The 57267-nt window shown below is 53.1% G+C and carries 53 protein-coding genes, 2 tRNA genes and 1 other RNA gene; 31 read left to right on the top strand and 25 right to left on the bottom strand.

What is annotated here, in order from left to right; all coding sequences use genetic code 11:
- Window positions 1-346: 346 nt before the first annotated feature.
- A complete protein-coding gene (locus tag BN2591_RS02045; protein ID WP_143468231.1) occupies window positions 347-646 on the top strand; it encodes a hypothetical protein in 300 nt (99 codons plus the stop codon).
- Window positions 647-1050: 404 nt separating this feature from the next.
- On the opposite strand, the gene BN2591_RS02050 is transcribed toward BN2591_RS02045, so the two are convergent.
- The 3 genes from BN2591_RS02050 to pth all read right to left on the bottom strand — a co-directional run bounded on the left by BN2591_RS02050 (window position 1051) and on the right by pth (window position 4230).
- Window positions 1051-2244, bottom strand: a complete 1194-nt coding sequence (locus BN2591_RS02050) for a tyrosine-type recombinase/integrase (protein WP_086868597.1) — start codon at window positions 2242-2244, stop codon at window positions 1051-1053.
- A 183-nt stretch (window positions 2245-2427) separates the two neighbouring features.
- The gene (gene ychF / locus BN2591_RS02055; protein WP_086868599.1) at window positions 2428-3519 is read right to left on the bottom strand and encodes a redox-regulated ATPase YchF; all 1092 of its coding nucleotides are present in this window, start codon (window positions 3517-3519) and stop codon (window positions 2428-2430) included.
- A gap of 126 nt (window positions 3520-3645) precedes the next feature.
- Window positions 3646-4230, bottom strand: a complete 585-nt coding sequence (pth, locus tag BN2591_RS02060) for an aminoacyl-tRNA hydrolase (protein WP_086868600.1) — start codon at window positions 4228-4230, stop codon at window positions 3646-3648.
- A gap of 271 nt (window positions 4231-4501) precedes the next feature.
- Here pth and ychH point away from each other — a divergent pair, with 271 nt between their 5' ends.
- Together ychH and BN2591_RS02070 are read left to right on the top strand one after the other, a co-directional pair.
- Complete coding sequence (gene ychH, locus BN2591_RS02065; protein WP_016495800.1) at window positions 4502-4777, top strand: stress-induced protein YchH; 276 nt, start codon at window positions 4502-4504, stop codon at window positions 4775-4777.
- Between the two features lie 112 nt (window positions 4778-4889).
- Entirely contained in the window at window positions 4890-5924 is a 1035-nt protein-coding gene (locus tag BN2591_RS02070) for a MerR family transcriptional regulator (RefSeq protein WP_086868601.1), read from the top strand.
- On the opposite strand, the gene dauA is transcribed toward BN2591_RS02070, so the two are convergent.
- From dauA to lolB, 4 genes are all read right to left on the bottom strand, one after another.
- A complete protein-coding gene (gene dauA, locus BN2591_RS02075; RefSeq protein ID WP_086868603.1) occupies window positions 5919-7604 on the bottom strand; it encodes a C4-dicarboxylic acid transporter DauA in 1686 nt (561 codons plus the stop codon). The two genes, BN2591_RS02070 and dauA, sit on opposite strands and share 6 nt — an antisense overlap.
- A gap of 109 nt (window positions 7605-7713) precedes the next feature.
- Complete coding sequence (gene prs / locus BN2591_RS02080; RefSeq protein ID WP_017457137.1) at window positions 7714-8661, bottom strand: ribose-phosphate diphosphokinase; 948 nt, start codon at window positions 8659-8661, stop codon at window positions 7714-7716.
- A gap of 125 nt (window positions 8662-8786) precedes the next feature.
- Window positions 8787-9653, bottom strand: a complete 867-nt coding sequence (ispE, locus tag BN2591_RS02085) for a 4-(cytidine 5'-diphospho)-2-C-methyl-D-erythritol kinase (RefSeq protein ID WP_086868604.1) — start codon at window positions 9651-9653, stop codon at window positions 8787-8789.
- Entirely contained in the window at window positions 9650-10270 is a 621-nt protein-coding gene (gene lolB / locus BN2591_RS02090; protein ID WP_086868606.1) for a lipoprotein insertase outer membrane protein LolB, read from the bottom strand. The genes ispE and lolB overlap by 4 nt, the downstream gene beginning before the upstream one ends.
- Before the next feature lie 198 nt (window positions 10271-10468).
- Here lolB and hemA point away from each other — a divergent pair, with 198 nt between their 5' ends.
- From hemA to kdsA, 6 genes are read left to right on the top strand one after another with little or no spacing between them, the layout of a single operon-like run.
- Window positions 10469-11725 (top strand): glutamyl-tRNA reductase, encoded by a 1257-nt coding sequence (gene hemA, locus BN2591_RS02095; protein ID WP_086868608.1) that lies wholly within the window; start codon window positions 10469-10471, stop codon window positions 11723-11725.
- 39 nt (window positions 11726-11764) lie between these two features.
- On the top strand, window positions 11765-12847 hold the full coding sequence (prfA, locus tag BN2591_RS02100) for a peptide chain release factor 1 (protein WP_086868610.1): 1083 nt from the start codon (window positions 11765-11767) through the stop codon (window positions 12845-12847).
- Window positions 12847-13686, top strand: a complete 840-nt coding sequence (gene prmC / locus BN2591_RS02105; protein WP_086868612.1) for a peptide chain release factor N(5)-glutamine methyltransferase — start codon at window positions 12847-12849, stop codon at window positions 13684-13686. Before prfA ends, prmC begins: the two co-directional genes overlap by 1 nt.
- 6 nt (window positions 13687-13692) lie before the next feature.
- The gene (gene sirB2 / locus BN2591_RS02110; RefSeq protein WP_086868614.1) at window positions 13693-14085 is read left to right on the top strand and encodes an invasion regulator SirB2; all 393 of its coding nucleotides are present in this window, start codon (window positions 13693-13695) and stop codon (window positions 14083-14085) included.
- 3 nt (window positions 14086-14088) lie between these two features.
- Window positions 14089-14898 (top strand): invasion regulator SirB1, encoded by an 810-nt coding sequence (gene sirB1 / locus BN2591_RS02115; RefSeq protein WP_016495810.1) that lies wholly within the window; start codon window positions 14089-14091, stop codon window positions 14896-14898.
- 36 nt (window positions 14899-14934) lie between these two features.
- Complete coding sequence (gene kdsA / locus BN2591_RS02120; RefSeq protein ID WP_016495811.1) at window positions 14935-15786, top strand: 3-deoxy-8-phosphooctulonate synthase; 852 nt, start codon at window positions 14935-14937, stop codon at window positions 15784-15786.
- A 42-nt stretch (window positions 15787-15828) separates the two neighbouring features.
- Here kdsA and chaA read toward each other — a convergent pair whose 3' ends face one another.
- The gene (gene chaA / locus BN2591_RS02125) at window positions 15829-16929 is read right to left on the bottom strand and encodes a sodium-potassium/proton antiporter ChaA (RefSeq protein WP_086868616.1); all 1101 of its coding nucleotides are present in this window, start codon (window positions 16927-16929) and stop codon (window positions 15829-15831) included.
- 275 nt (window positions 16930-17204) lie between these two features.
- Between chaA and chaB the strand changes: the two genes are divergently transcribed.
- On the top strand, window positions 17205-17435 hold the full coding sequence (chaB, locus tag BN2591_RS02130; protein ID WP_016495813.1) for a putative cation transport regulator ChaB: 231 nt from the start codon (window positions 17205-17207) through the stop codon (window positions 17433-17435).
- A 171-nt stretch (window positions 17436-17606) separates the two neighbouring features.
- Entirely contained in the window at window positions 17607-18305 is a 699-nt protein-coding gene (locus BN2591_RS02135; protein WP_086868618.1) for a gamma-glutamylcyclotransferase, read from the top strand.
- 9 nt (window positions 18306-18314) lie between these two features.
- On the opposite strand, the gene BN2591_RS02140 is transcribed toward BN2591_RS02135, so the two are convergent.
- The 4 genes from BN2591_RS02140 to BN2591_RS02155 form a co-directional block, all read right to left on the bottom strand.
- Window positions 18315-18560 carry a DUF1883 domain-containing protein gene (locus tag BN2591_RS02140; RefSeq protein WP_016495815.1) on the bottom strand — a complete coding sequence of 82 codons (246 nt, stop codon included), beginning with the start codon at window positions 18558-18560 and terminating at the stop codon, window positions 18315-18317.
- A 215-nt stretch (window positions 18561-18775) separates the two neighbouring features.
- Entirely contained in the window at window positions 18776-20560 is a 1785-nt protein-coding gene (locus BN2591_RS02145) for a methyl-accepting chemotaxis protein (protein ID WP_086868620.1), read from the bottom strand.
- Between the two features lie 107 nt (window positions 20561-20667).
- Window positions 20668-21021 (bottom strand): DsrE/DsrF/TusD sulfur relay family protein, encoded by a 354-nt coding sequence (locus tag BN2591_RS02150; protein ID WP_016495817.1) that lies wholly within the window; start codon window positions 21019-21021, stop codon window positions 20668-20670.
- 80 nt (window positions 21022-21101) lie between these two features.
- On the bottom strand, window positions 21102-21650 hold the full coding sequence (locus BN2591_RS02155) for a YbhB/YbcL family Raf kinase inhibitor-like protein (RefSeq protein WP_086868621.1): 549 nt from the start codon (window positions 21648-21650) through the stop codon (window positions 21102-21104).
- Window positions 21651-21795: 145 nt separating this feature from the next.
- Between BN2591_RS02155 and BN2591_RS02160 the strand changes: the two genes are divergently transcribed.
- Window positions 21796-23166, top strand: coding sequence for a YchO/YchP family invasin (locus BN2591_RS02160; protein ID WP_244172985.1), 1371 nt, complete (start codon window positions 21796-21798; stop codon window positions 23164-23166).
- 4 nt (window positions 23167-23170) lie between these two features.
- On the opposite strand, the gene narL is transcribed toward BN2591_RS02160, so the two are convergent.
- On the bottom strand, window positions 23171-23821 hold the full coding sequence (gene narL, locus BN2591_RS02165; RefSeq protein ID WP_016495820.1) for a two-component system response regulator NarL: 651 nt from the start codon (window positions 23819-23821) through the stop codon (window positions 23171-23173).
- Window positions 23814-25616, bottom strand: coding sequence for a nitrate/nitrite two-component system sensor histidine kinase NarX (gene narX / locus BN2591_RS02170; protein WP_086868625.1), 1803 nt, complete (start codon window positions 25614-25616; stop codon window positions 23814-23816). The genes narL and narX overlap by 8 nt, the downstream gene beginning before the upstream one ends.
- A 308-nt stretch (window positions 25617-25924) precedes the next feature.
- Here narX and BN2591_RS02175 point away from each other — a divergent pair, with 308 nt between their 5' ends.
- The 5 genes from BN2591_RS02175 to narI all read left to right on the top strand — a co-directional run bounded on the left by BN2591_RS02175 (window position 25925) and on the right by narI (window position 34383).
- Window positions 25925-27316 carry a NarK family nitrate/nitrite MFS transporter gene (locus tag BN2591_RS02175; protein ID WP_086868627.1) on the top strand — a complete coding sequence of 464 codons (1392 nt, stop codon included), beginning with the start codon at window positions 25925-25927 and terminating at the stop codon, window positions 27314-27316.
- A 407-nt stretch (window positions 27317-27723) separates the two neighbouring features.
- Window positions 27724-31467 carry a nitrate reductase subunit alpha gene (locus tag BN2591_RS02180; RefSeq protein WP_086868629.1) on the top strand — a complete coding sequence of 1248 codons (3744 nt, stop codon included), beginning with the start codon at window positions 27724-27726 and terminating at the stop codon, window positions 31465-31467.
- On the top strand, window positions 31464-32999 hold the full coding sequence (narH, locus tag BN2591_RS02185) for a nitrate reductase subunit beta (RefSeq protein WP_086868631.1): 1536 nt from the start codon (window positions 31464-31466) through the stop codon (window positions 32997-32999). Before BN2591_RS02180 ends, narH begins: the two co-directional genes overlap by 4 nt.
- Entirely contained in the window at window positions 32996-33706 is a 711-nt protein-coding gene (gene narJ / locus BN2591_RS02190; protein ID WP_086868632.1) for a nitrate reductase molybdenum cofactor assembly chaperone, read from the top strand. Before narH ends, narJ begins: the two co-directional genes overlap by 4 nt.
- The gene (gene narI, locus BN2591_RS02195) at window positions 33706-34383 is read left to right on the top strand and encodes a respiratory nitrate reductase subunit gamma (protein ID WP_086868634.1); all 678 of its coding nucleotides are present in this window, start codon (window positions 33706-33708) and stop codon (window positions 34381-34383) included. The genes narJ and narI overlap by 1 nt, the downstream gene beginning before the upstream one ends.
- A 31-nt stretch (window positions 34384-34414) precedes the next feature.
- Here narI and BN2591_RS02200 read toward each other — a convergent pair whose 3' ends face one another.
- Window positions 34415-35302, bottom strand: coding sequence for a DMT family transporter (locus tag BN2591_RS02200; protein WP_086868636.1), 888 nt, complete (start codon window positions 35300-35302; stop codon window positions 34415-34417).
- A 109-nt stretch (window positions 35303-35411) separates the two neighbouring features.
- On the opposite strand from BN2591_RS02200, the gene BN2591_RS02205 reads away from it, so the two are divergent.
- On the top strand, window positions 35412-35855 hold the full coding sequence (locus BN2591_RS02205) for an Lrp/AsnC family transcriptional regulator (RefSeq protein ID WP_086869905.1): 444 nt from the start codon (window positions 35412-35414) through the stop codon (window positions 35853-35855).
- Between the two features lie 160 nt (window positions 35856-36015).
- Here BN2591_RS02205 and BN2591_RS02210 read toward each other — a convergent pair.
- From BN2591_RS02210 to BN2591_RS02230, 5 genes are all read right to left on the bottom strand, one after another.
- Window positions 36016-36100, bottom strand: a tRNA-Tyr gene (locus BN2591_RS02210).
- Window positions 36101-36134: 34 nt separating this feature from the next.
- Window positions 36135-36219, bottom strand: a tRNA-Tyr gene (locus BN2591_RS02215).
- Between the two features lie 25 nt (window positions 36220-36244).
- A non-coding RNA gene (locus tag BN2591_RS02220) (RtT sRNA) lies at window positions 36245-36390 on the bottom strand.
- A 171-nt stretch (window positions 36391-36561) separates the two neighbouring features.
- The gene (gene purU / locus BN2591_RS02225) at window positions 36562-37404 is read right to left on the bottom strand and encodes a formyltetrahydrofolate deformylase (protein ID WP_016495830.1); all 843 of its coding nucleotides are present in this window, start codon (window positions 37402-37404) and stop codon (window positions 36562-36564) included.
- Window positions 37405-37452: 48 nt separating this feature from the next.
- Window positions 37453-37911: a YchJ family protein gene (locus BN2591_RS02230; protein WP_086868638.1), complete on the bottom strand. Its 459-nt coding sequence runs from the start codon at window positions 37909-37911 to the stop codon at window positions 37453-37455.
- A 110-nt stretch (window positions 37912-38021) separates the two neighbouring features.
- Between BN2591_RS02230 and rssA the strand changes: the two genes are divergently transcribed.
- The 3 genes from rssA to galU all read left to right on the top strand — a co-directional run bounded on the left by rssA (window position 38022) and on the right by galU (window position 41144).
- A complete protein-coding gene (gene rssA, locus BN2591_RS02235; protein WP_086868640.1) occupies window positions 38022-38930 on the top strand; it encodes a patatin-like phospholipase RssA in 909 nt (302 codons plus the stop codon).
- Between the two features lie 90 nt (window positions 38931-39020).
- Window positions 39021-40034 (top strand): two-component system response regulator RssB, encoded by a 1014-nt coding sequence (gene rssB, locus BN2591_RS02240; protein ID WP_086868641.1) that lies wholly within the window; start codon window positions 39021-39023, stop codon window positions 40032-40034.
- Window positions 40035-40232: 198 nt separating this feature from the next.
- Window positions 40233-41144, top strand: a complete 912-nt coding sequence (galU, locus tag BN2591_RS02245) for a UTP--glucose-1-phosphate uridylyltransferase GalU (protein WP_086868643.1) — start codon at window positions 40233-40235, stop codon at window positions 41142-41144.
- A gap of 274 nt (window positions 41145-41418) precedes the next feature.
- Here the strand turns inward: galU and hns are convergent, their stop codons facing one another.
- Window positions 41419-41832, bottom strand: coding sequence for a histone-like nucleoid-structuring protein H-NS (gene hns, locus BN2591_RS02250; RefSeq protein WP_017457162.1), 414 nt, complete (start codon window positions 41830-41832; stop codon window positions 41419-41421).
- A 546-nt stretch (window positions 41833-42378) separates the two neighbouring features.
- Between hns and tdk the strand changes: the two genes are divergently transcribed.
- The gene (tdk, locus tag BN2591_RS02255) at window positions 42379-42993 is read left to right on the top strand and encodes a thymidine kinase (RefSeq protein ID WP_086868645.1); all 615 of its coding nucleotides are present in this window, start codon (window positions 42379-42381) and stop codon (window positions 42991-42993) included.
- Between the two features lie 65 nt (window positions 42994-43058).
- Here tdk and adhE read toward each other — a convergent pair whose 3' ends face one another.
- On the bottom strand, window positions 43059-45737 hold the full coding sequence (adhE, locus tag BN2591_RS02260; protein ID WP_086868647.1) for a bifunctional acetaldehyde-CoA/alcohol dehydrogenase: 2679 nt from the start codon (window positions 45735-45737) through the stop codon (window positions 43059-43061).
- A gap of 486 nt (window positions 45738-46223) precedes the next feature.
- Here adhE and BN2591_RS02265 point away from each other — a divergent pair, with 486 nt between their 5' ends.
- From BN2591_RS02265 to oppF, 6 genes are all read left to right on the top strand, one after another.
- Complete coding sequence (locus tag BN2591_RS02265; RefSeq protein ID WP_370447798.1) at window positions 46224-46862, top strand: YchE family NAAT transporter; 639 nt, start codon at window positions 46224-46226, stop codon at window positions 46860-46862.
- An 848-nt stretch (window positions 46863-47710) separates the two neighbouring features.
- Window positions 47711-49342 carry an oligopeptide ABC transporter substrate-binding protein OppA gene (gene oppA / locus BN2591_RS02270; RefSeq protein WP_025263594.1) on the top strand — a complete coding sequence of 544 codons (1632 nt, stop codon included), beginning with the start codon at window positions 47711-47713 and terminating at the stop codon, window positions 49340-49342.
- 128 nt (window positions 49343-49470) lie between these two features.
- Window positions 49471-50391, top strand: coding sequence for an oligopeptide ABC transporter permease OppB (gene oppB / locus BN2591_RS02275; RefSeq protein ID WP_016495840.1), 921 nt, complete (start codon window positions 49471-49473; stop codon window positions 50389-50391).
- Between the two features lie 14 nt (window positions 50392-50405).
- The gene (oppC, locus tag BN2591_RS02280; protein WP_086868649.1) at window positions 50406-51314 is read left to right on the top strand and encodes an oligopeptide ABC transporter permease OppC; all 909 of its coding nucleotides are present in this window, start codon (window positions 50406-50408) and stop codon (window positions 51312-51314) included.
- Window positions 51315-51325: 11 nt separating this feature from the next.
- A complete protein-coding gene (gene oppD, locus BN2591_RS02285; RefSeq protein ID WP_045513483.1) occupies window positions 51326-52339 on the top strand; it encodes an ABC transporter ATP-binding protein in 1014 nt (337 codons plus the stop codon).
- Window positions 52336-53340: a murein tripeptide/oligopeptide ABC transporter ATP binding protein OppF gene (oppF, locus tag BN2591_RS02290; RefSeq protein WP_016495843.1), complete on the top strand. Its 1005-nt coding sequence runs from the start codon at window positions 52336-52338 to the stop codon at window positions 53338-53340. The genes oppD and oppF overlap by 4 nt, the downstream gene beginning before the upstream one ends.
- Before the next feature lie 56 nt (window positions 53341-53396).
- On the opposite strand, the gene BN2591_RS02295 is transcribed toward oppF, so the two are convergent.
- Window positions 53397-53726 (bottom strand): HI1450 family dsDNA-mimic protein, encoded by a 330-nt coding sequence (locus BN2591_RS02295; RefSeq protein ID WP_016495844.1) that lies wholly within the window; start codon window positions 53724-53726, stop codon window positions 53397-53399.
- 30 nt (window positions 53727-53756) lie between these two features.
- A complete protein-coding gene (gene cls / locus BN2591_RS02300) occupies window positions 53757-55217 on the bottom strand; it encodes a cardiolipin synthase (protein WP_016495845.1) in 1461 nt (486 codons plus the stop codon).
- 140 nt (window positions 55218-55357) lie between these two features.
- On the opposite strand from cls, the gene BN2591_RS02305 reads away from it, so the two are divergent.
- The 3 genes from BN2591_RS02305 (at window position 55358) to BN2591_RS02315 (ending at window position 56573) form a co-directional block, all read left to right on the top strand.
- Window positions 55358-55531 (top strand): YciY family protein, encoded by a 174-nt coding sequence (locus BN2591_RS02305; RefSeq protein WP_017457170.1) that lies wholly within the window; start codon window positions 55358-55360, stop codon window positions 55529-55531.
- A gap of 65 nt (window positions 55532-55596) precedes the next feature.
- A complete protein-coding gene (locus BN2591_RS02310) occupies window positions 55597-56217 on the top strand; it encodes a LysE family translocator (RefSeq protein ID WP_086868651.1) in 621 nt (206 codons plus the stop codon).
- A 17-nt stretch (window positions 56218-56234) separates the two neighbouring features.
- The gene (locus tag BN2591_RS02315; RefSeq protein WP_086868654.1) at window positions 56235-56573 is read left to right on the top strand and encodes an SMR family transporter; all 339 of its coding nucleotides are present in this window, start codon (window positions 56235-56237) and stop codon (window positions 56571-56573) included.
- A gap of 178 nt (window positions 56574-56751) precedes the next feature.
- Here the strand turns inward: BN2591_RS02315 and BN2591_RS02320 are convergent, their stop codons facing one another.
- Window positions 56752-57048, bottom strand: a complete 297-nt coding sequence (locus BN2591_RS02320; protein ID WP_016495849.1) for a YciI family protein — start codon at window positions 57046-57048, stop codon at window positions 56752-56754.
- Window positions 57049-57267: the final 219 nt, after the last annotated feature.

Genomic DNA, 57267 nt, shown 5'->3' on the forward strand with positions numbered 1-57267 from the left:
AATAACCACGATCAACAACCTGTTTGACTGCTTCAATTTTAAACTCTTCGGGATAACGCTTATCGCTCATGGGCACCTCTCTTTAAGCCATCTTAAATGACTCCGGGGTGTCTGTTAAACCCGTGGCAATTCATTTTAGCTAAGGATTTTGGCGGCTACGAGGGCAATGCTCAGGCGCTAAGAATACTCAGGAACCTTGAGATAAAGCACCCCTATTGCAGAGGACTGAACCTCACCCACCGCAGTCATGATATAAAAGCCTTGCACGAGACAGCTGTAGCTATTGCTGAGAAGTACAACTGCCACGACAAAAGAATGGAAGTTCAACGATGAGCAGGAGTTAATATTGGCAATGCTATCGGAATTCGAAAAGGAAACCAGATATTATAACCTTAATACGATTGTCGAAGATAAAAAGAAAGTAAATGTTCCGCTGGAACAATGGAACGAAATAATAAATAATTGTTACTGGAAGTATATCTCACCGGCAAAGAGGGAGAAACTTCAGCGAGAAACTATTGAATGGTCTGATAGAAATAAACCATATGGATATACATCCAATATTGGCCTTGATGGTTATATAATGACATATGTTGATGAGCACATTCTTAATAGAGCAAAAAAACGTAGAAACTGGCTGAACTAATCAGGGTTGAAATTCAGCTCAATATGGAATTTGGGTTAACCTATTTTAACAGCAATGCCCTAACCCAGTCAGCACCTAAACCTATTAGCCCTGATAGCGGCAGATGAACAGATTGACAGTAACGTCCAGTGATGATGCAAAGAGAGAGGTCCGCTTTTGGCACACAGTAGACGTTCGTAGAGCTTACATGTTGTACACAGAAAGGCTTTTTGTAGGGCATTAAGTGGGAAGGGGGTTCTTATAGGGCATGTAAGTATCTGGCGATGCGCCATGAATAAAGATCCCGAAAACTATGGGCATCTCGTATGCACTGTTTGCATATACTATAGGTTAAATTGTAGGTTTTAATTGAATTTCAATAAATATCTATGTTAATCAATAATAAAATACCAATGCATCAGCGTTTATGAAACATCAACACTGATGTCAGTGCTGCTTACCCATCCATCAAGCTTATCAGCCCATTCCTGCATCATCACTTTACGCTCATCAAGATACGTCGCATGGTTGTAAGTGCGGCGAACATTGTTGGTATCAGCGTGCGCAAGCTGAGCTTCGATAGCATCAGGCCGATAGCCCATCTCGTTTAAACGGGTACTTCTTGTAGTTCTGGTTGCATGTGGACTATAAGTTCCGCTCCAGCCGAGGCTTTTAAGTAGCTGACGCAGCGAGTGTGATGTCATCGGGCCACGCGGGTTATCACGGCCCGGAAAGAGATGCTGTCGATGCCCGGTTAATCCCTGTAGCGTTCTGAGCATGTTGACGGCTTGGGAGTGAAGGGGAATAACATGTTCTCTACGGGCTTTCATGCGCGTAGTCGGAATGGTCCATAGTGCATTATCGAGATCGAATTCTGCCCATTCAGCTTCGGTGACTTCGGCTGGCCGCGCCAGCGTCCACCACATTAGCCACATGCAATAGTTAACCTGATATGAGCCGCGACTGTTATCAAAACAGCTTAATAGCTTCCCTATTTGCTGTGGGTTCAATGCCTGTTTATGCTGTGTCTTATTCGCCGGAAGCGCCTTGCGTACAGGCCAGACAGGATCGCTGTCAGCTCTAAGCGTTGCCACTGCCAACTCGAAAACCGATGAAATGGTACGTCGGGCTTCAGCAGCAACAGTCGGAGCGCCGCGTTTAGCGGTTTCCTGAAGAATTTTAAGAATGTGGTGTGGGGTGATCTCTCTGACAGGGAGCTTACCGATTGCGGGGAAAACCACACGTTCAAGCATATCTAGTCGGCGTGTTTTGGTAATTTCGGCCCAGTCTTTCATCTGCAACCACTCTTTGGCGATCAGCTCAAAGGTGTTAGAAGCGTCATTGACCTTGCGGATCTTATCTAACTGACGAGCCTGTGTCGGGCTAACTCCATCTGCGACTTGCTTACGCGCTTGCTCGCATTTCTCGCGAGCTTCGGCGAGCTTTATCGCTGGGTACTCACCCAACGCAAACATGCTTGATTTTCCGTTGAGTTTAAATCGATAGCGCCATGCCTTTTTGCCATTGGGTTTCACTTCGAGGTAGAGACCATTAAAGTCATTGAGTCGATAGAGTTTTTCTTTTGGCCTGGCAGTGCGGCATTGCGTATCAGTGAGCATAACGGATCCTTGACTATTTCTTATACCGTTATTGTACTCACCTATGTACTCATTTTAGACTGCGCTTCCATGAGATTACATGAGACAATGTGGAATAAAAAAATCCACGCAAGTGCGTGGATTTTAGAGGGTTTTGTGAGCTTCATGAGATGTTCTGACACCTCCTGAGACAATACATTTTATTTAGACGTTGAACAGGAAGTTCATCACATCGCCATCTTTCACGATGTACTCTTTGCCTTCTGCACGCATCTTGCCGGCTTCTTTCGCACCTTGCTCGCCTTTGTACGCGATGAAATCTTCATACGCGATGGTCTGCGCGCGAATAAAGCCTTTTTCAAAGTCGGTATGGATTTTACCCGCCGCCTGCGGCGCGGTTGCGCCAACCGGGATGGTCCATGCACGCACTTCTTTCACACCGGCGGTGAAGTAAGTTTGCAGGTTCAGCAGGGAGTAACCTGCGCGGATCACGCGGTTCAGCCCCGGCTCTTCCAGACCCAGTTCGGCCATGAACTCGTCACGTTCTTCATCGTCCAGCTCGGCGATATCCGCTTCGACTGCCGCGCAAACCGGCACCACGACAGAACCCTCTTTTTCCGCAATCGCGCGAACCTGGTCGAGGTACGGGTTATTTTCGAAACCGTCTTCGTTCACGTTAGCGATATACATGGTCGGCTTCAGCGTCAGGAAGCTCAGGTAACGAATAGCTTCTTTCTCTTCTTTGCTCAGATCCAGCGCGCGCAGCATACCGGCGTTTTCCAGCTGCGGCAGGCATTTTTCCAGCGCGGCCAGCTCAACTTTCGCGTCTTTATCGCCGCCTTTCGCTTTTTTGGACACACGATGGATAGCGCGTTCGCAGGTATCCAGGTCGGAAAGCGCCAGTTCGGTGTTGATAACGTCGATATCTTCCGCCGGGTTCACTTTACCCGCCACGTGAATGATATTGTCGTTCTCAAAACAGCGCACTACGTGGCCGATGGCTTCCGTTTCGCGAATGTTGGTCAAAAACTGGTTGCCCAGACCTTCGCCTTTGGACGCGCCTTTTACCAGACCAGCGATGTCGACGAATTCCATGGTGGTCGGCAGAATGCGCTGCGGTTTGACGATTTCCGCGAGTTTATCCAGACGCGGATCGGGCATCGGTACGACACCGGTGTTCGGCTCAATAGTACAGAACGGGAAGTTAGCCGCTTCAATACCTGCTTTGGTGAGCGCATTGAACAGGGTGGATTTACCTACGTTGGGCAGGCCAACGATACCGCATTTGAATCCCATGATGTAATTACCTTAATATCTTGATAATCAACCTGTTGCGAAAAACAGATTGTAGAAAAGTGAATAACTTTGGCTATTATACACGTAACCGCTGTAACGCGCGGCAAAAATGCCGCCGCAACCCGCTTACTGCGCCTTAAAGGCGTGCAGGCGATTGGTGGCTTTGGTTAAACCCTCTTTCAGCCAGATCTCGGTACAACGCGCCGCTTCGTCTACGGCTTCGTCAATCAGCTTTTGCTCGGAAACCGGCGGTTTGCCCAGTACAAAACCAACAACCTTGTTTTTATCACCCGGATGACCAATTCCAACGCGTAAACGGTGAAAATTGGGGTTATTGCCCAGTTTACTGATGATATCTTTCAGGCCATTGTGGCCACCGTGACCTCCACCCAGCTTAAATTTCGCCACGCCAGGCGGCAGATCCAGCTCATCGTGGGCGACAAGGATTTCGTCCGGGTTGATGCGGTAAAACGTCGCCATGGCCGCGACCGCTTTACCGCTCAGGTTCATAAACGTCGTGGGAACCAGCAGCCGCACATCTTCGCCTGCCAGATTGATGCGCGAGGTGTAACCGAAAAACTTCGGCTCGTCACGCAGCGGCGCGCGCGCGCGATCCGCCAATAAATCCACATACCAGGCGCCCGCGTTATGGCGCGTCGCGGCATATTCAGCGCCGGGGTTCGCCAGCCCGACAATCAGTTTAATCGTCACTTTTTATTCCTGACCAGATCAATCTCCGGCGCGTAGTTTACGTTGTGCGGGACGCGAAGACAAAATTCTCCCGGCGAAACGCGAAAAATGATAATGATTGCTCACCTGAACCATTCGAATTTCATGTAGTTCAGTGGGTTATTTGTAAATTTGTGTTAGTCAGAGATGTGTAATTGTGATCGTGCCCGCAACCGCTAAAAGGGGGGTTGTCTATACTTTACGCACAAGGATTGGGGTTATCCCATCCAACCCGTCGTTCCGGAGGTGACAGATGAAACGCAAAAACGCTTCGTTGCTCGGTAATGTGCTTATGGGGTTGGGGTTGGTCGTGATGGTTGTCGGCGTTGGTTATTCCATTTTAAACCAGTTGCCGCAACTTAACCTGCCGCAGTTTTTTGCCCATGGCGCTGTGCTGAGCATCTTCCTCGGCGCCGTTCTCTGGCTCGCTGGCGCCCGCGTAAGTGGTCATGAGCAGGTGTGCGATAAGTACTGGTGGGTGCGTCATTATGACAAACGCTGCCGCAGGGACCGGCAACATCATAGTTAAAAAGTCAGTTTCGATAACGGTTCCTGCGGGAGCCGTTTTTTTTGGCTTTTTTCTTGACCCTCACGTAACGTGAGGCCCGATAGTCCAGTCTGTGGGCGAGAAAGGAGCAGCTATGTTGATTCAGGTGGGGGAGTTAGCGCGACGTGCGGGGATCAGTGTGCGTACGTTGCACCACTACGAGCAAATCGGTTTGCTGTTGCCTTCTGCCCGAAGCGCCGCCGGATACCGGCTTTATGCGCTCGCGGATGTCAAACGCCTGCATATGATTCAGGCGCTGGCGAAAGCGGGTATGGAACTGGCGGCAATCGGGGATTATCTGGCGCGGGAAACGCGCCCGCTGGCGGAATTACTGGATGACCAAATCATGCTACTCGACAAGCAAATGCGCAATATTGTTACCCTGCGCACACAGCTTGCGGCGCTGCGTGATGGTCTCGCCAGCGGTGTGGAGCCCGATCTGGAGTCCTGGCTACAGACCCTGGAGTTAATGAAAATGTACGATCGTTGGTTTAGTCCGCAAGAGTTACAGGAATTACCCTTTGCCTCACGCGATGCGGCGCGCGAGCGGTTCTGGGCGCAAATGGTGGGCGAAGTACAAACCCTTTTAGCACAGAAGTGCCCGGTGGATGATCCGCGCGCAATGGCGCTGGCAACCCGCTGGATGACGCGGCTGGAGCAGGATACCGCCAACAAACCGGAGTTTCTGACCCGCTTAAATGAGATGCACCGCGTGGAACCCCAAATGCGTGAGCAAACGGGCATTACGCAGGAAGCGGTCGATTTTATTACCCGTAGTTTCGCGGAAAGTAAGCTCGCCATCTGGCAGCGTTATTTGTCTCCACAAGAGATGGCGTTTACCCGTGCGCACTATTTTGACCGCATGATGGAGTGGCCGCCGCTGGTGGCGAAACTGCATCTCGCGCAACGTCAGGCGTTAGATCCAGGGGCTGACGAGGCGCAGGGGCTGGCTGCTAGCTGGCTGGAACTGTTTCAGTCTTACGCCGGAACCGATCCGCAGACGCAGCAAAAATTCCGCAGTGCGATGCAGCAGGAGCCGCATCTGATGAAAGGGACGTGGATGACGCCCGAGGTGCTGCAATGGCTACAACGGGCGATCGAAGTCATGATGCGGCGTCGCGCATCATGATGACAGGTCGGCTAAGGCCGCGTCACGGTTAGGGAAGAACGACAGACGGCCAGGGATTGGCTGTATACCCGCGCGCGCCATCGTACGCAACGGCTGGAACTCAAGATTGCTGACGCGCAGCTCCGTGCCTTCCGGCAGGCGGTTGACGAAGCGACGGAAAGCATCCAGCCCGCCGGCATCCAGCACCGGCACCGCATCCCATTTCAGCACCACAATGCGCTTCCCGGCGATACGGGTTTCCAGATCGCTGAACACACTTTCTGCGGCAGCAAAGAACAGCGGGCCTATCACGCGCAGCACCAGCACATCATCCGGTACGCTGACGTTCACTGCGGCCAGGCGAGTCATCCGCGCGATACGCCGCATAAACAGCAGCGAGGCGAGCACAATCCCTACGCTGATGGCGATCACCATATCGAACAGCACCGTCAGTGACATACAAATCAGCATCACCACAATGTCATCCACCGGTGCGCGGCGCAGCAGGTCAATCACTTTGTGCGCTTCACTCATGTTCCAGGCCACCATCAACAGCAGCGCCGCCATGGCAGACAGCGGCAGCCAGGAGAGCAGGGGAGCCAGCGCCAGCAGCGCCATGATCACTAACAGCGAGTGGACCACCGCCGAGATTGGCGACGTGGCACCGGCGCGGACGTTGGCTGCTGAGCGGGCAATTGCTGCGGTTGCCGTGATCCCGCCGAAGAACGGTGCAGCAATATTACCCAGCCCCTGGCCAATCAGCTCGCTGTTGGCTTTGTGTTTGGTGCCGGTCATACCATCCAGCACGACAGCGCACAGCAGTGATTCGATAGCACCGAGCATGGCCATAGAAAATGCCGCAGGCAGCAACGCGCGCAGCGAATCCCAGCTCAGGGTAAATTCAGAACCGGGCAGATCCCACGGCAGCACCAGTTGCGGCAGAAGTTGCGGAATACCGTTGCCCTGAGAACCATCCGCCAGCACGTAGTGAAATTGCGAACCAATGGTCGCGACATGACCGCCGAGCAGATTGACCACCAGCATCACCGCGCAGCCCGCCAGCAGCGCGGGCAGATGCCCCGGCAGACGTAAACGCAGGCGCGGCCACAGCACCAGCGTGGCAAGGGTGACAATACCAATCGCCGCATCACCCGGATTGAGCGTGGGCAGCGCCATCACCAGCGCGCCGACTTTTTGCAAATAGTGTTCCGGTACGTGCGGCATTTGCAGACCGAGGAAATCTTTTATCTGCATGGTGGCAATGGTAATGCCGATCCCGGAGGTGAAACCGAGCGTCACGGAAAGGGGAATGTATTCAATCAAGCGACCAAAGCGCGCCAGCCCGAAGAGGATCAGAAACACGCCGGACATCAGCGTCGCCACCAGCAGGCCCGACAGACCAAACTGCTGCGAAACCGGATACAGAATAACCACGAAGGCGGCCGTCGGGCCGGAAACGCTGTAGCGCGAACCGCCGCTCAGGGCGATAACAATCCCGGCAACCGCTGACGTATAAAGCCCGTATTGCGGCGCCACGCCGCTGCCGATTGCCAGCGCCATCGCCAGCGGGATAGCAATGATACCTACCGTTATGCCGGCAATCACATCCCGGGTGAAACGGGCGGTGGTGTATTTTTCTTTCCAGCACGCGTCGATTAGCGCGCGAAAAGGCATGACATGAGGTGAGAACAATCTGTTCACAATGATCTTGCGTCCCCTGAAAATCATTCGATAACTAATTAATAAATCATACAAATAATATTTAAAGCTAAAAAAACCCGCCTGAGCGGGTTTTTTTATACAGCAACGATTAATGTTCGAACATAGCCGAAATTGATTCTTCGTTGCTGATACGACGGATAGCTTCAGCCAGCATGCCAGACAGCGTCAGCGTACGTACGTTCGGCAGCGCTTTGATCTCATCGCTCAGCGGAATGGTGTCGCAGACAACCACTTCGTCGATCACAGAGTTGCGCAGGTTATTTACCGCATTACCGGAGAAAATCGGGTGAGTGGCATAGGCGAACACGCGTTTCGCACCACGCTCTTTCAGCGCTTCCGCGGCTTTGCACAGCGTACCGCCGGTATCGATCATGTCGTCAACCAGGACGCAATCACGGTTTGCCACATCACCGATGATGTGCATCACCTGGGAGACGTTAGCGCGCGGACGGCGTTTATCAATGATTGCCATATCGGTATCGTTTAGCAGCTTGGCAATCGCACGGGCGCGAACGACGCCACCGATATCCGGGGAAACCACAATCGGGTTGTCCAGATTCAGTTGCAGCATATCTTCAAGCAGGATTGGGCTACCGAATACGTTATCTACCGGTACATCGAAGAAGCCCTGAATCTGTTCAGCATGCAGGTCAACGGTCAGTACGCGGTCAACGCCGACGCTAGAGAGGAAATCGGCAACCACTTTTGCGGTAATCGGTACACGGGCGGAGCGCACGCGGCGGTCCTGACGGGCATAGCCAAAGTAAGGAATGACCGCGGTGATACGACCTGCGGAAGCACGGCGCAGGGCATCGACCATGACAACCAATTCCATCAGGTTGTCGTTGGTAGGGGCACAAGTGGACTGGATGATGAAAATATCACCACCGCGTACATTTTCATTGATTTGTACGCTGACTTCGCCGTCGCTAAAGCGACCTACGGCGGCGTCGCCGAGAGAAGTGTACAGGCGGTTGGCAATACGTTGTGCTAGTTCCGGGGTAGCGTTACCAGCAAAAAGCTTCATATCAGGCACGAGAAGAACCTCAGGCATGCGTCCAGTGGTGGATAGAATCGGCCAAAATGTGCGGTCAGGGCTGAATTCTATCCATGCGGTGTATTAAAGAGCGCGATGCAACGTCTGGAACAGGTGTGACGTTGTCACCGGAGCTCAGCTTGCCCGGCGATGGTCTGCGCTAGCGGCGAGAGGTTGACGCCTCGCGCGACAAAACCGTGCAGCCATTCCGGGGCTTGCTCAAGCACCTGACGAGCGGCGGATTCGGTGTCAAATTCGGAAAAGACACAGGCTCCTGTGCCAGTCAGGCGCGACGGCGCGTATTCTAACAGCCAGGAAAGCGCGGCATCAACCTCGCGAAAACGTTTTCTTGCGATAACCTCGCAATCGTTGCCGAATTCACATTTTAATAACGTATCAATTGACCTTTGCGGCGTATTTCTCGGTAGCTCCGGATCCTTGAAAATCACCGGCGTGGGAATACTGACGCCAGGGTGCGCGACCAGATACCATTTTTCCGGCGGATTGACTGGCGTAAGGATTTCGCCAACCCCTTCGGCGAAAGCTGCGTGACCGCGGACAAACACCGGTACATCGGCACCGAGTTGCAGACCGAGTTCAGCTAACTCATCAACGCTCAGTTTGCAGCCCCACAGGTGGTTGAGGGCGACCAGCACGGTAGCTGCATTCGACGACCCGCCGCCGAGCCCGCCACCCATTGGCAGACGTTTGTCGATAGCGATCTCTGCGCCGCTACCCGCAGGCAGACGACCGCTTTGCGCCGCGCGCTGCATGAGCAGACGTGCGGCGCGTACAATCAGGTTCTCTTCGTCTGGCACGCCTTCGACTGGTGTCAGCAGGCGGATCTCTCCATCGCTGCGCGGTTCAATGGTCAGCGTGTCGCCATAATCGAGAAACTGAAACAGGGTTTGCAGCGTATGGTAGCCATCGGCGCGCTGGCCGGTAATGTATAAAAACAGGTTGAGTTTCGCCGGAGCGGGCCACGTTGTCATTTGGCAATCCAGTTGTCCATCTTCAGCTTGATGCGCTGTTTGCCGTCACTCAGCTCCATGTTGGCTGGCAGAGCAGGCTGGCTGTTGTCATATCCGCCATATACCACTTTCCAGCTTTTGCCGCCCTGGGTGTAGTTCAGCTCGCTCAGACGATATTGCGCATCGAGTTTATAATCGGTGGCATCGCCTGGCAGACCAAGGATCCACTGGCGCAGGCTGTTAAGCGGAATTGGCATGCCGGTCAGTTTGCCAATCATCTCTTCGGCATCATCGGCGGTATAACGTTTGCCTTTGTTGTCCACCAGTTGCACGTTACCCGGCTGGGCGTTCAGTTCCAGTTCAGTGCTGCCCAGCGGGTTGGTCAGCAACAGACGATAGCGATCCTGACCGGTTTGCTGCCAGAAGAAGCGGGCATACACTTTTTGCTCGTCAGAGATATAAGCGAACGCGCCGCGCGTTTGATACTGATTTAAGCTGCGCACCTGTTGCTGGTGTTCGCGCCACTGCGGCGAATCCGGGCTTTGTCCTGGCCCTTTTGGCGCATTGAGCGTACAGGCGGTTAACACGAGGCTTGCCAGCGGCAGCAGGCGAATAAAGCGAAAGTCTGGCAGAGTCATAACGAGGGGAAATCCTTGCGAGGTTGCAGTATTACGCTTAATGCTAGCGCCGCTCTGAAACAGCGTCTACGTTCAAGTTGTCTTAAATCATTAAATTACCAATTACTCCGAAAGGGTAGTGTCTCTTTTATTGACCTCACTCATCCTGTATGATGCGTACAGTCTAACCTTATCAACGTTGGTACTATTCCCGCGCTCATGACCCTTTTAGCTCTTGGCATCAATCACAAAACGGCTCCCGTTTCGTTGCGAGAACGCATTGCATTTTCGCCGGAAACGCTTGACCAGGCTTTAGAAAGCCTGCTGTCGCAGCCGATGGTGCAAGGCGGTGTGGTGCTGTCAACCTGCAACCGTACCGAGCTCTATCTGAGTGTTGAAGAGCGGGATAACCTGCAAGAAGCGCTGGTGCGCTGGCTGTGTGATTATCACCATTTGCGTGAAGACGAAGTGCGCCAGAGTCTCTACTGGCACCAGGATAACGACGCCGTCAGCCATTTAATGCGCGTGGCGAGCGGGCTGGATTCGCTGGTCCTCGGCGAGCCGCAAATCTTGGGCCAGGTGAAAAAGGCGTTTGCCGATTCACAGCGCGGGCATGATAACGCCAGCGATCTGGAACGCATGTTCCAGAAATCATTCTCCGTTGCCAAGCGTGTGCGCACGGAAACCGATATTGGTGCCAGTGCAGTATCGGTCGCTTTCGCTGCCTGTACGCTGGCGCGTCAAATCTTCGAATCCCTGGCGTCGGTCACCGTGCTGTTAGTGGGCGCGGGCGAAACTATTGAACTGGTTGCGCGCCACCTGCGCGAGCATAAAGTGCAGAAAATGATCATCGCCAACCGTACGCGTGAACGCGCGCAGGTGCTGGCGGATGAAGTCGGTGCGGAAGTCATCTCGTTAAGCGACATTGATGAGCGTCTGAAAGACGCTGATATCGTGATCAGCTCCACCGCCAGCCCGCTGCCGATTATTGGTAAAGGGATGATGGAGCGCGCAATGAAAGCGCGGCGTAATCAGCCTGTTTTGCTGGTGGATATTGCCGTGCCGCGCGATGTCGAGCCGGAAGTGGGCAAAGTGGCGAACGCTTATCTTTATAGCGTCGACGATCTGCAAAGCATTATTCAGCACAACCTGGCGCAGCGTAAAGCCGCTGCGGTGCAGGCGGAAACTATCGTCGCCCAGGAAACCAGTGAATTTATGGCCTGGCTGCGTGCGCAAAGCGCCAGCGAGACCATTCGCGAATACCGCAGCCAGTCTGAAACGGCGCGCGATGAACTGACCGCCAAAGCGCTTGCCGCGCTTGAGCAGGGCGGCGATCCGCAAGCTATCATGCAAGACCTGGCGTGGAAACTGACCAACCGCCTTATCCACGCCCCAACCAAATCTCTTCAGCAGGCCGCCCGTGACGGGGATGATGAGCGCCTGCATATTCTGCGCAACAGCCTCGGGCTGGATTAGCACAACACTCTCTTATTATTAAAAGGTGCATTTACGCCTATGAAGCCTTCTATCGTTGCCAAACTGGAAGCCCTGCATGAGCGCCATGAAGAAGTTCAGGCGCTGCTCGGTGACGCGCAAACCATCGCCGACCAGGATAAATTCCGTGCGTTGTCACGTGAATACGCACAACTGAGCGATGTGTCGCGCTGTTTTACTGACTGGCAACAGGTTCAGGAAGATATCGAAACCGCGCAGATGATGCTCGATGACCCGGAAATGCGCGACATGGCGCAGGATGAACTGCGCGACGCGAAAGAAAAAAGCGAACAGCTTGAACAGCAGTTGCAACTGTTGCTGCTGCCAAAAGATCCCGATGATGAGCGCAACGCGTTTGTCGAAGTGCGCGCCGGAACCGGTGGCGACGAAGCCGCGCTGTTTGCCGGTGATTTGTTCCGTATGTACAGCCGTTATGCCGAATCCCGCCGCTGGCGCGTCGAGATCATGAGTGCTAACGAAGGTGAACACGGTGGCTTTAAAGAAGTGATCGCCAAAATCAGCGGCGAGGGCGTTTACGGTCGTCTGAAATTTGAATCCGGCGGTCATCGCGTTCAGCGCGTTCCGGCAACCGAATCGCAGGGTCGTATTCATACTTCTGCTTGCACCGTGGCCGTGATGCCGGAGCTGCCGGAAGCCGAAATGCCGGATATCAACCCGGCCGATCTGCGTATTGATACCTTCCGCTCTTCCGGCGCGGGCGGTCAGCACGTTAACACCACGGATTCCGCGATCCGTATTACCCACCTGCCGACCGGGATTGTGGTCGAGTGCCAGGATGAACGTTCGCAGCATAAAAACAAAGCGAAAGCCTTGTCAGTGCTCGGTGCGCGCATCCACGCGGCGGAAGCCGCGAAACGCCAGCAGGCAGAAGCCTCAACCCGCCGTAACCTGCTGGGCAGCGGCGATCGCAGCGATCGTAACCGCACCTATAACTTCCCGCAGGGCCGTGTGACCGATCACCGTATCAACGTCACCCTTTACCGCCTCGACGAAGTGATGGAAGGCAAGCTGGATATGCTGATCGAGCCGATTGTGCAGGAATATCAGGCCGACCAGCTGGCGGCGCTCTCCGAGCAGGAATAATGGATTATCAACAGTGGTTGCGTCAGGCGATAAATGAGCTGGCCGCGAGTGAAAGCCCGCGCCGCGATGCGGAGATCCTGCTGGGTTTTGTTACTGGCAAATCGCGCACATTTATTCTCGCGTTTGGCGAAACTTTGCTTGAAGCCGGGCAATTGCAACAGCTGGCGACATTACTGGCTCGTCGTGTGAATGGCGAGCCGGTAGCGCATCTGATTGGCGTTCGCGAGTTCTGGTCATTGCCGCTGTTTGTCTCTCCGGTAACCCTTATTCCACGGCCTGATACCGAGTGCCTGGTAGAACAGGCGCTGGCGCGTCTTCCTTCCTCACCGTGTCGCATTCTCGATTTAGGCACCGGCACTGGCGCCATTGCGCTGGCGCTGGCGAGCGAACGCCCGGACTGCAACGTCACGGCTGTCGATCTGATTCAGGATGCGGTGGCGCTGGCACAACGCAACGCCGAACATCTGAACATCACCAATATTGAGATCCTGCAAAGCCGCTGGTTCAGCGCGCTTGACGGACAGCAATTTGCCATGATTGTCAGCAATCCGCCTTACATTGATGAGCATGATCCGCATCTTGCGCAGGGCGATGTGCGTTTTGAACCGCTCAGTGCGCTGGTGGCGGCCGACAACGGGCTGGCAGATTTACAGACCATTATTGATGATGCCCGCCAGCATGTGTTGCCCGGCGGCTGGCTGCTGCTGGAACATGGCTGGCAACAGGGGGCAGATGTTCGCGCTATCTTCGCACATTACGGCTGGCAGCACGTCGCAACGTGCCGGGATTATGGTGATAACGAACGCCTGACGCTGGGACAATGGCCGTTGCAGGAGTAACAGGCAATGAACGTTTTTAACGTGCTGATTACATTGCATTTGACCTCTGTTGCACTCACCATTAGCCTGTTCGTTTTACGTTACTGGTGGCGTTGGTCGGGCGATCCGCGTATTAACGCCCGCTGGGTGCGGGTAGTGCCGCACACGGTGGATACCGTGCTGCTGCTGAGCGGCGCCGGGTTGATGTGGGTAACAGGCTATTTGCCATTTACGGTTAAAGGCGCATGGCTGACTGAAAAGCTGTTTGGCGTTATCATCTACATCGTTTTGGGTTTTATTGCGCTGGGGCGACATCGCCCGCGCAGCCAGCAAACCGGTTTTATCGCCTTTTTGCTGGGGCTGGTGGTGCTGTACATCATCATTAAACTCGCCGCCACAAAAGTACCGATACTGGGGTAAGACATGAGATCGTTAGCTGATTTCGAATTTAACAAAGCGCCGTTATGCGACGGGATGATCCTTGTTTCCGAGCTGATTCGCGATGACTTTCCTTCGCAATATGTGCAAGACGAACTGGAGCGGTTGCTCAGTCTGGCTCGTGAGGAGATAGGTCAGGCAAAGCCTCAGGACTGGCAACTGGAAAAACTCGTTGAGCTGTTTTACGGCGAATGGGGTTTTAAAGATACGCGTGGCGTGTACCGTCTATCTGACGCGCTATGGCTGGATAAAGTGCTGCAAAACCGTCAGGGCAGCGCGGTATCACTGGGCGCGATTTTATTGTGGGTCGCCGGTCAACTGGATATTCCGCTGACGCCGGTGATTTTCCCGACTCAGCTTATTTTGCGCGCCGAATGGCTGGATGGCGAAATGTGGCTGATTAACCCCTTTAACGGCGACACGCTGGATGAACACACGCTGGAAGTGTGGCTGAAAGGCAATATCAGCCCTGTTGCCGAGCTGTTTAATGAAGATCTTGATGAAGCCGACAATGCCGAAGTGATCCGCAAACTGCTGGATACATTGAAGTCGGCGCTGATGGAAGAGCAGCAGATGGAACTGGCATTGCGCGCCAGTGAAGCGCTGTTGCAGTTCAATCCCGAAGATCCGTATGAGATCCGCGATCGCGGTCTGATTTACGCGCAGCTGGATTGCGACCATGTGGCGCTGAATGATTTGAACTACTTTGTAGAGCAGTGTCCTGAGGATCCGATAAGCGAAATGATCCGCGCGCAAATCAATTCGATTGCGCACAAGCAGATTACCCTGCATTAAAGATTTGTTCCGATTCACACTCGATAAGGCGATTTTATGAAACAAAAAGTGGTCAGCATTGGCGACATTAACGTCGCGAACGACCTGCCGTTTGTACTGTTTGGCGGTATGAACGTGCTGGAATCCCGCGATTTGGCAATGCGCATTTGCGAACACTACGTCACCGTGACCCAGAAACTGGGCATCCCGTACGTGTTCAAAGCCTCTTTTGATAAAGCCAACCGTTCTTCCATCAAGTCCTACCGTGGACCGGGCCTGGAAGAGGGGATGAAAATCTTCCAGGAACTGAAACAGACTTTTGGCGTGAAAGTGATCACCGACGTGCACGAAGCGTCGCAGGCGCAGCCGGTGGCTGATGTGGTGGATGTGATCCAGCTTCCTGCCTTCCTCGCGCGCCAGACCGATCTGGTAGAAGCGATGGCGAAAACAGGCGCGGTCATCAACGTGAAAAAACCGCAGTTTGTAAGCCCAGGCCAGATGGGCAACATCGTGGATAAATTCCACGAAGGCGGCAACGATAAAGTGATCCTGTGCGATCGCGGTGCGAACTTCGGTTATGACAACCTGGTGGTCGACATGCTGGGCTTCGGCGTGATGAAGAAAGTTTCCAATAACTCGCCGGTGATTTTCGATGTCACCCACGCGTTGCAGTGCCGCGACCCGTTCGGCGCGGCATCTGGCGGTCGTCGTGCTCAGGTAACCGAACTGGCGCGCGCCGGGATGGCAACAGGCCTGGCTGGGCTGTTTATTGAAGCGCACCCGGATCCGGACAACGCCAAGTGTGACGGCCCGTCCGCGCTGCCGCTGGATAAGCTGGAGCCGTTCTTAAAACAGATCAAAGCGATTGACGATCTGGTGAAAAGCTTCGACGAACTCGATACCGAGTAAGCAAAAAAACCCCGCGAGTGCGGGGTTTTTTATTTCTGCCTGTCAGGCAAATATCGTCATCAGATACGCTGCGAATAGCGCCAGGTGCGCCGCGCCATTAAGCACATTGGTACGCCCGGTAGAGAACGATATCTGGCACAGTAGCAGCGAGGCGACCATAACTATCATTTCCGGCGCGCCAAGGCCGAACACCAGGTCATTACCGGTTAGCCACGCAATTAAGGTCACCACCGGGACGGTGAGGGAAATCGTTGCCAGCACCGAGCCAAAGAACAGGTTCATTGCGCGCTGTACCTGATTGTTCAGCACCGCTTTTAACGCACCTAACCCTTCCGGCGAGAGGATCAGCAGCGCTACCAGGAAACCGGTAAATGCCACCGGCGCATTCATTTCTGTCAGCAGCGCTTCAAGCGGCGTCGCATTCATCTTCGTCACGGCAATGACCGCAACCAGATGGATAATCAGCCACAGCGTGTGCCACAGATTTCCGTGCGCGGACGGTTTGCCGTGGTGCGGATCGTCATCATCGCTTTCGTCTTCATGTTCATACACGAACAAGCTCTGGTGCGTTTTGGTCTGAATAAGCAAAAACACGCCGTACATGGCAGCCGAGATCAACGCCACCAGCAGCGACTGACCCGTCGTAAAATTGCCCTGTGGCAGCGCCATCGGGAAAACCAGCACAATAATCGCCAGCGGAAACAGGGCGATAAGATACTGTTTAATACCAAACAGATTCATATATTGCGTGGCGAACTTGCGCCCGCCCAGCAACAGCGAAAAGCCCACCAGACCGCCGGTAACAATCATGATGATGGAATAGAGCGTGTCACGCATTAGCGTCGGCGCGGCGTCGCCCGTTGCCATCAATGCGGAAATCAGACTGACTTCGAGGATAACCACCGACAGGCTGAGGATCAGTGAACCATAGGGCTCACCAAGCCGATGGGCAAGCACGTCGGCGTGGCGCACCACGCTAAACGCGCTGGATAAGATACCAACCAGTGCTAATAAATTAATGCCGATAACCGCTGGTAGTGACTGCGAATCTCCCCAGAAAAGCAGCACCGCCAGCGCCAGAACCGGGAAAATAAGGGATGTCTCCTTGTGGCGGGTTTTCACCGCCTCGTGCGTTGTTGTCATTATGATGCTCCATCACAGTGCAGGTGTTTGCGAATTATAGATACAAAAAGAACGGCTCATAAAATAACAAAAATCACTGTTTTCATGGGGTTTTTTACGTAGTTTTACCCTCAGCGCTTCGTTTTGTTATCAACTAAATAAAATGTCCACTCTCGTTTAATTTGTGTTTATCTTACAGTGAGATAACGATGACTTTCTGGCAATTTATTTCCCTTCCCTGGCGTACCCGGCGTTTGTCGTCCAGGCTTATTTCTTTAAGCTAAAAGGAGCGTGAAATGCCGTATAAAGCGAAGTCCGATCTGCCAGAGAGCGTGCAACATGTATTGCCTGCCCATGCGCAGGAAATTTATAAAGAGGCGTTTAACAGCGCCTGGGAGCAATATAAGGATAAAGACGATCGCAAGGGCGACGCCAGCCGCGAAGAGACGGCGCACCGCGTTGCCTGGGCTGCGGTAAAAAATGATTATCAGAAAGGTGACGATGATAAATGGCATAAAAAGAAGTAACGCGCTGAAATAATTACTTTTCGCCATTTATAGCTCTATTCGATGGATTGACGCTATTGCCAGCGGCCTGTGAATTGCATAAGGTCGTAGTAAGCTGCGCTTAAAGCAGCATTTGCCGGGAAGGCAGCAGTTGAGCAGTCGCACGGAAGCAGGCAGTGGCGGAGGTAAAAGATGTTAACGCGTGATTTTTTGCGAACAGCGGATTGCAAAACGGCATTCGGCGATATTGACGAGTCGTTACTTTGGTCGGCGGAACAGCGAGCGGCATCGCTTGCGGCGACGCTGGCATGTCGGCCGGACGATGGCCCGGTGTGGATTTTTGGTTATGGGTCGCTGATGTGGAACCCGGCGCTGGAGTTTAACGAATCCTGCACCGGTACGCTGACGGGCTGGCATCGCGCATTTTGCCTGCGCTTGACCGCCGGTCGCGGCACCGCCTGTCAGCCTGGCCGCATGCTGGCCCTTAAAGAGGGGGGGCGCACCACGGGCGTGGCGTACCGTTTATCCGACGACACCTTGCATGATGAGCTGACGCTGCTGTGGAAACGCGAAATGATCACCGGCTGTTACATGCCAAGCTGGTGCAAACTGGCGCTGGACGATGGCCGCACGGTGAATGCGCTGGTGTTTATTATGGATCCGCGCCATCCGCTGTACGAATCCGACACGCGTGCGCAGACTATCGCCCCGCTGATTGCCGCCGCCAGCGGCCCCCTCGGCACGAATGCGCAGTATCTTTTTTCACTGGAACAGGAGCTGATTAAGCTCGGCATGCAGGATGATTGCCTGAACGATCTGGTGGGGAAGGTGCGTTTGCTACTGGAGGGAGAAAAACCAGGCCCCGAAATGCAGCCTGGTTTTGCCTGCTAACCGCAACCGTTAAGCGGCGACGTAGCTGATCGAGTGCTCCAGCGACTGGCTGTGACTGTCGATCAGCACACTCCAGACGCCGCTGTACGGCACAGCCAGATAGGCGCTTGCGCGATTCTGGACACTCAGAATATCCGTTTGAGCGTTCGGCGTTCGGCTCTTCTCGCTCATCAAATGAATGTGACAACTTTCGGAACAACGAACAACTACTGTATCCCCACCAAATAACTTCAGACTTGCTTTTACCACCGCCATTTTTAACCCCGTAGTTTTTTAACAACGCGATCCGTGCGGGAAGGATCCCCGTGCGTGATTTTGTTCACAATTCACTCAGTGCATAACACCAAACGGAAGGGGTTCGAATGCTGATTTTGATCAAATAATGACGTAACGATTAAACAAAAATTACATTATTCGGCGGGGAAAGAAGTCGGCGCGTAAAACCGTGGTTAAAACGCGCCGATAAAAGATTAAATGCGGAAATGACCGGCCGTTTCAGCAAGCTCGGTCGCCTGCGTGCGCAGCGCGCCAGCGGCGGCGGTCGATTCAACCACCAGTTCCGCGTTTTGCTGCACCATGCGGTCCAGATCAAGTACCGCATGGTTGATTTCCTGAATGCCTTTCATCTGCTCGCTGGTGGCAACGGAGATTTCACGCATAATCACCGACACACTGTCGATACTGGCGACAATATCGGTCATGCTGTCACCCGCCAGGCGGACAAAACGTGAACCAGTCGCCACGCTTTCGGTGGTGGTGTCGATCAATGTTTTGATCTCTTTCGCCGCTTGTGCGCTTCGGCTTGCCAGATTACGCACTTCGCCAGCGACCACCGCGAAACCGCGCCCCTGTTCGCCTGCACGGGCCGCTTCAACCGAGGCGTTGAGCGCCAGAATATTGGTCTGGAACGCAATACCGTCAATTACGCTTGTGATATCGCCAATTTTTGCCGAAGCCACTTCAATCGACTGCATCGTGTTGATTGCCTGCGTCACGACCTGGCCGCCGCGCGATGCCGCCTGGGACGCCACATGCGCCTGATCGTTGGCCTGTGCTGCCGCGTCTGTAGACTGCGCCACCGACGCCGTGATTTGCTCGACCGCACTGGCCGTTTCGCGCAGACTGGAGGCGGCTTGTTCGGTTCGCCCGGAGAGATCCTGGTTGCCGGCGGCAATCTGTTGTGCGGCCACTTGTACCGAGTTGCTGGAATCGCGCAGTTTTACCATCACTACCGAAAGCTTGTCGCTAAAAGCGTTAAAGGCATGTGCTATTTGCGAAACCTCGTCATGGCCGTCTACTGGTAAGCGCTGCGAGAGATCGTTGGTGCCGCTGCTGATGGCGTTCATGGCATCGCGTACCGTCAGCAGACGTTTCAGCAGGGTGGCGACAATCCAGTGCATCAAGGCACCCGCGATAAGTACCAGCACAATTAACGACAGCGCAGAGGCTTTCAGTTGTGCGCGTAACCCTGCGGTAGAATCAGCGCTATCAAGCGCCACCGCCAGCAGCCAGTTGGTGCCTTTCACCGGGCTTGCCAGCAGCACTTTATCTTCGCCGGCATAAACACCTTCTACCCGTTTTCCTGCCCGCAACTGCTCGAAGCTGACACCGCCAATCGCCTCGGAGAAGGGCTTCATGGTCAGTTTGTCGTTGGCAGCGGCAATCACTGAACCATCACTCGCCAGCAACATGCCGGTACTGTTCGGTGTTGGGCTGATACCGCGCACGTTAGCTACCACGCTATCCATCGATACATCGCCTGCGACCACGGCTTTTAACGTCCCGTTCTCTTTGACCGGGACGGCAAACGTCACCACCAGCGCACCGGTGCTGGCGTCAACATAAGGTGCAGTAACGACAGGCGCGTCGGCTTTTACTACTTGCTGATACCACGGACGGATTGTCGGGTCGTAATCTGCCGGCACGCCGCCCGGATCGGAGAATTTGGCGGTTTTTGTCGCATAGCCGACATAGACGTTGATAAATCCACCGGCGCGCGCGATCTGCGCGAAAACCGGCACGGGATCGTCGGTTAACGCCACGCTTTGCAACGAGGCAATCATGTTCATTTTGCTGGCGACCCAGTCGGCAATCGCAATGCTGTGACTGGCGCTGGTGCTGGAGAGAATATCCTGCTGGGTTTGTTGGCTGTGCTGGCTGGTTACCTGATAGTTAATAATGGTGTTAAGCAGCAAAGCGCCGGCGAGACACCCCGCCGTGGCTGCAATAATACGGGACTTAATCGATCTGAACATAGTTATAGTACCTGCTGTGTTGTCTTAAAGGGCTATCGGCAACACAGCAGGCAAACTTGATGACGTAACGCCACCCATAAGAAAAAAATATTAAACTCGCCGCAATATTAAAACGTTAATACTTTGTCGGCCGCCAGCGTCCACTGCGCCAGCTCCACCAGCGTGCCGATCTCGACACCGTCAATTAGCGGCAACGCGGTGATGCCACGCCCGTCGGTGCAGGTTTTACACAGTTTCACCGGTACGTTTTGCGCCGTCAGAATTTCCAGCATCTGCTGGATGTTGTAGCCCTCGGCGGGTTTTTGTCCTCGCAACCCGGCGGTTACCGCGTCGGACATCAAAAACAGCCGCAGTTCAGTGTCGCTACTCTGCTCTCGCAGCGCGATGGCCAGCCGTAAGCTGTTGAACAGCGACTCGCTACCGTATGCCGCGCCATTGGCGATAATCACGATCTTTTGCATCTTCACTCCTTCGCTAAACAGGACTCGTGGCGCTTATGCTACTGCGCCGTTGCAACGGGCGAAAGGCAGTGGTGCAACAATTACTGACCAAAGCGACCGATAAGCCCGGTGGCGGCGAGCGTGTGGCCTTTCAGTTTTGCGAATAATTCTTCGCGGGTAAGCCCTTCGGGAAGTGTTGGTTTAAGCGACGTTGCGATCAGCGTGAAGGTGTAATGATGCGCGCCGCTGCCCGGCGGAGGACACGGGCCATGCCAGCGCAGATTCCCCGGCGTGTTCTTGCCGCCCGTATAACCTTTGCCATCGCGCAGATCGTTTTGCGCAAAGCCAGTGCTGGAAGGGGATATGTTATATGCCACAAGGTGCGTTACGCCCAGCCCGGTCGCGCCTTCAGGATCGTGTACCACCAGCGCGTAACTCTGTGTATTGGCCGGGGGATTGTTCCACACCAGCGATGGCGAAAAATTCTCACCGGTACAGTTCGGGTTATTGCTGGCGTTACCGGCGAATTTTTTCTCCATTAAGGCGTTATCCGCAAATGCGGAAGATTGCAGGGTAAACAGCTCGTTCGCGCAGGCCTGCGCGGCATAAAACAGGATCGCACTACACAAAAGTTTATGCTTAGTGTTCATGTCAGCTCTCCGGTAAGGGGTGCATTAACTGTAGCTGCAGCGAAGCGCAGGGATCGGGTTTTTCCTGGTATTTTGTCTGCGGCTGTAAAGGCCTGGCAAAACCGTTAAACTTAACAATATGAATTATCCGCTCCTCACACTTCTGATGCTGTCACTGATAAGCGGCGTCGCCAGTGCCCGGCAAAATAGCTTCGTACAGCAAGCAGAAAACCCCTTTGATAATGACGGCGATGGTCTGCCGGATCTTGGCATGGCTGCGGAAAATGGCGCGCAGGAAAAACATTTCGCCGAGATGGCAAAAGCGTTCGGTGAAGCCAGTATGACCGATAACGGCCTGACCCCCGGTGAGCAGGCGCGGCAGTTTGCTTTCGGGCAACTGCGTGATGTGGTCAGCGACGAAGTCAATCAGCAAGTAGAGTCCTGGCTTTCACCGTGGGGCAGCGCCAGCGTGGATTTCAAAGTGGATAATGAAGGCGGGTTCACCGGCAGCCACGGCGACTGGTTTGTGCCATTGCAGGATAATAATCGCTATCTCAGCTGGAGCCAGCTTGGGCTAACGCAGCAGGATGCCGGTCTGGTGGGCAATGTTGGCGTCGGTCAGCGCTGGATCGCCGGTGACTGGCTGCTGGGCTATAACACCTTTTACGATAATCTGCTGGATGACAATCTCGGTCGCGCCGGGCTGGGTGCCGAAGCGTGGGGCGAATATTTACGTTTTTCGGCAAACTACTACCAGCCGGTAAACAGCTGGGAGTACCAGACCGCCACGCTGCAACAGCGTATGGCGCGGGGTTATGATGTCACCGCGCAGGCCCGATTGCCGTTTTATCAGCAGCTCAATACCAGCGTCAGCGTCGAGCAATATTTCGGCAACAGCGTTGATCTTTTTGACACCGGGACGGGCTATCACAACCCGGTGGCGGTGAAGCTGGGGGTGAATTATACGCCGGTCCCGCTGGTAACGCTGACCGCCGAACACCGGAAGGGGGAGAGTGGGGTCAGCCAGAACGATTTAGGTCTGAAAGTGAACTATCGCTTTGGCGTACCTCTGTGGAAGCAACTCTCTGCCAGCGAGGTGGCAGAGAGCCGTTCGTTACGTGGTAGCCGTTACGACAGCCCGACGCGCAACAATGCACCGGTTTTCGAATACCGCCAGCGTAAAACGTTATCAGTCTTTCTTGCCACGCCGCCGTGGGATTTGCAGCCGGGTGAGACGGTGGCGCTGAAACTGCAAATTAACAGCACGCACGGTGTGCGCTCGATAACCTGGCAGGGCGACACCCAGGCGTTAAGCCTCACGCCGCCGGCTAATGGGCGCAGCAGCGATGGCTGGACATTGATCATGCCGCGCTGGGATAGCGCAGAAGGTGCGACCAACCGCTGGACGTTGTCGGCACTAGTGGAAGATGATAAAGGGCAGCGCGTGGAGTCGAACACTATCGAACTGAAGCTGACGGAGCCGGTGATCCCGCCAGCCGAAAACAGTAACACGGACTGGACGCTGCCAGCCCCGTAACCTGTCAGAAAATACGTTCCTGATGTACCCACACTGCGGCTTCAACGCGGGATTTCAGTTTCATTTTCTTCAGCATGTGTTTGACGTGAACTTTAACGGTGCTTTCGGTGATGTCCAGGCGGCGGGCAATCATTTTGTTCGGTAGCCCCTGGGCAATCAGCTTGAGAATGTCGCGTTCGCGCGGCGTCAGCTGGGTGATATCACGATCGGTGGTGGCGCGGTTGGCGCGCAGGCTGGCGGCCAGCACCGGGGTGAGCGCTTCGCTGAGTACCATTTCTCCCGCGGCGGCTTGTTGCAGCGCTTTCAGCAGGTCTTCCGGCTCCATATCTTTCAGCAGGTAACCATCTGCGCCGCGTTTTAATGCGGTCACCACATCTTCTTCATGGTTGGAAACGCTAAACACGACAACGCGGCCCGACAGGGTTTTTTCCCGCAACTTATCCAGCGTTTCCAGCCCGTTCATGCCAGGCATATTGAGATCCAGCAAAATCAAATCCGGGTCCAGTGATTCCGCCAGTTCAATGCCTTGCTCCCCGTTGCTGGCTTCGCCGACGACGGTGATGTCGGGCGCCATACTAATTAACTGCTTCACGCCGGTTCGCAGCATTGGATGATCGTCGATCAGGAGGATAGTGGCCGGATCCTGATTACTCATGGGTATCTCCTTGCATGGATGAGAGAAACGTCTCGGGTATAAACGTCACGACGACCTCGGTGCCGCCGGATGCTCCGGGGCGAACCTGGCAATCGCCGCGCAGGCTTTGCGCGCGGTCACGCATAATGATCAATCCATAATGGTTCGTCCTTTCAGCATTGACCGGGATGCCGCAACCATTATCGGTAATGCGCAATATGACCCGGTTTTCCTGCTGTTGCACTGCGACGCTGACCGCGGTTGCGCCGGAGTGTTTTAATGCGTTGTTCAGCGCCTCGCGGGCTATCTGTAGCAGGTGAATCGCCTGATGTGCAGGAACCAGTCGGGGCGGGAGCTGGTAATCAAGACGCACCTGGAAACCGAAACGACCGCTGTACTCCTGGCAACTGGACTCCAGCGCCGGGCGCAGTCCTGGTTCGGTTAATTGTAAACGAAACGTGGTCAGCAACTCGCGCAACTGCGCCCATGAAGTATTCAGCTCGTTGCGGATTTGTCCCAGCAACTGCTGGCTGTTTTCCGGCAGCGCGTCACCCTGCATTTGCAGGCAACTCACCTGCATCTTCATGCACGAGAGAGACTGGGCGATGGAGTCGTGTAATTCGCGGGCAATGGTGGCGCGCTCTTCCATGACCATCAACTGCTGCTGCCTGTCCTGATGGCGATCGAGTGCCAGCGTCGCGGTAAGTTGTTCCACCAGCGTGTCGACCAGTTGCTGCTGGTCATGGCTTAAATGGCGACCCGGCGGCAGCGTTGCCAGCAGCAAACCATATTGCATATGCGCATCCGCCAGCCGCCATTTCAGCGTGGTGCCAAACCCGCTGGATTCCGTGAGGATACCGTTGCGTGGGCATAAATGGCAGCCTTTGTCATCGCAGCTGGCATCCGACTGGCAGGTAAAATCCTGATGATTTTCCTCATCTTCCAGATCGTAAACCCGCAGCTCAATATCATGCAGCAGGGTTAAATTCTGTAAGCCATTCAACACCGGCGACAGGCGTTCGCACATCGGAATACGCGAATGCAGCCGGTGGTTAGCCTGCCATAAAAACGACAGGATCTGGTTCTTTTGCTCAAGCCCTGCGGTTTTCTCCTGAACCCGGCGTTCCAGTATCGCGTAGCTCTCGCCCAGCTCGGCCGACATGTTATTTAATGCCTCGCCAAGCGTCGCCATCTCATTACGCCCGCTGATACGCGCGCGTTGGGTAAAATCACGCCGACTGACCGCCCGCGCCATGCTCAATAACTGCTGCCACGGACGGAGTAGACGCGCCCGCAGCCAGACCACGGCAAACAGCAATAACAGGCCCATCACTATCGCCATCAGCCGGTGCATCACCACCACTTGTTCAATACGGTGTTCGGTGCTGCGGTCAAACGAGGTAACCAGACGATCGATACGCCCGACAAAAATCGCAATAATTTCCGCTGCTTGTGCCGGTTGTTGCGCCTGTTTTATCGCCGGAACGACCTCGCTGCGCCAGTAGTTTTGCAACGCGGCGAGTTGCGGTTGCTGTCCGTCGCGCTGTGCCGCCTGCGCCAGCTCCGGGCTGAATGCGGTGTACTCCATTTCGTCGAGCAAATATTGCTCGTCTTCATGCAGCGGAATGGCGGACAACAGGCGGTAACTCTGCATACGCAGTGAACCGGCTTTGTTGATCGCATGTGCGCTGCCCTGAACACCCTGTACCAGCCAGCCGGAGATCGCCATGCCCGTCACACCGATGGCGGTCGACAGCAGCATCAACAACGCCAGTTGGTTAACCAGCGAGATCGGTGAAAAAAGGCGTTTTAGCATAGGTGATTAAGGCTCCTCGGCCGCGTGCGGTGCGGATGGCGCTATTGTCTGCCATCGCCTGGGGTATACCCATACCTCTAAAGGATTACTCCTTTATTGCCAGCGAGCCGACAAGAGTGGGAACAATCTGAGTAGGGAAGGTCAGAACCGTGAAAAACCACACCTTTTTTGCCAGTTAACGCTACTCATAAATGAGCATGGCGATTTTTCACGCGCGAAATGGGCTGCTTTTCCTTTGATTTATATCAACTTAACTACCGCCATAAAAACTAAGGTGGCAGGCATCAAACCGATCAGCAGAGGTGTATATGCAGCACACATCCATCCCGGAAAAAAGTTCGTCAGCGCGGGTTATAACCGACTGGCGTCCTGAAGATCCGGCATTCTGGCAACAGCAGGGCAATAAGATTGCGAGCCGCAACTTGTGGATCTCCGTGCCTTGTCTTCTTCTGGCTTTCTGCGTCTGGATGCTTTTTAGCGCCGTCGCTGTCAATCTCCCGAAAGTGGGTTTTCAGTTTACCACCGACCAGCTCTTTATGCTGACCGCGTTGCCATCCGTTTCCGGCGCACTGTTACGTGTACCGTACTCTTTTATGGTGCCGGTGTTCGGCGGTCGTCGCTGGACAGCTTTCAGTACCGGGATCTTAATCATTCCGTGTGTGTGGCTCGGTTTTGCCGTGCAGGATCTGAGCACGCCGTTTAGCACGTTTATCATTATCTCGCTGCTGTGTGGTTTCGCCGGTGCGAACTTTGCTTCCAGCATGGCGAACATTAGCTTCTTTTTTCCAAAACAGAAGCAGGGCGGCGCGCTCGGTATCAACGGTGGTTTCGGCAACCTCGGTGTGAGCGTGATGCAGCTGATCGCACCGCTGGCCGTCTCTTTCTCTATTTTTGCCGCCTTTGGCGGTACCGGTGTCGCCCAACCTGATGGTTCGTTGTTGTATCTCGAAAACGCCGCCTGGGTATGGGTACCATTACTGGCGGTATTTACCCTGGCAGCCTGGTTCGGGATGAATGAGCTGGCGACCTCAAAAGCCTCGCTGAGCGCGCAACTTCCGGTACTCAAACGTTCACACCTGTGGATTATGAGCTTCCTCTATCTGGCAACGTTCGGCTCGTTTATCGGCTTTTCTGCCGGTTTTGCGATGCTGTCGAAAACCCAGTTCCCGGAAGTGCAGATCCTGCATTTCGCCTTTTTCGGCCCGCTGGTGGGCGCACTGGCACGCTCCGCAGGCGGCGCGATTTCTGACCGTCTGGGGGGAACTCGCGTCACGCTGGTGAACTTTGTGCTGATGGCGATTTTCAGCGCCTTGCTGTTCCTGACGCTGCCATCCGGCGGCACCGGCGGCAATTTCACCGCATTCTTCTGCGTCTTCCTCGTGCTGTTCCTGACTGCCGGGCTGGGCAGTGGTTCGACATTCCAGATGATTTCGGTGATTTTCCGCAAAATGACCATGGAGCGCGTACAACAAAGCGGCGGTTCTGAAAGTGAAGCCATGCGAGAAGCTGCCACCGAAACAGCCGCGGCGCTGGGCTTTATCTCAGCAATTGGCGCAATTGGCGGCTTCTTTATTCCTAAAGCATTCGGCACTTCACTGGCGTTGACCGGTTCACCGGCAGGCGCAATGAAAGTGTTCCTGGTGTTCTATATTGCCTGCGTGGTTATCACATGGGCGATATACGGGCGTAAAAAACAATAACACTCAGTAAATGTTGATTATCCTTGCGCGGTGAAAGCCGCGCTTTTTTTACATCGTTATTAGTTACAACATACTTATGATTCTGCCATCAATCGTGCTGCGGAAACCTCTGTGACAGACATCACTTTGCAGGCCACCTTAGGGGTCATCTACCCCTTAATACCTCCTCGCCGTTAAAACAGACTCAGTTTTTGGGTGAATTAATATAAAACCCTTATTTATCAGCCAAATAAAAAACAGAAAATCATAACTCTTTGGGAGTACCCCGCGTTTTGGCCGCCAAATTGAAGCCGTGGCAGCTTGATCATCATCAATTCTCTTTGTCTTTGTGAGGGTTACCTTCGCCGCAATTGCAGCAATGTCGATTTACCAAGAGAGCCTGACAGGCTCCAACAGGAGAACCCCCGATGAGTAAATTCCTGGACCGGTTTCGCTACTTCAAACAGAAAGGCGAAACCTTTGCCGATGGGCACGGCCAGCTCTTAAACACCAACCGGGACTGGGAGGATGGATACCGTAACCGCTGGCAGCACGACAAAATCGTGCGTTCTACCCATGGCGTAAACTGCACGGGCTCGTGCAGCTGGCAGATCTTCGTGAAGAACGGTCTGGTCACCTGGGAAACCCAGCAGACTGACTACCCACGCACCCGCCCGGACATGCCGAACCACGAACCGCGTGGCTGCCCGCGTGGCGCCAGCTACTCCTGGTACCTCTATAGTGCGAACCGCCTGAAATACCCCCTGATGCGTAAACGCCTGATCAAACTGTGGCGTGAAGCGAAAGCGCAGCACAGCGATCCGGTTAATGCCTGGGCTTCCATCATCGAAGATGCGGAAAAAGCGAAGAGCTTTAAACAGGCACGTGGTCGCGGTGGTTTCGTGCGTTCCTCCTGGCAGGAAGTGAACGAGCTGATTGCTGCGTCGAACGTTTACACCGTGAAAACGTACGGCCCGGACCGTGTCGCGGGCTTCTCGCCAATCCCGGCAATGTCGATGGTGTCTTACGCTTCTGGCGCGCGTTATCTCTCGCTGCTGGGCGGCACCTGCCTCAGTTTCTACGACTGGTACTGCGACTTGCCGCCAGCTTCTCCGCAAACCTGGGGCGAGCAGACTGACGTGCCGGAATCTGCCGACTGGTACAACTCCAGCTATATCATCGCCTGGGGTTCCAACGTTCCGCAGACCCGTACGCCGGACGCCCACTTCTTTACCGAAGTGCGCTACAAAGGCACCAAAACGGTTGCAGTAACGCCGGACTACGCCGAAATCGCCAAACTGTGTGATTTGTGGCTGGCACCGAAGCAGGGTACCGATGCGGCAATGGCGCTGGCAATGGGCCACGTTATGCTGCGTGAATTCCACCTCGATAAACCGAGCCAGTACTTCACCGATTACGTTCGCCGTTATACCGACATGCCGATGCTGGTGATGCTCGAAGAGCGCGACGGTTACTACGCGGCAGGCCGTATGCTGCGCGCCGCCGATCTGGTGGATGCGCTGGGCCAGCAAAATAATCCGGAGTGGAAAACCGTTGCCCTCGATAGCGAAGGTAACCTGACCGCGCCGAATGGCTCCATCGGTTTCCGCTGGGGTGAAAAAGGTAAGTGGAACCTTGAGCAGCGCGATGGCAGCAACGGCGCGGATGTTGAGCTGAATCTCAGCCTGCTGGGTAAACACGACGATATCGCGCAGGTCGGCTTCCCGTATTTCGGGGGTGACAACACTGAGCATTTTGCCGGCGTTGAACTTGATAACGTTCTGATGCACAAACTGCCGGTTAAACGCCTGCAACTGGCTGACGGTTCCACCGCGCTGGTGACCACGGTTTACGACCTGACCATGGCGAACTACGGCCTGGATCGCGGTCTGGGTGATGAAAATTGCGCAACCCGTTACGACGAAATTAAAGCCTACACACCGGCATGGGCTGAGAAAGTTACCGGGGTTTCGCAGTCGCAAATTATTCGCATCGCCCGTGAATTCGCCGATAACGCTGATAAAACACATGGTCGTTCGATGGTTATCATCGGCGCCGGGATGAACCACTGGTATCACCTCGATATGAACTACCGTGGGATCATCAATATGCTGGTCTTCTGCGGTTGCGTGGGGCAGAGCGGCGGCGGCTGGGCACACTATGTTGGCCAGGAAAAACTGCGTCCGCAAACCGGCTGGCAGCCGCTGGCATTTGCCCTCGACTGGCAGCGTCCGGCGCGTCATATGAACAGCACCTCCTACTTCTATAACCACTCCAGCCAGTGGCGTTACGAGACGGTAACAGCGCAGGAATTCCTGTCACCGTTAGCGGATAAATCCCGCTACACCGGCCATCTGATCGACTTTAACGTGCGCGCTGAACGTATGGGCTGGCTGCCGTCCGCGCCTCAACTGGGCACCAACCCGCTGCGTATCGCCGCTGAAGCGGAAAAAGCGGGCATGAGCGCGGTCGATTACACCGTTAAATCTCTGAAAGACGGTTCGCTACGTTTCGCGGCAGAACAGCCGGAAAACGGCAAAAACCACCCGCGTAACCTGTTTATCTGGCGCTCTAACCTGTTGGGTTCTTCCGGTAAGGGTCACGAGTTTATGCTCAAGTACCTGCTGGGCACCGAACACGGTATTCAGGGCAAGGATCTTGGCAAACAGGGTGGTGTGAAACCGGAAGAAGTGGAATGGCACGACAACGGTCTCGACGGGAAACTGGATCTGGTGGTTACCCTCGATTTCCGTCTGTCCAGCACCTGTCTCTACTCCGATATCGTGCTGCCAACCGCAACCTGGTACGAAAAAGACGACATGAATACCTCGGATATGCATCCGTTTATTCATCCGCTTTCTGCCGCTGTTGACCCGGCATGGGAATCCAAAAGCGACTGGGAAATCTACAAAGGCATTGCCAAATCCTTCTCCGCGCTGTGCGTTGGGCATTTAGGTAAAGAGACCGATGTCGTGACGCTGCCGATTCAGCATGACTCCGCTGCGGAACTGGCGCAGCCGCTGGGTGTGAAAGACTGGAAAAAAGGCGAATGCGATCTGATCCCAGGCAAAACCGCGCCGCATATTATTCCGGTGGAACGCGACTACCCGGCAACCTATGAGCGCTTTACCTCTATCGGCCCGCTGATGGAAAAAATCGGCAACGGCGGTAAAGGCATCGCCTGGAATACCCAGAGCGAAATGGATCTGCTGCGTAAGCTGAACTACACCAAAGCGGACGGCCCGGCGAAAGGGCAGCCGATGCTCAATACCGCCATCGATGCGGCGGAAATGATCCTCACACTGGCACCGGAAACCAACGGTCATGTGGCAGTTAAAGCCTGGGCTGCGCTGAGTGAATTTACCGGCCGCGACCATACGCATCTGGCAACGAATAAAGAAGAAGAGAAGATCCGCTTTCGCGATATTCAGGCGCAGCCGCGCAAAATCATCTCCAGTCCGACCTGGTCAGGCCTTGAAGATGAGCACGTTTCCTACAACGCAGGTTACACCAACGTGCATGAGCTGATCCCGTGGCGCACGCTCTCTGGTCGCCAGCAGTTGTATCAGGATCATCAGTGGATGCGTGACTTCGGCGAAAGCCTGCTGGTGTACCGTCCGCCGATTGACACCCATTCAGTGAAAGAAGTTATGGGCGTGAAATCCAACGGTAATCCGGAAAAAGCGCTGAACTTCCTGACGCCACACCAGAAATGGGGCATCCACTCTACCTACAGCGACAACCTGTTGATGCTGACGCTGGGGCGCGGTGGTCCGGTGGTGTGGATGAGCGATAAAGATGCCAAAGAGATCGGCATTGAGGATAACGACTGGATTGAAGTCTTTAACGCCAACGGCGCGTTGACGGCGCGTGCGGTTGTCAGCCAGCGTGTACCGGCCGGTATGACCATGATGTACCACGCGCAGGAACGTATCGTGAACCTGCCAGGTTCAGAAATTACCGGGCAGCGCGGCGGGATCCACAACTCTGTTACCCGTATTACCCCGAAACCGACCCATATGATCGGCGGCTACGCCCAGCTGGCTTATGGCTTTAACTACTACGGCACGGTCGGTTCCAACCGTGATGAGTTCGTGGTGGTGCGTAAGATGAAGAACATTAACTGGTTGGATGGCGAAGGCAATGACCAGGTACAGGAGAGCGCAAAATGAAAATTCGTTCACAAGTCGGCATGGTGCTGAATCTCGATAAGTGCATCGGCTGTCATACCTGTTCAGTGACCTGTAAAAACGTCTGGACCAGCCGTGAAGGTATGGAGTACGCGTGGTTCAATAACGTGGAAACCAAACCGGGCACCGGCTTCCCGACCGACTGGGAAAACCAGGAAAAATGGAAGGGCGGTTGGATCCGTAAAATTAACGGCAAACTGCAACCGCGGATGGGTAACCGTCCGATGCTGCTGGGTAAAATTTTCTCTAACCCGCACATGCCGGAAATTGATGATTACTACGAGCCGTTTGATTTTGATTACCAGCGCCTGCATAACGCGCCTGAAGGTAAACATCAGCCGATTGCCCGCCCGCGTTCGGTAATAACCGGTCAGCGGATGGACAAAATCACCGCTGGCCCGAACTGGGAAGATGATTTGGGCGGCGAATTCGACAAGCTGAGCCGCGATCAGAACTTCGAGAACATGCAGAAGGCGATGTACGGCCAGTTTGAAAACACCTTCATGATGTATCTGCCGCGCCTGTGCGAACACTGCCTGAACCCGGCCTGTGTCGCGACCTGCCCGAGCGGTGCTATCTACAAGCGTGAAGAAGACGGCATTGTGCTGATCGATCAGGATAAATGCCGCGGCTGGCGCATGTGCGTGACCGGCTGCCCGTACAAAAAAATCTACTTCAACTGGAAGAGCGGCAAATCCGAGAAGTGCATCTTCTGCTACCCGCGTATTGAAGCGGGGATGCCGACAGTGTGCTCGGAAACCTGTGTCGGCCGTATTCGTTACCTCGGCGTTCTGCTGTATGACGCAGACGCGATTGAAAATGCTGCCAGCACTGAGAGCGAAAAAGATCTCTACCAGCGTCAACTGGATGTGTTCCTCGATCCAAACGACCCGGTGGTGATCGCCCAGGCGCTGGAAGATGGCGTGCCGCAGAGCGTGATTGACGCGGCGCAGAAATCGCCGGTCTACAAAATGGCGATGGACTGGAAACTGGCGCTGCCGCTGCATCCGGAATACCGCACATTGCCGATGGTCTGGTACGTACCACCTCTGTCACCGATCCAGTCTGCCGCTGATGCGGGCGAGCTGGGCAGCAACGGGATTCTGCCGGATGTTGAAAGCCTGCGTATTCCGGTGCAGTACCTGGCGAACCTGCTGACCGCAGGCGATACCGGTCCGGTTCTGCTGGCGCTGAAACGTATGCTGGCAATGCGGCACTTCAAACGTGCGGAAACGGTTGATGGCGTTGAAGATACCCGCGCGCTGGAAGAAGTTGGCCTGACAACCGCCCAGGCACAGGAGATGTATCGTTACCTTGCGATTGCTAACTACGAAGATCGTTTCGTGGTGCCGTCGAGCCACCGCGAGCTGGCGCGTGAAGCCTTCCCGGAGAAAAGCGGTTGTGGCTTTAGCTTCGGCGATGGTTGCCACGGTTCGGACACCAAATTCAACCTGTTCAACAGCCGTCGTATTGACGCGGTGGATGTGACAGTGAAAACGGAGCCGCACCCATGATTGAACTGGTGGTTATTTCCCGTTTGCTTGAGTACCCGGATGCTGCCTTATGGCAGCATCAGCAGGAAGTTTTCGATGCGCTGGCGTCGGGTGAAAACCTGACCAAAGCCGACGCTCAGCAGGTTGGCATCTTCCTGCGTGATCTGACGTCTCAGGATCTGCTGGACGCGCAAGCGAACTACAGCGAATTGTTTGATCGTGGTCGCGCAACCTCACTGCTGCTGTTCGAACACGTCCACGGTGAGTCCCGCGATCGCGGGCAGGCGATGGTCGATCTGCTGGCGCAATATGAGCGCCACGGCTTGCAACTGGATAGCCGTGAGTTGCCGGATCATCTGCCGCTCTATCTGGAGTATCTGGCGCAGCTGCCTCTGGCTGAGGCTATCGGTGGTTTGCAGGATATCGCGCCGATCCTCGCGCTGTTAAAAGCACGTTTAGCGCAGCGCGAAAGCCACTATGCAACGCTGTTCGATGCGTTGTTATCGCTGGCGAATACGCAGGTGGATAACGCGCAGGTCGCGGAAAAAATTGCCGGTGAAGCCCGTGATGATACGCCGCAGGCGCTGGATGCCGTGTGGGAAGAGGAGCAGGTGAAATTCTTCGCCGAACAGGGCTGTGCGGATTCCGACATCACTGCGCATCAGCGTCGTTTTGCGGGTGCCGTTGCGCCGCAATATCTGAATATCACAACCGGAGGAGAGCGCTAATGCACTTCCTAAATATGTTCTTCTTTGACATCTATCCGTACATTGCCGGGGCAGTTTTCCTGCTCGGCAGTTGGCTGCGCTACGACTATGGTCAGTACAGCTGGCGGGCGGGCTCCAGCCAGATGCTGGATCGTAAAGGGATGACACTGGCTTCGAATCTGTTCCATATCGGTATTCTGGGGATCTTTGCCGGCCACTTCCTCGGTATGTTAACGCCGCACTGGATGTATGAATCCTTCCTGCCGATTGACGTGAAGCAGAAGATGGCGATGATTGGTGGCGGCGCCAGCGGGGTGTTGTGTCTGGTGGGCGGTTTGTTGCTGCTGAAACGCCGTCTGTTCAACCCGCGTATTCGTGCGACCTCTACCGCAGCGGATATCCTGATCATGTCGCTGTTGATGGTGCAGTGTGCGCTTGGTCTGCTGACTATTCCGTTCTCTGCCCAGCATATGGATGGCAGCGAGATGATGAAACTGGTGGGTTGGGCGCAGTCCGTGGTGACCTTCCACACGGGGGCTTCCGCGCATCTTCAGGGCGTGGCTTTTATCTACCGCGTGCATCTGGTGCTGGGCATGACGCTGTTTGTGCTGTTCCCGTTCTCGCGCCTGGTGCATATCTGGAGTGCGCCGGTGGAGTACCTGACGCGCAAATACCAGATTGTTCGCGCCCGTCGCTAATCAGGAAAAACCCCGCAACGCGGGGTTTTTTTTACTGTCGCGTTGGCATTATCGCGGGCGCGCTTTTTCGCTCACCCCAGCCAAGGTTATTGCCGGCGGCAGCCAGCAGGATTAACACACCTCCCGCCATTTGCACCGCGCTTAATGTATGCCCAAACAGCGCGTTATCCACCACAATCGCCACCAGCGGATAGATAAACGACAGCGAGCCAATCAGTGGTGTAGGTAACTTTTGTATCGCGCTATACAACAGCTGATACATCACGCCGGTATGCACAATGCCGAGTGTTAGCAGAATACCCCACGGCAATGTCCCGCCGGTCGTGGGCAGATGAACCAGCGGCAATAACATTACCGTGCCGGTTAGTACCTGAATCAGGGCGATATGCTGTGGCGGAAGTTGCTTAAGGTGGCGGGCAATTAACGCGGTGACGGCATAGAAAAAAGCAGCGCCCAGCGCCATGGCAATGCCGATAAGCCACTGCGCGTTCGGGTGATGTAATTCACTGAGCAACAGGAGCACCACCCCGGAAAACGCCAGTAACAGCCATCCCCATTTCGCCAGCGTGACGCGCTCGCCGAGCAACATACTCATCAGCACTAACATAAAAGGCTGGGTGTTATAGACCACCGTGGCGAGCCCCATTGAAATGCGGCTGTAAGCGGCAAACAGCAGCAGCCAGTTAATCACCAGCGCGATGCCGCCCGCTATTGCCAGCAGTAACACCGGGAACGCAAGGCGCGCGAACGGTTGTCTGCCAACGCGGATAAAAAGAAATAGCGCGCCTGCACCAATCAGGCAGCGCCAGAACACCACATCAATCACTGGCAAACCGCTAAGCAATACAAATGCGCCAATCGACCCGGAAATCAGCATCGCCAGGCTCATCTGCCAGGTGCCATTAGGGATAGTTTTCATTTTTCATCTCCTGAACGTTGTTGGCATATTGTGAAAAAACGGCGACCAGCTTTATATGGTTGTTGTAAGGTGTATGGCGACTAATTCCTTTAAAAATTAGGTGAAGATGATGGATTACCTTATTGACGATATCGACAGGGCTATTCTTGCCTGCCTGGCAGAGGATGCGCGCCAGTCACTGAAAGTATTAAGTGCGCGAGTGGGGCTGACATCGCCCAGCACGGCAGAGCGCGTGAAACGCCTGGAAGAGCGCGGCGTGATAGAAGGCTATGGCGCGCGCGTAAACCTGACCGCACTGGATTACCGCTTGCAGGCGCTGGTGCGTGTTCGCCCGATGCCCGGTATGTTGCAGAAAGTGGATAAAATGCTCCAGGCGCTGCCGGAATGCATCGAGTGTGACAAAGTGACGGGGGAAGATTGCTTTGTGATGCGGCTGGTGGTGCGCTCAATCGAGCAACTGGATAGCTTGCTTGATGGCATTGCCGAATATGCGCAGTGCAATACATCGATAGTGAAGAGCTCACCGGTTAAACGTCGGTTACCGCCGCTGTAAGGTTCAACTGCCAGCCGCGCGGCGCGCCTGGTTTTCCCCGTTGCGGCAACGTTCTCACGCGTTGCTCGAGTCGAACCTTAATCGAAGGTTCTCGTCCTTCCCGGATTGGTAAGGTAAGCAGGAACTGAGCGGTTTGAATACAGGGTTTTATTTGAAGAGATGGTGGTGGGGGAAGGATTCGAACCTTCGAAGTCGATGACGGCAGATTTACAGTCTGCTCCCTTTGGCCGCTCGGGAACCCCACCAGGGGAAAATCAAATTGTCGATGCACAAGGTAGATGGTGGTGGGGGAAGGATTCGAACCTTCGAAGTCGATGACGGCAGATTTACAGTCTGCTCCCTTTGGCCGCTCGGGAACCCCACCACGGGGTATTACATTATTGTTGCGATGTTGCGAAAGGAAGGATTATTCGGAGCTAACGCTCCTCACCCTCCGGGCCGTTGCCTTTGGCAACGTTCTCTCGCTGGTACTCGAGTCGAACCTTCGAAGTCGATGACGGCAGATTTGCAGTCAGCTACCTTATGAACGCTCGGGAACCCCACCACGGGGTAAAGCAATTTCTTACTGGCATGCTTCCATCTCGGGAAGCGCGGCGCATCATATCAAATGACGCGCCGCTGTAAAGCGTTGAAACGAGAAAAATGAATCAGTTGTCTGCTTTTTGCCCGTAACGATGCAAAGCCGAACAACGCATTTAATGAACGGTTAAAGAATAATCGTGCGGTTGCCGTAAACGAACACGCGTTGCGCTAAAACCTGGTACAACGCGCGGCTCAATACGTTCTTCTCGACATCCCGACCCGCGCGCATCATATCCTCGGCGGTATAGGTGTGATCGACATGAATCACGTCCTGCATAATGATTGGGCCTTCATCCAGATTGTCATTCACATAGTGCGCAGTAGCACCAATTATCTTCACGCCACGCTCGTAAGCCTGATGATAGGGGCGGGCACCGATGAAAGCGGGCAGGAATGAGTGGTGAATATTGATGATTTTATTCGGAAAGCGAGACACAAACTCTGGTGTTAATACGCGCATATATTTTGCCAGCACCACGTAATCCGGCTGGTGCGCTTCAATGGCCTGCGCCATCTGCTGGTCGTGGGCTTCACGTGTCAGCCCTTCATGGCTAACCAGTTCAAACGGGATATCAAAACGTTCAACTAAAGACCGCAGCGTTTCATGGTTGCCAATCACGGCGGCAATATCGACATCCAGGCCGCCGTAATTGGCTTTCATCAGCAAATCGCCAAGGCAGTGCGCCTCTTTGGTGACCAGAATGACGACGCGGCGGCGACCGGCTGGATTCAGCTCACGCACAGAACCTTCCGGGAGCGCACTATCGAGATCCGCAAGCAGCGTGGCGTCGTTAAAAATGCCTTCGAGCTCGGTACGCATAAAGAAGCGACCGGTGCGGTGATCGACAAACTCATTATTCTGCACAATGTTCAGTTCGTGCTTGTAACAAATGTTCGTGATCCGCGCGATGAGGCCTTTCTGGTCTGGGCAAATGGTGCGCAAAATTTTACGTTGTGTTGAATGCATTGCCGGGTAAATCCTGTTGATGGTGTTTGCTGTAAGGTGTTGGCAGGCCTATTGCCCGCAGCACTTTTTAAATTTTTTACCTGACCCGCAAGGGCAGGGATCGTTACGGCCAAATTGCGGCCGCGTTCCGTCGATATAGTACCACTGGCCGTTCTCCTTTAAGAATCGGGAACGTTCGATAATTGCGCCGTCTTTGCCGTGCTCATTAAACCGCGCCACAAAGCTGACGAAGCCTTCGTTATCATTTTCGCCGTAAGCATGTTCAAATACCGTCAGACCGCGCCATGTGGTCGCCGCAAAGCCCGTTTCAATTTGCTGGCGGAACGCCTCAGCGCCACAAGACGGGTGCCAGGTTTTTACCAGGTACTCTGACTGATGTAACACAAAAGCCGTATAGCGCGAACGCATCAGGCGTGACGGATCCGGCGCAACCTGCCTGCCAGACAGATAAGGCTGGCAACATAGGCTATACTCCAGAGCGCTACCGCAAGGGCAAGATTGTGACAAAATAGCATTCCAGGAATAAAAATAACGGCGCGTTAGCGCCAGGGTAGCGATATGTTAACTGAGCCGTAGCGCTGTGGCTACAGTAAGCCGGGGGAAGTAAAATAAGCGTTATGAGAAAGGTAAAAATTGGTCTGGCGCTCGGTTCCGGCGCGGCCAGAGGTTGGTCACATATCGGCGTGATTAATGCATTACAGCGCGCGGGTATCGAAATTGATATTGTAGCGGGGTGTTCCATTGGCTCACTGGTCGGTGCCGCTTACGCGTGTGGACGTCTGCCAGCGCTGGAAAAATGGGTACGCTCTTTTCGCTACTGGGATGTGTTGCGACTGATGGATCTCTCCTGGCAGCGCGGTGGTCTGTTGCGTGGTGAACGCGTGTTCAATCAGTATCGCCAGTTGTTGCCGTACGCGGATTTTACTCACTGCCAGAAACGCTTTGGCGCCGTGGCAACCAACCTTAGCACCGGGCGCGAGCTCTGGTTCACTGAAGGTGATTTACATCATGCTGTTCGCGCCTCCTGCAGTATGCCCGGGTTAATGTCACCGGTTCCGCATAATGGTTACTGGCTGGTGGATGGCGCGGTGGTGAATCCCGTACCGGTTTCCCTTACCCGCGCGCTGGGCGCTGATGTGGTGATTGCGGTGGATTTGCAGCATGACGCCCACCTGATGCAGCAAGATCTGCTGTCGGTGAATCTTTCTAATAATGATAAAGACAGCGACACTGTTGCCACGCAGCGTTGGCATCAACGCCTGCGTGAACGGCTGGGGCGGATAACGCCAAAACGGCCGATCGCGCCCACTGCGATGGAAATCATGAGCACCTCGATTCAGGTGCTTGAGAACCGACTGAAACGTAATCGTATGGCTGGCGATCCGCCAGATATTCTGTTGCAACCTCTCTGCCCACAAATTTCGACGCTCGATTTTCATCGGGCTGATGCTGCTATTGCAGCGGGGCAACTGGCGACAGAAAAGAAAATGGATGAATTGCTTCCTTTAGCACGAACCCTTTCGTAAGTAGATTTTTTATAGACTTCAGCAAATTCTGACAGGCGATTATCGGTGAAGCATGCCACTATTGATCTATCGTCAGGCAGGGGAGATAAGATGACGCAGCCGTTGGCCGGAAAACAGATACTGATCGTTGAAGACGAGCCCGTTTTCCGCTCTCTGCTGGATTCGTGGCTGCAGTCTTTAGGCGCGATAACGCTGCTGGCAGAAGATGGGGTCGTCGCGCTTGAGCTGTTGGCAGCAAACAAACCCGATCTGATGATTTGCGATCTTGCTATGCCGCGCATGAATGGCCTTGTTCTCATTGAGACGTTACGCAATCGGGGAATGCAAACGCCGGTGCTCGTAATATCGGCGACAGAAAATATGGCCGATATCGCTAAAGCATTGCGTCTTGGTGTTCAGGATGTCGTTCTTAAACCCGTTAAAGATCTTAATCGATTAAAAGAAACGCTCTTCGCCTGCCTTTATCCCAATATGTTTAATTCGCGCGTTGAGGAAGAGGAGCGCTTGTTCCAGGACTGGGACGCGCTGGTCGATAATCCTCAGGCCGCGGCGAATTTACTGAAAGAGCTCCAGCCCCCGGTGCAACAAGTTATTTCCGGTTGCCGGGTTAATTATCGCCAACTGGTTTCTGTTGAAAGCCCCGGTCTGGTGCTTGATATTGCGCCGATATCAGGTCAGGACCTGGCGTTTTATTGTCTGGATGTGACGCGCGCAGAAAATAACGGTGTGTTGGCGGCGCTGCTGTTGCGAGCCTTATTTAATGGGTTGCTGCAAGAACAACTTTCTCATCAGCGCCAGCGCTTACCCGAGATGGGCGCGCTGCTCAAGCAGGTAAACCAATTATTGCACCAGGCTAATTTACCCGGCCAGTTTCCACTGCTTGTGGGCTATTACCACAGTGAATTGAAAAATCTGATACTCGTTTCGGCTGGTCTTAACGCAACGTTAAATACCGGTGATCATCAAATTCAAATCAGCAATGGGGTGCCTCTCGGTACGCTTGGTAATACCTATTTAAATCAGCTGAGTCAGCGTTGCGACTCCTGGCAATGTCAGGTATGGGGCGCTGGCGGGCGTCTGCGTTTAATGTTGAGCGCGGAATGAGCGATCGAATCATACATTGCAGATAGATTTACCCTCCGCATAAAAACGGGTGGTACTATCGCCGCAGTTTATGCGTATTAGTCCTAATTAGATGTTAGCGCGTCCTTTTCAGACCTGGTCGATGGGTTGGTACTGATATACTCAGACGCGAGTTAATTCATGAACATGTTCAAGCATGGACAGTCCAGGAGATTTTCAATGGCTGCAATAAATTCGAAAGTGACTAAAGCAGTAATCCCGGTTGCGGGATTGGGAACCAGGATGTTACCAGCGACTAAGGCAATTCCTAAAGAAATGTTGCCGCTGGTTGATAAGCCATTAATTCAGTATGTCGTAAATGAGTGTATCGCTGCCGGCATTACCGAAATCGTTCTGGTAACACATTCATCTAAAAACTCTATCGAAAACCACTTCGATACCAGCTTCGAACTCGAAGCAATGTTGGAAAAACGCGTAAAACGTCAGTTGCTGGAAGAAGTTCAGTCTATTTGCCCGCCGCATGTGACTATTATGCAGGTGCGCCAGGGGCTGGCGAAAGGCTTGGGACACGCTGTATTGTGTGCACACCCGGTAGTCGGTAACGAGCCCGTAGCAGTTATTCTGCCGGACGTGATTCTGGATGAATATGAATCCGATCTCTCCCAGGATAACCTGGCAGAGATGATTAAACGTTTTGACGAAACCGGTGCCAGCCAGATCATGGTTGAGCCTGTGGATGATGTTACCGCTTACGGCGTGGTGGATTGCAAAGGCGCAACGCTGAATCCGGGTGATAGCGTTCCGATGGTGGGCGTGGTTGAAAAACCAAAAGCGAACGTCGCACCATCTAATCTTGCCGTTGTGGGTCGCTATGTTCTGAGCGCAGAAATTTGGCCGCTGCTGGCGAAAACCCCTCCGGGAGCGGGCGATGAGATCCAGCTTACCGATGCTATCGATATGCTGATCGAAAAAGAAACCGTAGAAGCCTATCATATGAAAGGCAAAAGCCATGACTGCGGTAATAAACTTGGCTATATGCGCGCATTCGTAGAGTACGGGATTCGTCACAATTCGCTGGGTGCGGAATTTAAAGCCTGGCTCGAAGAAACCGTCGGTGCCGGGAAAGCATAATACGCTTTCTATAGCCGGAATAAGGCCGGAGATAATAGTGCATCGCACTGCTTATCTCCGGCCTTTTTTATTTTTGAATGTTCCGAATGGAAAGGTAACATCGAAGCTGCACAGAAGATATAGCACGAAACAATAAATGAATTGCCCAGGATTTGAGCAATACGCATTTGAGAAACGTATATTCCAGATGTCATACACTATATTTGTGAAGAGAATGTGTGCTTTATCAAAAAAATCCCGCCAGTTGGCGGGATCCTTTTGAAATCTGGCTTGATTACTCTTCGATCAGGAAATCGTCGAGTTGTTTACCTTGCTCGTCCATTGCTTTTTTGATGACTGCCGGAGTACGACCCTGACCCGTCCAGGTTTTGGTCTCGCCATTTTCATCAACATAGCTATATTTAGCCGGGCGTGCTGCACGTTTTGCTTTAGTACCGGTCTTAGCGGTAACCATGCTGTTCAGCAATTCGTTCGGATCAATACCGTCAGCGATCAGCATTTCACGATATTGTTGTAATTTACGCGTACGCTCTTCAACTTCGGCTGCGGCAGCGCTTTCTTCCTCGCGGCGCTCATTAACCACAACTTCTAATTTCTCCAGCATCTCTTCGAGCGTTTCCAGAGTGCATTCTCTTGCTTGCGCACGAAGAGTACGGATGTTGTTCAGAATTTTAAGTGCTTCGCTCATTGTAGTAATCTCAAACTTATATTGGGGTGGTTTGTCGGGCTAATAATAGAGCGTTAATTTCGTCAGTGCAATAGCTGTGAATGTAAGGAATTCAAAATGCCGCTTTATTAAGTCGATTTATAAATATCGCTAACTTAAATTTTTCTTGAAGAAACGCACAAAAAAACCGCTTATACCGATGTACTGTCAGCGCCGCTGACAGCGTGTTTATGCATTAACTTCTGATTAATCCGATCCGCGTTTATAGCCATTATGGATAAATATCGACCTTGGGTATTCCGGTGTGGAAAGTGCGTCTTCCTTAAATTATTAATAATTTCCGTATGTTTGGGTGAGAATGTTCCGATTAAAAAATTTGTAAGATCATGAATTTCTTATTGCTGTTTCTTTGGCAGTAACAACACCGATGATTAACTATTGGAATATGTGTGAGTCCGCTATTGAGGAGTGATTTACTTCATTCGCGAAGCGACGACAGGACGACCAGATAAAATATGGTACACTTCGCGCCGGGAATATCACACTTTGATTGGGGTTTAGCACGCAATGGCACAGCTTTATTTCTACTATTCAGCAATGAATGCGGGGAAATCAACGGCGTTACTACAATCCTCTTACAATTATCAGGAAAGAGGAATGCGCACGGTGGTTTATACCGCCGAAATTGACGATCGCTTCGGAGCAGGCAAGGTTAGCTCTCGTATCGGTTTATCTTCACCTGCGCGTTTGTTTAATCACAACTCGTTGTTGTTTGACGAAATCAACGCTGAGCATCAACAACAAGCTGTGCACTGTGTGCTGGTTGACGAGTGCCAGTTTTTAACGCGTGAACAGGTTTATGCGTTATCTGAAGTTGTCGATCAACTGGATATTCCTGTGCTCTGTTATGGTTTGCGCACGGATTTTCGCGGTGAGTTATTTGTGGGCAGCCAGTATTTGCTGGCATGGTCGGATAAACTGGTTGAGCTAAAAACTATCTGTTTCTGCGGGCGTAAAGCCAGTATGGTGCTGCGCCTTGATCAAGCGGGGCGCCCTTATAACGAAGGGGAACAGGTGGTCATTGGCGGTAATGAACGCTATATATCCGTGTGCCGCAAACACTACAAAGAAGCCCTGCTAGAAGGATCTTTAACGACGATTCAGCAACGTGCCAGAGGTTAGCTTTTCGTTTTCTCTCGTTAGCAATAAAAAACCCGCCGAAGCGGGTTTTTTATTAGCGTTAACAATTAAGCGAGTTTCTTCGCTTTTTTGTCTGCTTTAACTGGAGCAGCTTCAGCTTTCACTGCTGCCACTTCACCTTCTTTGTACTCACGACCGTAGAAAGTATCCAGCAGGATCTGTTTCAGTTCGGAGATCAGCGGATAGCGCGGATTAGCACCGGTACACTGGTCATCAAACGCATCTTCAGACAGCTTGTCCACGTTGGCCAGGAAGTCAGCTTCCTGAACGCCAGCTTCACGGATAGATTTCGGAATACCCAGTTCAGCTTTGATGCTTTCCAGCCATGCCAGCAGTTTTTCGATCTTCGCTGCAGTACGGTCACCGGCAGAAGTCAGACCTAAATGGTCGGCGATTTCTGCATAACGGCGGCGTGCCTGCGGGCGGTCATACTGACTGAACGCAGTCTGCTTAGTCGGGTTGTCGTTCGCGTTATAGCGAATAACGTTACAGATAAGCAGGGCGTTAGCCAGACCGTGCGGAATGTGGAACTGCGAACCCAGTTTGTGCGCCATGGAGTGGCACACACCAAGGAAGGCGTTGGCAAAGGCGATACCGGCGATGGTAGCAGCACTGTGAACGCGTTCACGAGCAACCGGGTTTTTGGAACCTTCGTTGTAAGAAGCTGGCAGGTTCTCTTTCAGCAATTTCAGCGCTTGCAGCGCCTGGCCGTCAGAGAATTCAGAAGCCAGTACGGAAACGTAAGCTTCAAGCGCGTGAGTTACCGCATCCAGGCCACCGAAGGCGCACAGGGATTTCGGCATATCCATCACCAGGTTGGCATCGACAATCGCCATATCCGGCGTCAGAGCATAGTCTGCCAGTGGATATTTCTGACCGGTAGCATCATCCGTTACTACCGCAAACGGCGTAACTTCAGAACCGGTGCCGGAAGTGGTGGTGATAGCGATCATTTTCGCTTTCACGCCCATTTTCGGGAACTTGTAGATACGTTTACGGATATCCATAAAGCGCAGCGCCAGTTCTTCGAAATGGGTTTCCGGATGTTCGTACATCACCCACATAATTTTTGCGGCGTCCATCGGGGAACCACCGCCCAGGGCGATAATCACGTCCGGTTTGAAGGAGTTCGCCAGCTCAGCACCTTTACGTACGATGGTCAGTGTCGGGTCTGCTTCAACTTCAAAGAACACTTCGGTTTCAACACCGGCCGCTTTCAGTACAGATGTAATCTGGTCTGCATAACCGTTGTTGAACAGGAAACGGTCAGTCACGATAAGCGCGCGTTTGTGACCATCAGTAATCACTTCATCCAGCGCGATTGGCAGTGAGCCACGGCGGAAGTAGATAGATTTCGGAAGTTTGTGCCACAACATGTTTTCAGCTCGCTTAGCAACGGTTTTCTTGTTGATCAGGTGTTTCGGACCAACGTTTTCAGAGATGGAGTTACCACCCCAGGAACCACAACCCAGTGTCAGGGAAGGCGCGAGTTTGAAGTTATACAGGTCACCGATACCACCCTGAGAAGCCGGGGTGTTAATCAGGATACGCGCGGTTTTCATCTTCTGACCGAAGTAAGAAACACGTTCCTGCTGGTTATCCTGGTCGGTATACAGGCAAGAGGTGTGACCGATACCGCCCATGGCGACAAGTTTCTCAGCTTTTTCGACCGCGTCTTCGAAATCTTTCGCGCGGTACATTGCAAGCGTCGGGGACAGTTTTTCGTGTGCGAACGGCTCGCTCTCATCGACAACTTTCACTTCACCAATCAGGATTTTAGTGGTCGTTGGAACAGTGAAACCGGCCAGTTCAGCGATTTTGTAAGCAGGCTGACCAACAATAGCGGCGTTGAGCGCACCATTTTTCAGGATAATGTCCTGAACAGCTTTCAGCTCTTTACCCTGAAGTAGGTAACCACCGTGGCTGGCGAAACGCTCACGAACCGCGTCATAGACAGAATCAACGACAACAACGGACTGTTCAGAAGCACAGATAACGCCGTTATCAAAGGTTTTAGACATCAGTACGGACGCTACTGCACGTTTAATATCGGCAGTTTCATCAATCACAACCGGGGTGTTACCTGCACCGACACCGATAGCCGGTTTACCGGAGCTGTATGCCGCTTTTACCATGCCCGGACCGCCAGTGGCGAGGATCAGGTTGATATCCGGGTGGTGCATTAATGCGTTGGACAGTTCAACAGACGGTTGGTCAATCCAGCCGATCAGATCTTTCGGAGCACCAGCGGCAATAGCTGCTTGCAGTACGATATCAGCTGCTTTGTTGGTGGCATCTTTAGCGCGCGGATGCGGGGAGAAAATGATTGCGTTACGGGTCTTCAGGCTAATCAGCGATTTAAAGATGGCGGTGGAGGTTGGGTTAGTGGTCGGAACAATACCACAGATAATGCCGATGGGTTCTGCGATGGTAATGGTGCCGAAGGTGTCATCTTCAGACAGCACGCCGCAGGTTTTCTCATCTTTATACGCGTTATAAATATATTCGGAAGCGAAGTGGTTTTTAATCACTTTGTCTTCAACGATACCCATGCCAGATTCGGCGACCGCCATTTTTGCCAGCGGGATACGAGCATCTGCGGCGGCCAGAGCGGCAGCACGGAAGATTTTATCTACTTGCTCTTGAGTAAAGTTGGCATATTCACGCTGGGCTTTCTTCACGCGTTCAACGAGTGCGTTAAGTTCAGCGACATTAGTAACAGCCATAATGCTCTCCTGATAATGTTTAAACTCTTTTAGTAAACCAGCTGCCTAATTGAAAAGTATAGACAGACCGGCTGCAGGTTGCGTAAATTTCGTAAAAACAAAGAGTTAACGCTAAACCATCCACCACTGATTTACTGAAAGAGCCTCGAGGATACAACGCACTTACTGACACTTTTGAGCTCTTTTCGTGCCATCAAGATTACCCACTTCTGAGTAAGCATTGCGTGATCTACATCAAATTTCAGCGAAGCTGACACCTTTCAGCAGCCCATTTTTAGGCATTTGTAGCAAATGTTAATGGCATATGGCCAGGCGCGCTCTAAGATTATCACAATTCCCACAACTGAATAACATGCTGTATTGCTGCGAATTTCCACGGAAATCATGATGAACTGCGCGGCGAAAACGCGTATCTTCTGCATGGATTTTCCTGTCGCGCCGATAGGTTATTTATCTGACAACGTTACGAAACCTACTGTGGAGCACATCGTGTTCGATCTTCCCCTCTATTTTAAATTTTTTATTGGCCTGTTTGCGTTGGTCAACCCGGTCGGCATTATTCCGGTCTTTATCAGCATGACCAGCTACCAGATGACCGCCGCGCGGAATAAAACGAATCTCACCGCCAATCTTTCCGTAGCCATTATTCTCTGGACGTCACTGTTTCTTGGGGATGCGATATTGCAGCTGTTTGGTATTTCGATCGATTCGTTCCGTATTGCCGGGGGCATTCTGGTGGTGACTATCGCCATGTCGATGATCAGCGGGAAACTGGGTGAAGATAAGCAGAATAAACAAGAGAAGTCAGAGACAGCCATTCGCGAAAGTATCGGCGTGGTGCCGCTAGCTTTACCTCTAATGGCGGGACCGGGGGCAATCAGTTCCACGATTGTTTGGGGAACGCGCTACCACACGGTTGAGCATCTTATCGGTTTCACCGTCGCGATCGCGCTGTTTGCACTCAGCTCCTGGGGGTTATTTCGTATCGCGCCCTGGCTGGTGCGTTTGCTTGGGCAAACGGGTATTAACGTCATTACACGTATTATGGGGTTATTACTCATGGCGCTCGGTATTGAGTTTATTGTTGCCGGGGCGAGATCGCTATTTCCTGGTTTGCTGAACTGATTCACTTCTTCCTTTAATAGGACCAGGAAATAAAAGGTTGTCGTTATGCTTTCTTTTATATAGCGATAGCCGTTGTAAAGAGAAAAATCGCTGTAAAGGAACGCGCAAAATCAGCAAAACATATGACGAATCCGCAAAACAGCAGAAAGTATAATAAATTACACTAATCAGAAAATCTTTTTTCTATCAGTGGATTATAAGTATAAAGAATCTCTGCTGTGCGGAATTCGCGCAATCACACCTGTTATTTCTGTCACATCATACTATTGGGCTTGCCGTGACATACTTGAAATGATATTAGTACTTTCAATCTTCTCGCAGATGAATGTGCTAAAAAGTAGTCAATTGTTGCTTTTTTGTGCAAAAAAGCACAGCATCAGTCGAAAAACATCACACGGCGGTGATGTTCATTTATCTCATTGATAATAATAGATAAAAAAGTAACAGGGAGGCTGAAAAGCTATCGCCTTGCGGTTGATGCTGCGCCGTAAAAGAGAAATGGTTAACAAATTTGCAAAATGTATTGGCGGCAGAAGAGGGCATTTGTTATTTTCCGCCCATTATGTTTCTCGACCTTATAATTTGCAGAATAAACAGCTCAGATGAGAATCGTTTTCATATAAAACGATTCTCACAGTGAATACAGCGCGTCTCGACAGGGGAGACGCGTAACAGAATCGACGCAAGATTGCCGTTTGAGCAGTCCGTAATAAAAAAGTCGGTGATAGCAGCAGTAAAAAAAGATGTCTGATAGCGCCAAAAAGCTCCTGCGCTATACAGGCCCCCAACAGGGGATGAAACACGCTGGCGTGAACGTCAGTAATTATAATGAGTGGAGTAACAACACAATGTCCATCATCACAAAGAAAAGTCTGGTAGCTGCGGGGATTTTGACTGCGCTAATTACCGGTAACGCGGCAATGGCTGCCGACGTACCGGCAGGAGTACAACTGGCGGAGAAGCAAACGCTGGTTCGTAACAACGGTTCTGAAGTGCAATCTCTCGACCCGCATAAAATCGAAGGGGTTCCTGAATCCAACATCAACCGCGACCTGTTTGAAGGTCTGCTGATCTCCGATGTTCAGGGGCATCCGACCGCCGGTGTCGCAGAGACATGGGATAATAAAGATTTTAAAGTCTGGACCTTCCATCTGCGTAAAAACGCGAAATGGTCCGACGGTACGCCTGTAACGGCGCATGATTTTGTTTATAGCTGGCAGCGCCTGGCGGATCCGAAAACCGCCTCTCCGTATGCGAGCTATCTGCAGTACGGTCACATCGCCAATATCGACGATGTTATCGCTGGCAAAAAACCGACCAGCGATCTTGGCGTAAAAGCAATTGATGATTACACCTTCGAAGTTACTCTGAGCGAGCCGGTTCCTTATTTCTATAAACTGCTGGTTCACCCGTCTGTTTCCGCTGTGCCTAAAGCCACCATTGAAAAATTCGGTGAAAAATGGACGCAGCCGGCTAACATCGTGACCAACGGTGCTTACAAACTGAAAGATTGGGTGGTCAACGAACGTATCGTTCTTGAGCGCAACACCAATTACTGGGATAACGCGAAAACCGTTATTAACCAGGTCACTTACCTGCCAATCTCTTCTGAAGTGACAGACGTTAACCGCTACCGCAGCGGCGAAATCGACATGACTTATAACAACATGCCGATCGAACTGTTCCAGAAACTGAAAAAAGAGATCCCTAAAGAAGTACACGTTGACCCGTACCTGTGCACTTACTACTACGAAATCAACAACCAGAAAGCCCCGTTCACTGACGTTCGCGTTCGTACCGCGCTGAAACTGGCGCTGGATCGCGACATCATCGTCAACAAAGTGAAAAACCAGGGCGATCTGCCGGCATACAGCTACACGCCGCCGTACACCGATGGTGCAAAACTGACTGAACCGGCATGGTTCAAAATGACCCAGGAACAGCGCAACGCTGAAGCGAAAAAACTGCTGGCCGAAGCGGGCTACACCGCAGACAAACCGCTGTCGTTCAGCCTGCTGTATAACACTTCCGATCTGCATAAAAAACTGGCGATCGCTGTGGCTTCCATCTGGAAGAAAAACCTTGGCGTAGACGTGAAGCTGGAAAACCAGGAGTGGAAAACCTTCCTCGACACGCGTCATCAGGGCACCTTTGATGTTGCACGTGCGGGCTGGTGTGCGGACTACAACGAGCCGACCTCCTTCCTGAATACCATGCTCTCTGACAGCTCAAACAACACCGCGCACTATAAGAGCCCGGCGTTTGACAAGCTGATCGGCGACACGCTGAAAGTGACTGACGAAGCACAGCGCAGCGAACTTTATTCCAAAGCTGAACAGCAACTGGATAAAGACTCGGCGATCGTTCCGGTTTACTACTACGTGAACGCCCGTCTGGTGAAAACCTGGGTTGGTGGTTACACCGGTAAAGACCCGATGGATAATATCTACGTTAAAAACTTGTATATTATCAAGCATTAATGGCAATGAGTGGGGCAGGGCGACCTGCCCCACAGTGTCTTATTTTATCGCACCAGAACACACATCGGTCGCAGGCTTAACCGCCTGAAAGAGAATGTGTAAAAGGCACAGGCCAGAAGGTACGGGCAATGTTGAAATTTATCCTACGTCGCTGTCTTGAAGCGATCCCAACACTTTTCATTCTTATTACCATCTCGTTCTTTATGATGCGTCTCGCGCCGGGAAGTCCATTTACCGGTGAACGTGCGCTGGCGCCAGAGGTTATGGCGAATATTGAAGCGAAATATCATTTAAACGACCCGATCACCACGCAATATTTCAGTTATCTGAAACAGCTGGCGCATTTCGATTTCGGGCCATCATTCAAATACAAAGACTACACCGTGAATGACCTGGTAGCGGCAAGCTTCCCGGTTTCTGCAAAATTAGGTGCGGCGGCCTTTATTCTGGCGATTGTCTTTGGCGTTACGGCCGGTGTCGTCGCTGCGCTTAACCAGAATACCCGGTGGGACTATACGGTGATGGGGCTGGCAATGACCGGGGTCGTTATCCCGAGCTTCGTTGTTGCGCCATTATTGGTGATGATCTTCGCCATCGTGCTGAAGTGGCTGCCCGCGGGCGGCTGGAATGGCGGAGCACTGAAATTCATGATCCTGCCGATGGTGGCGTTGTCACTGGCTTATATTGCCAGCATCGCGCGTATCACTCGCGGTTCGATGATTGAAGTTCTGCACTCAAACTTTATTCGCACTGCGCGTGCCAAAGGTTTACCGATGCGCCGGATCATTTTCCGTCATGCGCTCAAACCCGCACTGCTTCCAGTGCTCTCCTATATGGGCCCGGCGTTTGTCGGCATCATTACCGGTTCCATGGTTATCGAGACCATTTATGGTCTGCCGGGTATCGGCCAGCTGTTCGTTAATGGCGCGCTGAACCGTGACTATTCGCTGGTGCTGAGCCTGACCATCCTGGTTGGCACGCTGACCATTCTGTTTAACGCGATTGTTGATGTGCTGTATGCCGTTATCGATCCGAAGATCCGTTATTAATACTGGAGTTCGCCATGATGTTAAGTAAGAAAAACAGCGAGGCGCTGGAAAACTTCAGTGAGAAACTTGAAGTCGAAGGACGAAGCCTGTGGCAGGACGCGCGCCGTCGCTTTATGCATAACCGTGCTGCGGTGGCGAGTCTGATCGTATTACTGCTAATAGCCCTGTTTGTGACATTAGCACCGATGCTGTCGCAGTTTAGCTATTTCGATACCGACTGGGGCATGATGTCCAGCCAGCCGGATATGGAGTCCGGTCACTATTTTGGTACTGACTCTTCCGGTCGCGACCTGCTGGTGCGTGTGGCGATCGGCGGGCGTATCTCGCTGATGGTGGGTATCGCTGCCGCGCTGGTGGCCGTTATCCTGGGGACGCTGTACGGTTCACTCTCCGGTTACCTGGGCGGTAAAACAGACTCGGTGATGATGCGTTTGCTGGAGATCCTCAACTCCTTCCCGTTTATGTTCTTCGTGATCCTGCTGGTGACATTCTTTGGGCAAAACATTCTGCTCATCTTTGTTGCTATCGGTATGGTTTCCTGGCTCGATATGGCGCGTATTGTGCGCGGCCAGACCTTAAGCCTGAAACGTAAAGAGTTTATCGAAGCGGCGCAGGTGGGCGGAGTTTCTACCGCCAATATCGTTGTGCGCCACATAGTGCCAAACGTGCTGGGCGTGGTGGTGGTGTATGCCTCACTGCTGGTGCCAAGCATGATCCTGTTCGAGTCCTTCCTGAGCTTCCTCGGTCTGGGCACCCAGGAACCGCTGAGCAGCTGGGGCGCGCTGTTAAGCGACGGTGCGAACTCAATGGAAGTGTCGCCGTGGTTGCTGCTGTTCCCGGCAGGTTTCCTGGTTATCACTTTGTTCTGTTTTAACTTTATCGGCGATGGCCTGCGTGATGCCCTCGATCCGAAAGACCGTTAAGGAGTGCTGTTATGAGCATAACTGAAACCTCATTCGCGTCGGCGACGCAGCAGCAATCCAATCTCCTGCTGGACGTGAAAGATCTGCGTGTTACCTTCCAGACCCCGGATGGCGATGTCACCGCGGTGAATGACCTGAACTTCTCGCTGCGTGCCGGTGAAACACTGGGTATCGTGGGTGAATCGGGTTCCGGTAAATCCCAGACAGCGTTTGCGCTGATGGGGTTACTGGCGGCGAACGGGCGCATTGGCGGCTCGGCGACGTTCAACGGCAAAGAGATCCTTAACCTGCCGGAGCAGGCGCTGAACAAACTGCGCGCCGAGCAGATCTCGATGATTTTCCAGGACCCGATGACTTCGCTGAACCCGTATATGCGCGTGGGTGAGCAGTTGATGGAAGTCCTGATGTTGCACAAAGGCATGAACAAAGCGGAAGCATTTGAAGAGTCCGTCAAAATGCTCGACGCAGTAAAAATGCCGGAAGCGCGTAAACGCATGCGCATGTATCCGCACGAGTTTTCCGGCGGTATGCGCCAACGCGTGATGATCGCAATGGCGTTATTGTGCCGGCCAAAACTGCTGATTGCCGATGAGCCGACTACCGCGCTGGACGTGACTGTTCAGGCGCAGATCATGACCCTGTTGAATGAGCTGAAACGCGAATTCAACACCGCAATCATTATGATCACCCATGACCTGGGTGTTGTCGCCGGTATCTGTGACAAAGTGCTGGTGATGTACGCTGGCCGTACCATGGAGTATGGCAAAGCGCGTGATGTGTTCTATCAGCCATCGCATCCGTACTCGATCGGCCTGCTGAACGCGGTACCGCGCCTCGACACGGAGGGCGAAGCGTTGTTGACCATTCCGGGCAACCCGCCGAACCTGCTGCGTCTGCCGAAAGGCTGCCCGTTCCAGCCGCGCTGCCCGCACGCGATGGAAATCTGTAACAGTGCTCCACCGCTGGAGGAGTTTGCCCCGGGCCGTTTGCGCGCCTGCTTTAAATCGGTGGAGGAACTGGTATGAATACCGCGATTGATGAGAGAAAAGTGCTGCTGGAAATCGCCGATTTGAAGGTGCATTTCGACATCAAAGATGGCAAGCAGTGGTTCTGGCAACCGCCGAAAACCCTGAAAGCGGTTGATGGCGTCACGCTGCGTCTGTACGAAGGGGAAACCCTCGGCGTGGTGGGCGAATCCGGTTGCGGTAAGTCGACTTTTGCTCGCGCCATTATTGGTCTGGTGAAAGCCACCGACGGAAAAGTGGCCTGGCTGGGTAAAGATCTGCTGGGAATGAAGCAGGAAGAGTGGCGCGACGTCCGCAGTGATATCCAGATGATTTTCCAGGATCCGCTGGCATCACTGAACCCACGTATGACCATCGGTGAAATCATCGCCGAACCGCTGCGCACCTATCATCCGAAAATGTCGCGCCAGGAAGTGCGCGACCGCGTTAAGACGATGATGATGAAAGTGGGGCTGCTGCCGAACCTGATAAACCGCTATCCGCATGAATTCTCCGGTGGTCAGTGTCAGCGTATCGGTATTGCCCGCGCGCTGATCCTCGAACCGAAACTGATTATTTGTGATGAACCGGTTTCCGCGCTGGATGTGTCAATCCAGGCGCAGGTCGTTAACCTGCTGCAACAACTGCAACGTGAAATGGGGCTTTCGCTGATCTTTATCGCCCACGACCTGGCGGTGGTGAAGCATATCTCCGACCGTGTGCTGGTAATGTACCTCGGTCATGCTGTAGAGCTTGGCACTTATGACGAGGTGTACCAGAACCCGCTGCATCCGTATACCAAAGCGCTGATGTCGGCGGTGCCGGTTCCGGACCCGGATCGGGAAAAGAACAAGACGATACAGCTGCTGGAAGGGGATTTGCCGTCACCAATCAACCCGCCATCGGGCTGCGTGTTCCGTACTCGCTGCCCGATTGCCGGGCCTGAATGTGCACAGACGCGTCCGGTGCTCGAGGGTAGCTTCCGTCATGCGGTCTCTTGTCTGAAAGTCGACCCGCTATAATCCACGCATAAAAAAGGGCTGACAACTGTCAGCCCTTTTTTGTTCTCTTTCTGCGCTTATTCGCGCCAGAGAATATGGCAAAGTTTGTGATCTTTTTCGCGGCACAGTAAGACGCGTGCGAAGATGTCATTGATTTCGCCGCCATCGGTATCCGCAAGGCCAATGACTACCTCAGCGAAGAAGTCCGGGTTTAAATCGTAATCCACATGTTCCTGCCAGTCTTCGCCCGGATCGAACAACTCAGCGCCGCCACGCTCTTCAAACTGTAAGTTGAAAAGAATGATGTCCGCCGGGTCGAGATTGTCCGCTGCCAGTTCGAGGAAGATGTCGTAAGCCTGCTCAAGGGTTTCGTCTTCGGTCAGGCGATTATTCAGATCCATTTCCATGATTACCTCTTCACGTCTGTTGGGCACGTTTTACAGCAACGGACTGAAGAAGTAAAACAGTCGTTCAGCAATGCGGTGCCAGAACGGCCGTTTTACCCACAAACGGGCATCAAGTAAGCGGGAGCGGGAGATGTAATCATCCTGCACGGCCGCCAGATCGCCACCAAAACCAGCATCGTCAATCACCAGCGTAATTTCGAAATTCAGCCACAGGCTACGCATATCCAGATTCACGGTACCGATGAGACTCAGTTCGCCATCAACTAGCACGCTTTTGGTATGCAGCAAACCGCCTTCGAACTGGTAAATTTTTACGCCTGCGGCCAGCAACTCGCCAAAAAAGGCCCGGCTGGCCCAGCCGACCAGCAGCGAATCGTTTTTACGCGGCAGAATAATACTCACGTCCACACCGCGCTGCGCTGCCGTACAAATCGCATGCAGCAGGTCGTCGCTGGGCACGAAATAGGGCGTGGTCATAATTAAATATTCGCGTGATGCGTAGACGGCGGTTAGCAGTGCCTGGTGGATCAGATCTTCCGGAAACCCTGGTCCGGAAGCAATGGTATGAATGGTGTGCCCGCTGGCCTCCTCAAAAGGCATGATGTTGGCATCAGGTGGCGGGGGAAGAATGCGTTTTCCGGTTTCTATTTCCCAGTCGCAAGAGTAGACAATCCCCATTGCCGTGGCGATTGGACCTTCCATCCGTGCCATTAAATCGACCCACTGACCGACGCCAGCATCTTGCTTAAAGAAACGCGGATCGACCAGATTCATGCTGCCGGTGTAGGCGATGTAATTATCAATCAACACGATTTTTCGATGCTGGCGTAAATCCATGCGGCGCAGGAAAACACGCATCAAATTCACTTTCAGCGCCTCGACCACTTCAATACCGGCGTTTCGCATCATGGTTGCCCACGGGCTGCGGAAAAAGGCAACGCTGCCGGCAGAATCCAGCAACAAGCGACAGTGCACGCCGCGGCGCGCTGCGGCCATTAACGATTCGGCCACCTGATCCGCCATTCCGCCAGGTTGCCAGATGTAGAACACCATCTCGATATTGTGGCGGGCGAGCTGAATGTCACGGATCAATGCCTGCATCACATCATCGGTCGAGGTGAGTAACTGCAACTGGTTGCCCTTAACCCCGGCAATCCCCTGGCGTCGCTCGCAGAGCTTGAAAAGCGATGACGCCACGCCGCTGTTTTCTGTCGCAAAAATATGTTTGAAATTTTTTAGATCATTCAGCCATTTTGCGGTGGAAGGCCACATAGCGCGGGCGCGCTCGGCGCGACGTTTTCCAAGGTGCAGTTCACCAAGGGAAAGATAGGCGATGATCCCAACCAGCGGCAGGATGTAAATAATCAATAACCACGCCATGGCAGAGGTGACCGCGCGGCGTTTCATCAATATGCGCAGTGTTACACCAGCAATCAGTAGCCAGTAACCTAAGACAATCAGCCAACTCATTACCGTGTAAAAAGCGGACATAGATAAAAATCCTTTTAAAAAAACGTATTTCATGAGTGTACGCATCCGCATTCATCTGGCAAATAAAAACGCTGAAAAGCGCTGGCCTGGCGAAGTTGACGGACTATAATGGCGTTTCTGTTAAGTTTTGAGTTGTAAAAATGAAGCGTAGTCGAACGGAAGTGGGGCGCTGGCGTATGCTGCGGCAGATGAGCCGCCGTAAAGCACGCTGGCTGGAAGCGCAATCACGTCGCAATATGCGCATCCACGCCATCAGGAAATGTGGCGTAAACCGTCATCGTAATGTGCTGTTATTCGCTATTTACGATCTTTAAAATCCGGGCACCGAACAGGTGCCCGCGATCGTTTCTGGGCTTAATGCTAAAGAGGGAATTGCCGTATGTCGGTAATGGATAGTCTGCTGGCTTTTACCTTCGCCGCCACGCTTTTGACATTAACACCGGGGCTGGACACGGCGCTGATACTGCGCACCGCGACAGTTGAAGGGCGCAAAGAGGCGTTTAAAGCACAGATGGGAATCAACACCGGTTGCCTTATCTGGGGCGCAATGGTGGCATTTGGCCTGGGCGCGCTGATCGCCGTGTCTGAACTGGCGTACAACATCCTCAAATATTGCGGTGCCGCCTATTTATGCTGGTTGGGTCTGAATATGTTGCTGCGCCCGCGCCGATCGTTTGTTTCAGTAGCTACAAGCGAAACAAAATCGCAGAACTGGTTTATCAAAGGGATGTTCGGCAATGTGCTTAACCCGAAAGTGGGCATTTTTTATGTCTCATTTTTGCCGCAGTTTATCCCGCAGGGACAACCGCCGATCGCATGGACGTTTGGCCTGGTTTTTATTCATCTTTTCCTGGGCACCTTCTGGTCGACGCTGTTGATTACTGCCACGCGCCCATTAGCGTCATTCCTGCGTAAAGAAAAAGTCATACGCTGGATGGATCGGTGTACGGGCATGGTCTTTTTGCTGTTTGCCGCCCGTCTGGCGCTCAGTAAACGTTAAATTGTCCGGTAACCTATATGAATAAAGAAGCCTTTATTTTTCTCAGTATCGCCATTGTGATGGAAGTTATTGCCACCACGGCGCTGAAATCTTCCGACAGCTTTACCCGTTTGTTACCCGCTATTATCAGCATCGCCGGGTATTGCATTGCATTCTGGTGTCTGACAATTACTATGCGCACTCTTCCTACCGGGGTGATTTATGCCATCTGGTCAGGTGCGGGTATTGTGCTGATAGGTCTTGCTGGCTGGCTGGTTCACGGGCAAAAACTGGATATGCCGGCAATCATGGGGATGGGGTTAATTATCGCCGGGGTGGTGATTATTAATCTTTTTTCCAAAAGCATTGGGCATTAAATAATAAAATGCCAGACCTCAGCGATCAGCCTGTTGATATATATTTCGCAACAGGTGGGTGTTTGCGCTAATACGCCGCGATTTGCGTAGGCGCTGAACCCACCAGCAGGATGTGAAGTGTCGCCTGGTTCTGAACCACCAGTAACGAAAAAGACCCGCCGGGGCGGGTCTTTTCTTTTTAGAATACTTTCTTGAACGGCTTCACCGTTACGTTCTGATAAACCCCGGCAGCGACGTAAGGATCGGCTTCTGCCCAGGACTTCGCCGCTTCCAGCGATTCAAACTCAGCAATCACCGTCGAGCCAGTGAAACCCGCAGCCCCTGGATCGTTGCTGTCGACAGCCGGCATTGGGCCAGCAGTCAGCAGGCGGCCTTCATCGTGCAGCAGTTGCAGTCTTGCCAGATGGGCAGGGCGCACGGACAAACGTTTTTCGAGCGAGTCAGCAATATCTTCAGCAAAAATAACGTACAGCACGGGCAGAACTCCTTACAGAATAAGAAAGCCATACCCTATGTGAAAGGTGAAACGACTGCAATGTAAAGATGGCCGAGGCAGTAACATCCATGCAAACTATGCGGCTTTTTTATCCATTTACCCGACTAAATCACCCGCGCATACGTTGGCTTGTTGAATATGATTGCTATTTGCATTTAAAATCTAGCTCTGGATTTTTAACTGACACGATTATGACTT

It is taken from the genome of Kosakonia pseudosacchari (assembly GCF_900184035.1).
Classification (GTDB): domain Bacteria; phylum Pseudomonadota; class Gammaproteobacteria; order Enterobacterales; family Enterobacteriaceae; genus Kosakonia; species Kosakonia pseudosacchari.

What these genes read in the sequence shown, in the direction of transcription:
- chaB (WP_016495813.1), top strand. Translation starts at nt 17,205, where the DNA reads ATGCCGTATAAAGCGAAGTCCGATCTGCCAGAGAGCGTGCAACATGTA.
- ychF (WP_086868599.1), bottom strand. Translation starts at nt 3,519, where the DNA reads ATGGGATTCAAATGCGGTATCGTTGGCCTGCCCAACGTAGGTAAATCC.
- BN2591_RS02200 (WP_086868636.1), bottom strand. Translation starts at nt 35,302, where the DNA reads ATGAAAACTATCCCTAATGGCACCTGGCAGATGAGCCTGGCGATGCTG.
- narX (WP_086868625.1), bottom strand. Translation starts at nt 25,616, where the DNA reads ATGCTAAAACGCCTTTTTTCACCGATCTCGCTGGTTAACCAACTGGCG.
- narH (WP_086868631.1), top strand. Translation starts at nt 31,464, where the DNA reads ATGAAAATTCGTTCACAAGTCGGCATGGTGCTGAATCTCGATAAGTGC.
- cls (WP_016495845.1), bottom strand. Translation starts at nt 55,217, where the DNA reads ATGTCCGCTTTTTACACGGTAATGAGTTGGCTGATTGTCTTAGGTTAC.
- BN2591_RS02175 (WP_086868627.1), top strand. Translation starts at nt 25,925, where the DNA reads ATGCAGCACACATCCATCCCGGAAAAAAGTTCGTCAGCGCGGGTTATA.
- purU (WP_016495830.1), bottom strand. Translation starts at nt 37,404, where the DNA reads ATGCATTCAACACAACGTAAAATTTTGCGCACCATTTGCCCAGACCAG.
- hns (WP_017457162.1), bottom strand. Translation starts at nt 41,832, where the DNA reads ATGAGCGAAGCACTTAAAATTCTGAACAACATCCGTACTCTTCGTGCG.
- rssA (WP_086868640.1), top strand. Translation starts at nt 38,022, where the DNA reads ATGAGAAAGGTAAAAATTGGTCTGGCGCTCGGTTCCGGCGCGGCCAGA.
- adhE (WP_086868647.1), bottom strand. Translation starts at nt 45,737, where the DNA reads ATGGCTGTTACTAATGTCGCTGAACTTAACGCACTCGTTGAACGCGTG.
- ychH (WP_016495800.1), top strand. Translation starts at nt 4,502, where the DNA reads ATGAAACGCAAAAACGCTTCGTTGCTCGGTAATGTGCTTATGGGGTTG.
- hemA (WP_086868608.1), top strand. Translation starts at nt 10,469, where the DNA reads ATGACCCTTTTAGCTCTTGGCATCAATCACAAAACGGCTCCCGTTTCG.
- oppA (WP_025263594.1), top strand. Translation starts at nt 47,711, where the DNA reads ATGTCCATCATCACAAAGAAAAGTCTGGTAGCTGCGGGGATTTTGACT.
- lolB (WP_086868606.1), bottom strand. Translation starts at nt 10,270, where the DNA reads ATGACTCTGCCAGACTTTCGCTTTATTCGCCTGCTGCCGCTGGCAAGC.
- BN2591_RS02160 (WP_244172985.1), top strand. Translation starts at nt 21,796, where the DNA reads ATGCTGTCACTGATAAGCGGCGTCGCCAGTGCCCGGCAAAATAGCTTC.
- BN2591_RS02145 (WP_086868620.1), bottom strand. Translation starts at nt 20,560, where the DNA reads ATGTTCAGATCGATTAAGTCCCGTATTATTGCAGCCACGGCGGGGTGT.
- narL (WP_016495820.1), bottom strand. Translation starts at nt 23,821, where the DNA reads ATGAGTAATCAGGATCCGGCCACTATCCTCCTGATCGACGATCATCCA.
- BN2591_RS02050 (WP_086868597.1), bottom strand. Translation starts at nt 2,244, where the DNA reads ATGCTCACTGATACGCAATGCCGCACTGCCAGGCCAAAAGAAAAACTC.
- BN2591_RS02150 (WP_016495817.1), bottom strand. Translation starts at nt 21,021, where the DNA reads ATGCAAAAGATCGTGATTATCGCCAATGGCGCGGCATACGGTAGCGAG.
- kdsA (WP_016495811.1), top strand. Translation starts at nt 14,935, where the DNA reads ATGAAACAAAAAGTGGTCAGCATTGGCGACATTAACGTCGCGAACGAC.
- BN2591_RS02295 (WP_016495844.1), bottom strand. Translation starts at nt 53,726, where the DNA reads ATGGAAATGGATCTGAATAATCGCCTGACCGAAGACGAAACCCTTGAG.
- galU (WP_086868643.1), top strand. Translation starts at nt 40,233, where the DNA reads ATGGCTGCAATAAATTCGAAAGTGACTAAAGCAGTAATCCCGGTTGCG.
- BN2591_RS02305 (WP_017457170.1), top strand. Translation starts at nt 55,358, where the DNA reads ATGAAGCGTAGTCGAACGGAAGTGGGGCGCTGGCGTATGCTGCGGCAG.
- narI (WP_086868634.1), top strand. Translation starts at nt 33,706, where the DNA reads ATGCACTTCCTAAATATGTTCTTCTTTGACATCTATCCGTACATTGCC.
- sirB1 (WP_016495810.1), top strand. Translation starts at nt 14,089, where the DNA reads ATGAGATCGTTAGCTGATTTCGAATTTAACAAAGCGCCGTTATGCGAC.
- BN2591_RS02070 (WP_086868601.1), top strand. Translation starts at nt 4,890, where the DNA reads ATGTTGATTCAGGTGGGGGAGTTAGCGCGACGTGCGGGGATCAGTGTG.
- BN2591_RS02315 (WP_086868654.1), top strand. Translation starts at nt 56,235, where the DNA reads ATGAATAAAGAAGCCTTTATTTTTCTCAGTATCGCCATTGTGATGGAA.
- BN2591_RS02180 (WP_086868629.1), top strand. Translation starts at nt 27,724, where the DNA reads ATGAGTAAATTCCTGGACCGGTTTCGCTACTTCAAACAGAAAGGCGAA.
- rssB (WP_086868641.1), top strand. Translation starts at nt 39,021, where the DNA reads ATGACGCAGCCGTTGGCCGGAAAACAGATACTGATCGTTGAAGACGAG.
- tdk (WP_086868645.1), top strand. Translation starts at nt 42,379, where the DNA reads ATGGCACAGCTTTATTTCTACTATTCAGCAATGAATGCGGGGAAATCA.
- ispE (WP_086868604.1), bottom strand. Translation starts at nt 9,653, where the DNA reads ATGACAACGTGGCCCGCTCCGGCGAAACTCAACCTGTTTTTATACATT.
- prmC (WP_086868612.1), top strand. Translation starts at nt 12,847, where the DNA reads ATGGATTATCAACAGTGGTTGCGTCAGGCGATAAATGAGCTGGCCGCG.
- BN2591_RS02205 (WP_086869905.1), top strand. Translation starts at nt 35,412, where the DNA reads ATGGATTACCTTATTGACGATATCGACAGGGCTATTCTTGCCTGCCTG.
- BN2591_RS02135 (WP_086868618.1), top strand. Translation starts at nt 17,607, where the DNA reads ATGTTAACGCGTGATTTTTTGCGAACAGCGGATTGCAAAACGGCATTC.
- oppF (WP_016495843.1), top strand. Translation starts at nt 52,336, where the DNA reads ATGAATACCGCGATTGATGAGAGAAAAGTGCTGCTGGAAATCGCCGAT.
- BN2591_RS02140 (WP_016495815.1), bottom strand. Translation starts at nt 18,560, where the DNA reads ATGGCGGTGGTAAAAGCAAGTCTGAAGTTATTTGGTGGGGATACAGTA.
- BN2591_RS02155 (WP_086868621.1), bottom strand. Translation starts at nt 21,650, where the DNA reads ATGAACACTAAGCATAAACTTTTGTGTAGTGCGATCCTGTTTTATGCC.
- oppD (WP_045513483.1), top strand. Translation starts at nt 51,326, where the DNA reads ATGAGCATAACTGAAACCTCATTCGCGTCGGCGACGCAGCAGCAATCC.
- prfA (WP_086868610.1), top strand. Translation starts at nt 11,765, where the DNA reads ATGAAGCCTTCTATCGTTGCCAAACTGGAAGCCCTGCATGAGCGCCAT.
- oppB (WP_016495840.1), top strand. Translation starts at nt 49,471, where the DNA reads ATGTTGAAATTTATCCTACGTCGCTGTCTTGAAGCGATCCCAACACTT.
- chaA (WP_086868616.1), bottom strand. Translation starts at nt 16,929, where the DNA reads ATGACAACAACGCACGAGGCGGTGAAAACCCGCCACAAGGAGACATCC.
- narJ (WP_086868632.1), top strand. Translation starts at nt 32,996, where the DNA reads ATGATTGAACTGGTGGTTATTTCCCGTTTGCTTGAGTACCCGGATGCT.
- BN2591_RS02310 (WP_086868651.1), top strand. Translation starts at nt 55,597, where the DNA reads ATGTCGGTAATGGATAGTCTGCTGGCTTTTACCTTCGCCGCCACGCTT.
- sirB2 (WP_086868614.1), top strand. Translation starts at nt 13,693, where the DNA reads ATGAACGTTTTTAACGTGCTGATTACATTGCATTTGACCTCTGTTGCA.
- oppC (WP_086868649.1), top strand. Translation starts at nt 50,406, where the DNA reads ATGATGTTAAGTAAGAAAAACAGCGAGGCGCTGGAAAACTTCAGTGAG.